39 protein-coding genes are annotated in these 41142 nt (G+C 61.7%); 15 read left to right on the forward strand and 24 right to left on the reverse strand.

What is annotated here, in order from left to right; translation table 11 throughout:
• Positions 1-8: 8 nt before the first annotated feature.
• The 5 genes from BM70_RS33205 to BM70_RS0126175 are packed head-to-tail and all read right to left on the reverse strand — an operon-like array spanning position 9 to position 4221.
• Positions 9-182 (reverse strand): hypothetical protein, encoded by a 174-nt coding sequence (locus BM70_RS33205; protein ID WP_155952200.1) that lies wholly within the window; start codon positions 180-182, stop codon positions 9-11.
• On the reverse strand, positions 179-1552 hold the full coding sequence (gene creD, locus BM70_RS0126160) for a cell envelope integrity protein CreD (protein ID WP_025858768.1): 1374 nt from the start codon (positions 1550-1552) through the stop codon (positions 179-181). Before creD ends, BM70_RS33205 begins: the two co-directional genes overlap by 4 nt.
• A 51-nt stretch (positions 1553-1603) precedes the next feature.
• Positions 1604-3043, reverse strand: a complete 1440-nt coding sequence (creC, locus tag BM70_RS0126165; RefSeq protein ID WP_025858769.1) for a two-component system sensor histidine kinase CreC — start codon at positions 3041-3043, stop codon at positions 1604-1606.
• A complete protein-coding gene (gene creB, locus BM70_RS0126170; RefSeq protein WP_025858770.1) occupies positions 3043-3711 on the reverse strand; it encodes a two-component system response regulator CreB in 669 nt (222 codons plus the stop codon). Before creB ends, creC begins: the two co-directional genes overlap by 1 nt.
• A gap of 9 nt (positions 3712-3720) precedes the next feature.
• The gene (locus BM70_RS0126175; RefSeq protein WP_025858771.1) at positions 3721-4221 is read right to left on the reverse strand and encodes an ATP-dependent zinc protease; all 501 of its coding nucleotides are present in this window, start codon (positions 4219-4221) and stop codon (positions 3721-3723) included.
• A 173-nt stretch (positions 4222-4394) separates the two neighbouring features.
• Here BM70_RS0126175 and BM70_RS0126180 point away from each other — a divergent pair, with 173 nt between their 5' ends.
• Positions 4395-5282 carry an acyltransferase gene (locus BM70_RS0126180; RefSeq protein WP_025858772.1) on the forward strand — a complete coding sequence of 296 codons (888 nt, stop codon included), beginning with the start codon at positions 4395-4397 and terminating at the stop codon, positions 5280-5282.
• Here BM70_RS0126180 and BM70_RS0126185 read toward each other — a convergent pair.
• On the reverse strand, positions 5279-5851 hold the full coding sequence (locus BM70_RS0126185; protein WP_025858773.1) for a DUF2780 domain-containing protein: 573 nt from the start codon (positions 5849-5851) through the stop codon (positions 5279-5281). The two genes, BM70_RS0126180 and BM70_RS0126185, sit on opposite strands and share 4 nt — an antisense overlap.
• Positions 5852-5978: 127 nt before the next feature.
• Between BM70_RS0126185 and BM70_RS0126190 the strand changes: the two genes are divergently transcribed.
• From BM70_RS0126190 to BM70_RS0126200, 3 genes are all read left to right on the forward strand, one after another.
• Positions 5979-6623, forward strand: coding sequence for a sigma-70 family RNA polymerase sigma factor (locus BM70_RS0126190; RefSeq protein ID WP_025858774.1), 645 nt, complete (start codon positions 5979-5981; stop codon positions 6621-6623).
• Positions 6620-7297, forward strand: a complete 678-nt coding sequence (locus BM70_RS0126195) for an anti-sigma factor domain-containing protein (protein ID WP_025858775.1) — start codon at positions 6620-6622, stop codon at positions 7295-7297. Before BM70_RS0126190 ends, BM70_RS0126195 begins: the two co-directional genes overlap by 4 nt.
• Positions 7298-7372: 75 nt before the next feature.
• Complete coding sequence (locus BM70_RS0126200; RefSeq protein ID WP_025858776.1) at positions 7373-7831, forward strand: anti-sigma factor domain-containing protein; 459 nt, start codon at positions 7373-7375, stop codon at positions 7829-7831.
• A gap of 90 nt (positions 7832-7921) precedes the next feature.
• Here the strand turns inward: BM70_RS0126200 and fdhA are convergent, their stop codons facing one another.
• The 8 genes from fdhA to BM70_RS0126240 all read right to left on the reverse strand — a co-directional run bounded on the left by fdhA (position 7922) and on the right by BM70_RS0126240 (position 17780).
• On the reverse strand, positions 7922-9121 hold the full coding sequence (gene fdhA, locus BM70_RS0126205; protein WP_025858777.1) for a formaldehyde dehydrogenase, glutathione-independent: 1200 nt from the start codon (positions 9119-9121) through the stop codon (positions 7922-7924).
• Between the two features lie 189 nt (positions 9122-9310).
• A complete protein-coding gene (purU, locus tag BM70_RS0126210; protein WP_025858778.1) occupies positions 9311-10168 on the reverse strand; it encodes a formyltetrahydrofolate deformylase in 858 nt (285 codons plus the stop codon).
• A 10-nt stretch (positions 10169-10178) separates the two neighbouring features.
• Entirely contained in the window at positions 10179-10811 is a 633-nt protein-coding gene (locus BM70_RS0126215) for a sarcosine oxidase subunit gamma (RefSeq protein ID WP_025858779.1), read from the reverse strand.
• Between the two features lie 131 nt (positions 10812-10942).
• Entirely contained in the window at positions 10943-13960 is a 3018-nt protein-coding gene (locus BM70_RS0126220) for a sarcosine oxidase subunit alpha (RefSeq protein ID WP_025858780.1), read from the reverse strand.
• Positions 13957-14259 carry a sarcosine oxidase subunit delta gene (locus tag BM70_RS0126225; protein WP_010207083.1) on the reverse strand — a complete coding sequence of 101 codons (303 nt, stop codon included), beginning with the start codon at positions 14257-14259 and terminating at the stop codon, positions 13957-13959. The genes BM70_RS0126220 and BM70_RS0126225 overlap by 4 nt, the downstream gene beginning before the upstream one ends.
• 15 nt (positions 14260-14274) lie before the next feature.
• A complete protein-coding gene (locus BM70_RS0126230) occupies positions 14275-15525 on the reverse strand; it encodes a sarcosine oxidase subunit beta (protein ID WP_010207084.1) in 1251 nt (416 codons plus the stop codon).
• A 22-nt stretch (positions 15526-15547) separates the two neighbouring features.
• Positions 15548-16801 carry a serine hydroxymethyltransferase gene (gene glyA / locus BM70_RS0126235; protein WP_025858781.1) on the reverse strand — a complete coding sequence of 418 codons (1254 nt, stop codon included), beginning with the start codon at positions 16799-16801 and terminating at the stop codon, positions 15548-15550.
• 250 nt (positions 16802-17051) lie between these two features.
• A complete protein-coding gene (locus BM70_RS0126240; RefSeq protein WP_025858782.1) occupies positions 17052-17780 on the reverse strand; it encodes a TraX family protein in 729 nt (242 codons plus the stop codon).
• A 90-nt stretch (positions 17781-17870) separates the two neighbouring features.
• Between BM70_RS0126240 and BM70_RS0126245 the strand changes: the two genes are divergently transcribed.
• Positions 17871-18911, forward strand: coding sequence for a low specificity L-threonine aldolase (locus tag BM70_RS0126245; protein ID WP_025858783.1), 1041 nt, complete (start codon positions 17871-17873; stop codon positions 18909-18911).
• Positions 18912-19087: 176 nt separating this feature from the next.
• Entirely contained in the window at positions 19088-19288 is a 201-nt protein-coding gene (locus BM70_RS0126250) for a hypothetical protein (RefSeq protein WP_025858784.1), read from the forward strand.
• 51 nt (positions 19289-19339) lie between these two features.
• Here the strand turns inward: BM70_RS0126250 and gbcB are convergent, their stop codons facing one another.
• Positions 19340-20440 carry a glycine-betaine demethylase subunit GbcB gene (gene gbcB, locus BM70_RS0126255; protein WP_025858785.1) on the reverse strand — a complete coding sequence of 367 codons (1101 nt, stop codon included), beginning with the start codon at positions 20438-20440 and terminating at the stop codon, positions 19340-19342.
• Between the two features lie 282 nt (positions 20441-20722).
• On the opposite strand from gbcB, the gene gbcA reads away from it, so the two are divergent.
• The gene (gbcA, locus tag BM70_RS0126260; RefSeq protein ID WP_025858786.1) at positions 20723-22018 is read left to right on the forward strand and encodes a glycine-betaine demethylase subunit GbcA; all 1296 of its coding nucleotides are present in this window, start codon (positions 20723-20725) and stop codon (positions 22016-22018) included.
• An 825-nt stretch (positions 22019-22843) separates the two neighbouring features.
• Here gbcA and BM70_RS0126265 read toward each other — a convergent pair.
• From BM70_RS0126265 to BM70_RS0126290, 6 genes are all read right to left on the reverse strand, one after another.
• Positions 22844-23614 (reverse strand): electron transfer flavoprotein subunit beta, encoded by a 771-nt coding sequence (locus BM70_RS0126265; RefSeq protein WP_025858787.1) that lies wholly within the window; start codon positions 23612-23614, stop codon positions 22844-22846.
• 10 nt (positions 23615-23624) lie between these two features.
• Positions 23625-24845 carry an electron transfer flavoprotein subunit alpha/FixB family protein gene (locus BM70_RS0126270; RefSeq protein ID WP_025858788.1) on the reverse strand — a complete coding sequence of 407 codons (1221 nt, stop codon included), beginning with the start codon at positions 24843-24845 and terminating at the stop codon, positions 23625-23627.
• Complete coding sequence (gene dgcB / locus BM70_RS0126275) at positions 24845-26788, reverse strand: dimethylglycine demethylation protein DgcB (protein ID WP_025858789.1); 1944 nt, start codon at positions 26786-26788, stop codon at positions 24845-24847. Before dgcB ends, BM70_RS0126270 begins: the two co-directional genes overlap by 1 nt.
• A 231-nt stretch (positions 26789-27019) precedes the next feature.
• The gene (gene dgcA / locus BM70_RS0126280; RefSeq protein ID WP_025858790.1) at positions 27020-29080 is read right to left on the reverse strand and encodes a dimethylglycine demethylation protein DgcA; all 2061 of its coding nucleotides are present in this window, start codon (positions 29078-29080) and stop codon (positions 27020-27022) included.
• Between the two features lie 15 nt (positions 29081-29095).
• Complete coding sequence (locus tag BM70_RS0126285; protein WP_016977793.1) at positions 29096-29626, reverse strand: DUF5943 domain-containing protein; 531 nt, start codon at positions 29624-29626, stop codon at positions 29096-29098.
• A gap of 69 nt (positions 29627-29695) precedes the next feature.
• Complete coding sequence (locus BM70_RS0126290; RefSeq protein WP_025858791.1) at positions 29696-30673, reverse strand: dipeptidase; 978 nt, start codon at positions 30671-30673, stop codon at positions 29696-29698.
• Positions 30674-30892: 219 nt separating this feature from the next.
• Here BM70_RS0126290 and BM70_RS0126295 point away from each other — a divergent pair, with 219 nt between their 5' ends.
• Together BM70_RS0126295 and BM70_RS0126300 are read left to right on the forward strand one after the other, a co-directional pair.
• Positions 30893-31294, forward strand: a complete 402-nt coding sequence (locus BM70_RS0126295; protein WP_025858792.1) for a lysozyme inhibitor LprI family protein — start codon at positions 30893-30895, stop codon at positions 31292-31294.
• 41 nt (positions 31295-31335) lie between these two features.
• Entirely contained in the window at positions 31336-31752 is a 417-nt protein-coding gene (locus BM70_RS0126300; protein WP_025858793.1) for a DUF3010 family protein, read from the forward strand.
• Positions 31753-31869: 117 nt separating this feature from the next.
• Here BM70_RS0126300 and BM70_RS0126305 read toward each other — a convergent pair whose 3' ends face one another.
• A complete protein-coding gene (locus BM70_RS0126305; protein WP_025858794.1) occupies positions 31870-33048 on the reverse strand; it encodes an AAA family ATPase in 1179 nt (392 codons plus the stop codon).
• Positions 33049-33116: 68 nt separating this feature from the next.
• Positions 33117-34061: a GlxA family transcriptional regulator gene (locus BM70_RS0126310; protein ID WP_025858795.1), complete on the reverse strand. Its 945-nt coding sequence runs from the start codon at positions 34059-34061 to the stop codon at positions 33117-33119.
• 193 nt (positions 34062-34254) lie between these two features.
• Between BM70_RS0126310 and BM70_RS0126315 the strand changes: the two genes are divergently transcribed.
• The 6 genes from BM70_RS0126315 to BM70_RS0126340 all read left to right on the forward strand — a co-directional run bounded on the left by BM70_RS0126315 (position 34255) and on the right by BM70_RS0126340 (position 39472).
• On the forward strand, positions 34255-35199 hold the full coding sequence (locus BM70_RS0126315) for a choline ABC transporter substrate-binding protein (RefSeq protein WP_025858796.1): 945 nt from the start codon (positions 34255-34257) through the stop codon (positions 35197-35199).
• Positions 35200-35277: 78 nt separating this feature from the next.
• Complete coding sequence (locus tag BM70_RS0126320; RefSeq protein WP_016977787.1) at positions 35278-36165, forward strand: 3-keto-5-aminohexanoate cleavage protein; 888 nt, start codon at positions 35278-35280, stop codon at positions 36163-36165.
• 55 nt (positions 36166-36220) lie between these two features.
• A complete protein-coding gene (locus tag BM70_RS0126325; protein WP_025858797.1) occupies positions 36221-37186 on the forward strand; it encodes an L-carnitine dehydrogenase in 966 nt (321 codons plus the stop codon).
• 13 nt (positions 37187-37199) lie between these two features.
• Complete coding sequence (locus BM70_RS0126330; protein ID WP_025858798.1) at positions 37200-37679, forward strand: thioesterase family protein; 480 nt, start codon at positions 37200-37202, stop codon at positions 37677-37679.
• A gap of 9 nt (positions 37680-37688) precedes the next feature.
• Entirely contained in the window at positions 37689-38849 is a 1161-nt protein-coding gene (locus tag BM70_RS0126335) for a gamma-butyrobetaine dioxygenase (RefSeq protein ID WP_025858799.1), read from the forward strand.
• A 359-nt stretch (positions 38850-39208) separates the two neighbouring features.
• Positions 39209-39472, forward strand: a complete 264-nt coding sequence (locus tag BM70_RS0126340) for a hypothetical protein (protein ID WP_025858800.1) — start codon at positions 39209-39211, stop codon at positions 39470-39472.
• 106 nt (positions 39473-39578) lie between these two features.
• Here BM70_RS0126340 and BM70_RS0126345 read toward each other — a convergent pair whose 3' ends face one another.
• Positions 39579-40682, reverse strand: a complete 1104-nt coding sequence (locus BM70_RS0126345; RefSeq protein WP_005792167.1) for a GlxA family transcriptional regulator — start codon at positions 40680-40682, stop codon at positions 39579-39581.
• Positions 40683-41142 lie beyond the last annotated feature (460 nt).

A 41142-nucleotide genomic window follows, 5' to 3' on the forward strand; every position in this document is an offset into this window, starting at 1 on the left:
GCGGTCTATCAGGTGATCCGCGGCGCCTGGTTTTGGGGCTGCTGCGCAGCCCAACGCGGGGCAAGCCCGCTCACCACAACAAGCTCACTAACCACAACAAGCCCGCTCACCACAGGAAATAGTGCGTTGATCTTATCCACCAACTGCGCCTTCATTTGCTGATCTTCCCGCAACCCGATCATTGCACCGCCTCCAGGTCAAACATCAACGGCTCGGCCGCCTTGCGCTTGCCCACGCCATACCAGTCCAGTTTGCGCGTCAGCACCATTACCGTGCCCAGCAGGCCGAACAGCAGCAGCGAGCCCATCAGCAACGCGTAGTCCTCGGCACTCAGCAGCCCATACAACAAGCCATACAGCGCCGCCAACGCCGCCGAAAAGCCCAGGCCGTGGGCCACACTGCGCAGCACATGGCACACATAGAAACCAATCAACAATACGCAGGCACTGGCAGAAATGAGGTAGGCCATGGCGAAGCCGATGTGCTCGGACAACGACAACAGCAGCAGGTAGAAGAACGCCAGCGCAACGCCGACCAAGGCGTACTGCACCGGGTGCACCGCCAGGCTCTTGAGCACTTCGAACAGGAAAAAGCCGGCAAAGGTCAGGGCGATGAACAGCAGCGCATATTTGATCGCGCGGTCGCTCTTGAGGTACTGGTCCACCGGGTCGATGAAGTTCACGCCGAAGCTGCGGTTGTTGAAGTCATTGCAGCCCTGCCCGTCCAGGCAGGTTTGCAGGGCCTGTTCGAGGTTGGTGGAGAAGAATGAGGTCTGCCAGTTGGCGGTAAAGCCTTTGTCGGTAATCTCACGCTGTGCCGGTAGAAAGTTGCCGATAAAGCTTGGGTGCGGCCAGTTGGAAGCAAGCGAAACCTGGCTGGTCTTGCCCACCGGCACCACTTGCAACTGCTCGGTGCCTTGCAGGCGCAGGTCAAAGGCAATGTCCACGACGTAGGGCTTTTTGCTGTCCTGTTCCGGCAGCGCGACGTGCACGCCCTCACCCAGCCAGTCCACCTGGGAGCCTGGCTCGAACTCCAGGCGCTGGCTGCCCAACTCCAGTTTCAGCGCATTTTCGATGCCGCGAATATCGCTGATGCCCACCGCCAGAAACGCCGGCTCAAAGCGGTAATCGGCAAAGTCCTCGGTGATGCCCAACTGCGCAGGCAACTCGAAACGCCCACGAATGCGGTTGTCGGCATGGAACAGCCGTGCCTGGTAGATGCCCCGTGCGCGCAGTTCGGTCTGCACCTGGCCATCGAGTTCAAATCGATCCGGCAGGAAATACAGACGACCGCGCTCTTCACGGGTGACTTCGTAGCGTTTGTTGAGCTTTTCATTGAGCTTCCACTCGCGGACGGTCTTGCGATACGGCACCACCATCACCGGGCCGGTGAGGCGCTGGGCATAGCTGGAGCTACGGGCAATGTCCATCAGGACGCCGTCGCGCAGTTGCTGGCGGTCGCTGATGATGCCGTTGATCATCAGCAACGGAATCAGCAACAGCAGGATCAGCAGCGCAATCGCGCCAAGTTTGAAAAGCAGGCTGCGGTTCATGGGTCTCTCCCTGTTTTGATGGGAAGAGTGTGGGCAGCCTGTGTGGGGGATTTATGTGGGCAATGTGGAGACTGTGTGGAGATGCAGCACCGCCTGCACGCCGCCTTCGACATTGCCGATCTGCAACGCGCCGCCGTGCAGCTTCATCACTTCCTCGACGAAATTGAGGCCCAGGCCGGTGCTTTTGCGCCCGCTGACCGGGCGTGGCAACGAATAGAAACGCTCGCTCAGGCGTGGCAAGGCGTAGTCGGGAATCGGCACGGCCTGGTTGAACAGGCTCACCTGCACGTCGTTGTGTCGCGTCTGTGCACTGAACCTCAACAGACCGCCAGGCGGTGTGAAGTCCAGCGCGTTATCCAGCAGGTTGCCCAGCGCCTGACGCAGCAGGAAGGGTTCGCCATACACCCTCACATCCGCCGAAATTGTCTGTTCGACGAGCAACCCGGCGCCTTCGATGCGGGCACATTGGGCCTTGAGCACCTCATCGACCATGGCCGCCAGCGCAATGCTTGCCTGCTCTTCCAGGCCCTGGCGTTGCTCGACCTGCGCCAGGTTCAGCAGGCGCTCGATCAACTGCTGCAAGCGCGCACTTTCGCTGTCGATATTGCCGACGAAGCGCTGCTGTTGCTCACGGGTCATATCGCCCTGCAACAGCTCGGCCGCACCGCGTATCGCCGCCAGCGGGCTCTTCAATTCGTGGGTCAGGGTGTGCACGTAGTGTTCGACGTAGGCCTTGCCTTCCAGCTGCGTGCGCATGTGCTCCACCGCCGTGGACAACTGCTTGAGTTCGCCGCCACGGTAATGGGGCAACTCGGCGCGTCGGCCTTCGCTCACCGCTTCGGCGTAGGCCGTCAGCCGCCTAAGGGCAACGCTCAGCCACCACGACAATACCGCGCCAAGCAACAGGCCAAGAATCACCAAGCCAGCGCCGTACCACAGCAAGCGCCGCTCAGTGCGGTCGACATACGGCTGCAACGAGCTGTTCGGCTTGGCCACGGTGACCACGCCGATGATCTGGCCGTTGTCACGGATCGGCGCGCCCACGTGCATCACCGACGAGGCGGGGTCATCCCGTTCGCTGCGGGTGGAACGTGCGCCGTATTCACCGCGCAGGGTCAGGTACACATCGTTCCACTTGGAATAGTCCTGCCCCACCGCTTCGCCCGTGGAGTCGAGCAACACGATGCCCTTGGCGTCGGTCACGTAGATGCGGTGGTTGACCTGGTTTTTCGGCAGCCCCCAGATGGTCGCGCCCGGCTGGCGATTGCCGTAGGCCTTGAGCAGCTGCGGCCAGTGACTTTGGCCGAGGGTGCCGTTCTTCACGTCATCGCGCAGGATCTCGGCCAGCAGGTTGGCGGTGTCCACCAGGGTTTCTTCGGTGGACTGGCGCACGCCGGGGCGGATTTCCTTCATCACAGTGCTGAGCACAAAGTAGCCGGTCAGGCCGATGAACAGCGCGTACACCAGGAAGATCCGCAGCCCCAGGCGCATCAGCTATTGCTCGGGCTGTAGCTGTAGCCAAGGCCGCGATGGGTCTGGATCGGCTCGGCATCGGCGGCCACGCTGCGTAATTTGCTGCGCAGGCTTTTGATGTGGCTGTCGATATTGCGCTCATAGCCGGCATCCGCCGCCACGCCCACTGCGTCCAGCAGTTGCTCGCGGCTGAATACCCGCTCGGGTTGTTCCAGCAGGCTTTGCAGCAGGCGGAACTCATGGCGCGTCAGGCTCAAAGGGTGGCCGCGATAGCTGATCTGCATGCGTTCCAGGTCAATCTGGAACACCGCGGGTGCGGCTCCAGGGCCAATCCGCTTGAGAATCGCCCTGACCCGCGCCGTCACTTCCCGTGGGCTGAAGGGCTTGACCACATAATCGTCGGCGCCGATCTCCAGCCCCACCACGCGGTCGATCTCGCCATCCCGTGCACTGAGGAACATCACCGGCACTTCGCTGAACCGGCGCAGTTGCTTGCAGGTTTCAAACCCAGTGATGTCTGGCAGGCCGATGTCGAGGATGACCAAGTCGGCCGGCGTCTGGCGCTGATGGGCCAGCGCCTCCTGGCCGAGACTCAGCCAGGTGGTGGTAAAACCCTCGCCTTGCAGGGCGAATATCAGTGTGTCGGCTATTGCCGCTTCGTCTTCGACAATCAGGATATGCGGCATGATGGTCCGTCAGCAGTCCGGTTTGTCAGCAGTGTAACGACGCGCCGGGTTTACCGCTGCGCCGAATTCACGCAGGGCCTTGGCGCCAATCAGCAATGGGTAGTTGAAGCTGCTGCGGTCGGTGAGGTTGACCTCGACGGTGCGCTTGACGTTGCCCAGGCACATTTCCAGGTCGACCACCGGACGTTTGGCCACGGACGGCTCGTCCTTGTCGTCGTCTTCGTCGGCGCGGCTCTTGATCTTGCTGATACGCGACACCTTGTGTTCATAGACTTTATTGGACGCGTCTTTGCCGCCGAGGCGGAAGCGCACCCAATCGTCGCCATCACGGGTGAAGGTCTCGATGTCACGGGCCGACAGCGAGGCGGTCAGCGCGCCGGTGTCCATCTTGGCCTTGAAGGTTTCGCCGATCTCCGGCAGTTGGATGTATTCGTAGCGACCATAGAGGGTCGGCTCGGCGGCCATGACAGGCAAGGCAGCCAGGGCGAGAGAGGCAAGGAGCAGTTTCACGAAGTGATTTCCTCGGAAAGAAGTAGGCGGATTCTAGACCGCAAAGGCAGCACTTAGTTAGCTCCCCCCAGCATAACCGGCACATTGTGAAACATTCGTCCGGCGAATTCGGATTTGGCCTCTAGACTCACCTCTCTTATCATGGCCCGCCCACAGGATTCCAAGAGTTACTTATGCGCCGCCTGCTCACCGGCTGTTTCGTCACACTGCTGCTACTGCTCAACACCCTGGTGCTGTTCGGCCCGTTGATGGTGTTTGCCCTGCTCAAGCTGGTGGCCCCCGGTCGCTTTCGTGACTATATGTCGTGGGCGGTGATGTGGATCGCCGAGACCTGGGCCGAGATCGACAAGCTGATTTTCTCGCTGTGCATCCCCACCCAATGGAATATTCGCGGCGGCGACGATTTACGCGGTGACACCAGCTACCTGGTGATCAGCAACCACCAATCCTGGGTGGACATTCCGGCGCTGATCCAGGCACTCAACCGCCGCACGCCATTCTTCAAATTCTTCCTGAAAAAAGAACTGATCTGGGTGCCCTTCCTGGGCCTGGCGTGGTGGGCGCTGGATTACCCGTTCATGAAGCGCTACACCAAGGCGTTCCTGGCCAAGCACCCGGAACTGGCGGGGCAGGACTTGAAGATCACCAAAGAGGCCTGCGAGCTCTTCAAGCGCCAGCCGGTGACGGTGGTCAACTACCTGGAAGGCACGCGGTTCAGCGAGGCCAAGCGGGTGCAGCAGGGTTCACCGTTCAGCCGCTTGCTCAAGCCCAAGGCGGGCGGCGTGGCGTTTGTGCTGGCGGCGATGGGAGAACAACTGGACGCGGTGCTGGATGTGACCGTGGTCTATCCGCAAAAGAAGATTCCGGGGTTCTGGGACTTGATCAGTGGCGCGGTGCCAGAGGTGATCATTGATATCCGTACCCGCGAGCTGGATCCGGCGTTGTGGCAAGGGGATTACGAGAACGATCCGGCGTTTCGCCAGACCGTCCAGAACTGGGTCAACCAGCTCTGGACGGAGAAGGACGCGCGCATCGAGCAACTGCGCGCCGAGCGTATTTAGCTGCCGGTGCCCCATGCCTGGGCCAGCTTGCCCAGCACCGAGCTGCTGGCACCCTGGCCGCCCAGGTATTGCAGGATCACCGGGGCAAACTGACCGACCATGCCACTGTCCATGCCCAAGGCGCTGAACGCGGTGTTCAGGTCGTTGGTGCTCTTCACATTCCCCAGCAGGCCGTCCAGGCCGCTGGTCTTGCTGCCGCCGGTCTGGCCGAGCATCCCGCTCAAGGCCCCGAGGCTACCCAACGCATTGTTGCCCGACAGTTGATCGAGGCCCGGCACGCTGTTGCCCAATTGCGAATAATCGTTGCCGCTCAGTTTGTTCTTGGCCAGGCCCAGCATGGCGCCCGTACCGCCCACCGCTTGTTCGGGGGTGATGTTCAGTTGCGAGGTCAGGGCGCTCAGCAGCCCGGCCGTCTCGGACGACGGTGCGGCAGCGGCGGCCTTGTTGTTGCCACCTTGCATACCGGAAATGGCATTGGCCGCGTCGCCAAGGCTGAACCCTGCGGCGAGCACCGGGCCGGCCGCCAGGGTCATCAGGCAGGAAAGGGCGAAACCGCGTGAAATCTTCATCGAAACAACCTCTGGGTGTAGGGGTGAAAGCAGGCGTTTGACTGGGCAGTCCGGGGGATTGTTCCCAGTGCATCCAAACCCGCTGCTGCCACGTATATCCATCACCGCCCACCTGAGGATGAAGGCCGTGAATGGAACGCGCGCGCAACCTGGACTACCCTCTGCCTGCCACCGCTTGCGCGCGCAGTCCCATCGCCCTGTACCCAGAGCCTGGAGAAGCCCTATTCCCACGTCCGACGCTGATCCGCTGCAGCCCTTGCTGGCCCAATGTGCGCTGGGCAATCGCCAGGCGTTCGAAACCCTCTACCGCAGCGTCTCGCCACGCCTGCACGGTGTAGCCCTGCGTTTCATGGGCCGCCAGGACCTGGCCGAAGAAGTCTTGCAGGAAGCCTTCGTGCGCATCTGGTACAACGCCTCGCGCTACGAGGCGCACCTGTCTGCGCCGATGACCTGGATGGTCAACATCACCCGCAACCTGGCCATCGACCAACTGCGCAAACGCCGCGAACAGCCACTGACCGAGGGCCAACAGGACGCGATGCTCGACGACAGCCCCAGCGCCCACGAACAGCTCGACAGCGAGCGCGACGCCCGCGCCCTCAACCGCTGCCTCGACACCCTCGACGGCATGCAGCGCCAATCGATCACCGTGGCTTACTTCCAGGGCCTGTCATGCTCGGAGTTGGCCCAACAGCTGGCAGCGCCCCTGGGCTCGGTCAAATCCTGGATTCGTCGCGGCATGGAACGCCTGCGCAGGTGCCTTGAATCATGAATTACCAGACCACCGCCCTGCGCCGCGCCCTGGCCGCCGATTACGCCATCGGGCTGATGCCCGCCACTGCGCGTCGGCGTTTCGATGCCTTGCTGCTGGAGGACGCTGCGCTGCGCGTGGAGCTCGGCCATTGGCAGGACGCGCTCGCCAGCCTGACCGGTGCCTTGCCCGAGCGACCGGTACCGGCGCATGTGTGGGAAGGCATCAAGGCACGGATCGAGCCGCAGGTGCTGCATCTGCCGGCGAAGAAGCCGTTCTGGATGAACCTGCGCCTGCTGGCAGCGGCGTGCGCGGTAGTCGTGGCCGTGCTGGTGGGCGTGCTTTATCAGCGAGACATGGGTGCCGAGTACAATGCGACACTGGTCGCGGCCAACCAGCAACCGGCGCTGCAGATCAAAGCGTTTGGCAACCACCTGCAAGTGGAGCCCGTGACACTGGCTGCGATAGAACCGACGCGCAGCCTGGAGTTGTGGGCGATTGCGCCGGGCGGCAAGCCGATCTCTCTGGGCCTGCTGCCGGCCGCGGGCAATGGCCGAATAGAGCTGAGCAAGGCGCAACAAGCCTTGCTCTCCGCGCCATTGACGCTGGCCGTGAGCCTGGAGCCGCGCGGCGGTTCACCCACCGGCCAACCCACCGGCCCCGTGCTGTATCAGGGCCAATTGGCATCACTTTGAGCTGAACGGCGGCCAGGAACCCATCGTGTGAACGAGGGTCCATGACAAGACTGAAAGCCTTGCCAGGAATAACCCATGAGCGCGACCCGCCCCCAAGTGATTGAGCAAAAACCCCCATTCTGGAGCCGCCCGCGTGTGTTCCTCGGCGTCTGCGTAGCCATCGTCGCGGGCCTCGGGGGCGCGCTTTACACCCAGGACAACGTCAAGTCCGCCGCCACCCTGCTGACCACCGCCCAACAGCCTGCGGCGCAGATCATGGCGCACAAGGATTATCTGGAAGTCGAACCGATCGCCACGGCGGCACCCGAACCGGATCGCAGCCTCGAACTGTGGGCCATGCCCGAAGGCAGCGCACCGGTTTCGCTTGGGCTGTTGCCGGAAGATGGCAAAGGCATTATCGGACTCAACCCGCGCCAGCAGAAAAGCATTCGCAAGCCGGTGGAGTTGATGGTGAGTTCAGAGACCAAAGGTGGGTCGTTGAGCAAGCAACCCACTGGGCCGACCGTCTACCAGGGCGCCCTCGCGAACCGCTGACACCACAAAACCCAAGTGGGAGGTTCTATGGTTGAGGGTTGCCCCTCAATCATAGAACCTCCCACAGTTGGATCGCTGCGTATCTGCGATTTACGCCGCGCTGAAGAGTTTGTGCGGATCGATCACGAATTTCTTCGGCACACCGGCATCGAACTCGCCATACCCACGTGGCGCATCATCCAGGCTGATCACCTGCACCCCCACGATTTCGGCAATGTTGATACGGTCCCACATGATCGCCTGCATCAGTTGGCGGTTGTACTTCATCACCGGCGTTTGCCCAGTGTGGAAGCTGTGGGATTTAGCCCAACCCAGGCCGAAGCGGATGCTCAAGCTGCCCATTTTTGCCGCGGCGTCCACGGCACCTGGATCTTCGGTGACGTACAGGCCAGGGATACCGATCTTGCCGGCCACACGCACCACGCCCATCAGCGAGTTGAGCACAGTGGCCGGGGCTTCTGCCTTGACGCCTTCATGGCCGTGGCCACGGGCTTCGAAGCCCACCGCATCGACGGCGCAGTCCACTTCCGGTTCGCCCAGCAGTGCGGCGATCTGTTCGTGCAGCGGGGTGTCCTGGGACAGGTCGGCGATTTCAAAACCCTGGGCCTTGGCGTGGGCCAGGCGGATCGGATTGACGTCGCCAATGATTACCACCGCAGCGCCCAACAGGCGAGCTGATGCCGCAGCGGCCAAGCCCACAGGGCCGGCACCGGCGATGTACACGGTGCTGCCCGGGCCAACGCCGGCAGTGACGGCGCCGTGGTAGCCGGTGGGGAGAATGTCGGAGAGGCAGGTCAGGTCGCGGATCTTCTCCATGGCCTTGTCGCGGTCCGGCAGCTTGAGCAGGTTGAAGTCGGCATACGGCACCAGCACGTATTCAGCCTGGCCGCCGGTCCAGTCGCCCATGTCGACATAGCCGTAGGCACCGCCGGCACGGGCCGGGTTGACGGTGAGGCACACACCGGTGTGTTGCTCCTTGCAGGAGCGGCAGCGGCCGCACGCCACGTTGAAGGGCACGGAAACCAGATCACCGATCTTCAGGTTTTCGACGTCGCTGCCCTTCTCGATCACTTCACCGGTGATTTCATGACCGAGCACCAGGCCGGTCTGGGCAGTGGTGCGGCCGCGCACCATGTGCTGGTCGGAGCCGCAGATGTTGGTGGAGACCACGCGCAGGATGACGCCGTGCTCAATCTTCCTGCCACGGGGGTCCTGCATTTTGGGATAGTCGATTTTCTGTACTTCGACCTTGCCGTTGCCGAGATACACGACACCACGATTACCAGACATGCTTTCACCTCGCTGTTGTTTTTATGGAACCGCGTTGCCCGTTTGGGTGGGCAGCGCGTTAAGTGCTCGGGTTACAGATGCTGTTTTTGCGTTGTTTGCAAGGGCCTCATCGCGGGCAAGCCCGGCTCCCACATTTTGATCTGTGAACACATTCAAAAATGTGGGAGCTGGCTTGCCTGCGATAGCGATCTAAAGAACGACCGTGCGATTGGCGTTCAAAAACACCCGCCGCTCAATGTGATACCCAACGGCCCGGGCCAACGTCAGCCCTTCGATATCGCGCCCCTTGGCAATCAAATCCTCGGGGTAGTGACTGTGATCCACCACCTCCACACCCTGGGCAATGATCGGGCCTTCATCCAGATCGTTGTTGATGTAATGCGCCGTGGCGCCCACCAGCTTCACGCCCTTGTTGTACGCCTGGTGATACGGCTTGGCGCCCTTGAACCCCGGCAGCAACGAGTGGTGAATATTGATGGCCTTGCCATCCAGCTTGCGGCACAGCTCCGGCGACAGCACTTGCATGTAGCGCGCAAGGATCACCAGTTCAGCGCCGGTGTCTTCCACCACTTGCCACACCTGACGCTCCTGGGACGGTTTGTCGTTGGGGTCGAGGGGGAAATGGTAGTAGGGAATCTGGTGCCAGTCGGCCAATGGCTTCAGATCGGGGTGGTTGGACACCACCGCGACCACATCCATGGACAGTTGGCCGATGCGCTGGCGGTACAGCAGGTCGTTCAGGCAGTGATCGGCCTTGGAGACCATGATCACCACTTTTGGCCGGTAGTTCGGCGCCGTCAGCTCGAAGATCATGCCGAAAGCTTCACCACGCGTGGCCAGGCCATCGCGAAAGGCCTGCTCGTCGAAGCCGTCGGGCTGACGGAATTCCACGCGGATAAAAAACCGGCCCGATAGGCGGTCATCGAACGAGTGGTGCTCGGTGACGTAGCAGTCCTGCTCGAACAGATAGCGGGTGACCGCGTCCACCGTGCCGAGCACGCTGGGGCAGTCGGCGGTCAAAATCCATGTATCAGGGGCGCGGCTCATAGGGCATTCCTCAGGCTTGGACGCTCAGGCCGAATTCGGCCGAGGCATCCTGCAGCCACAACCACCAGTAATCCGAGAAGCTGCGACGGATCACCAGCTCCCAGGTGTCTTCGGCCGTGTGGCGGATCACCAGTTGCGACTTGGCGAACACCGTGCCCACCGCCTTGCCCACCGGGAAGTTGTTGGGGTGTACGTCGTAGCTGGTGGACTTCATCAGCACATCGCGCACATTAGGACCGCTGAGTTCGAGGATCTGCTGGCCGCCGCTGACGTTGACGATTTGGATGTGCAACTCACCCAACGCGGCACGCAGGTTTTGCTCGGCGGCGAATTCTTCACCGCTTGGCACGACGAGTAGCCACTCATCCGGGCCGAGCCACTGCAGGCTGGTTTCACCCTTGACGATCACTTGCAAGGCGCCGGGCAATTCGATGCCGATGGCTTTGTGCACGCCGGCAGCGAACGCCGCGTCATGGCCATCGCCACGAATCGTCAGGTGGCCCAGGAGTTTCTTTTCACGCACGGTCACGCCGGCGTTCTTGCGGCCCTTGCCGACCAGGCTGGCGAGGTCGGCATGGTGCAGCGACGACTCGGCCTTGGCGCCGGAGGCGGGGCGTTGTTGGTAAACATTGGCTGCTGTCATAAAGCACCTGTTCTGAATGCTGTGGTGTCTGTTCTGGCCTCATCGGGGGCAAGCCCCCTCCCACATTTTTGAATTGTGAATACATTCAAATGTGGGAGCTGGCTTGCCTGCGATGCAGGCGACTCGGTCTGTCAGATGTTCTGGCGTTCGCCTTTGGGGTCGAAGAACACCGAGGACACAATCTCCGCCTCGATCACGCTGCCATCCGCTTGCGGTGAGAACACCCGCTCGCCGATACGCTTCAAGCCACCCTTCACCACCGCCATCGCAAACGAATAACCCAGCGAGTTGTGCGCATAGCTTGAGGTCACGTGGCCGACCATCTTCATCGGAATCGACTGCTTCGGATCGAACACCAACTGCGCGCCTTCCGGCAGCCATGCTTTCGGATCGACCGGTTTCAGGCCCACCAGTTGCTTACGCTCTTCACGTACGCAGTCTTCACGGTTCATGCCGCGCCAGCCGATCCACGAGAACGGCTTGGTCCGGCCCACGCACCAGCCCATGTTCAGGTCATCCGGGGTCATCGAGCCGTCAGTGTCCTGGCCGACAATGATGAAGCCCTTCTCGGCCCGCAGCACGTGCATGGTCTCGGTGCCATACGGCGTCAGGTTGTACTTCTTGCCGGCGTCGACGATCTGTTCCAGCACGCCCATGGCGTAGTCGGCCTGCACGTTGACCTCGTACGACAGTTCACCGGTAAACGAAATGCGGAACACCCGCGCCGGCACGCCACCGACCAGGCCTTCTTTCCAGGTCATGAACGGGAACCCGTCCTTGTCCAGGTCGATGTCGGTCACTTCGCTCAGCAGCTTGCGGCTGTTGGGGCCGGACAGGGTCATGGTCGCCCAGTGGTCGGTGACCGAGGTGAAGTACACCTTGAGGTCTGGCCACTCGGTCTGTTGGTAGATTTCCAGCCACTGCAGCACACGGGCGGCGCCGCCGGTGGTGGTGGTCATCAGGAAGTGGTTGTCGGCGAGACAGGCTGTGACGCCGTCGTCGAAGACCATGCCGTCTTCCTTGCACATCAGGCCGTAGCGCGCCTTGCCCACGTCGAGCTTGGTCCAGGCGTTGGTGTAGATGCGGTTGAGGAACTCGCGCGCGTCGGGGCCCTGGATGTCGATCTTGCCGAGGGTGGACGCATCCAGCAGGCCGACGCTGTCGCGCACGGCCAGACATTCGCGTTTCACCGCGGCGTGCAGGTCTTCACCGTTGCGCGGGAAATACCAGGGGCGCTTCCACTGGCCGACGTCTTCAAACTCGGCGCCGTTCTTCACGTGCCAGGCCTGCAGCGCGGTGTAGCGCACCGGCTCGAAGATATGCCCACAGTGACGACCCGCCACCGCGCCGAAGGTGACCGGCGTGTAGTTGGGACGGAACATGGTGGTGCCCATCTGCGGGATGGTCACGTTCAGCGAGCGGGCGGCAATGGCCAGGCCGTTGACGTTGCCCAGCTTGCCCTGGTCGGTGCCGAAGCCCAGCGCGGTGTAGCGTTTGACGTGCTCGACCGACTCGAAACCTTCGCGGGTCGCCAGTTCGATGGCGGCGGCGGTCACGTCGTTTTGCAGGTCGACAAATTGCTTGGGCGCACGCGCCGTCGGTTTGTCATGCGGCACTTGGTACACCGCCAGCGTCGGCTCTTCCAGACGGCTGAGGGCTTTAGGCAGCGTCCCTTCCACTGGGGCGAAACCGGCTTCGCTGGCCGCGCGCACGCCGCCTTCGAAACCGTCCGCCAGGGAATCGCCGAGGCCGTAGACGCCGTTGATGCCGCCGACGCACACGCGTTTCTGCGGGGCTTCACCGGGCACAAAACCGAGGATATCTTCACGCCAGGTCGGCTTGCCGCCCAGGTGCGAAGCCAGGTGAACCACCGGGCTGTAGCCGCCGGAACTGGCCACCAGGTCGCACTCCAGCCACTCGCCAGGGCTGGTGACTTTATGCGCTTTCACGTCGATCGCAGCCAAGCGGGCGGCGGTGACATGCTTGCTGCCACGGGCCTCGATCACGGCGCTGCCGGTGAGGATACGAATGCCTTTGGCGCGGGCTTCTTCAACCAGGGCGCCGCGTGGGTTGTGACGCACATCCGCCACCGCCACCACTTGCAGGCCAGCGTCGAGCCAGTCCAGCGCAACACGGTAGGCGTGATCGTTGTTGGTCGACAGCACCAGTTTCTTGCCCGGCGCCACGCCATAGCGGCGCACATAGGTGGAAACCGCGCCGGCAAGCATGTTGCCCGGCACATCGTTGTTGCCGTACACCAGCGGACGCTCGCACGCACCGGTTGCCAGCACCACACGCTTGGCGCGCACACGGTGGATACGCTGGCGCACCACGCCAATCGGCGCACGGTCACCGAGGTGATCGGTGAGGCGTTCATGAATGGTCAGGAAGTTATGGTCGTGGTAGCCGTTGACCGTGGCGCGAGGCAGCAGCACCACGTCCGGCAGGGCCTTGAGTTCTGCAATGACGCTGGCGACCCATTCAGCAGCCGGCTTGCCATCAAGGCTTTCACGCGAATCCAGCAACGAACCGCCGAACTCTTCCTGCTCATCGGCGAGGATCACGCGGGCACCGCTGCGCGCAGCCGCCAGTGCAGCGGCCAGGCCTGCAGGACCAGCGCCCACGACCAGCACGTCGCAGTGACGGTTGAAGTTGTCGTAGGTATCCGGATCGTTCTCGGTCGGCGAGCGGCCAAGGCCAGCGGCCTTGCGGATGTACTTCTCGTAGGTCATCCAGAACGATTGCGGGTACATGAAGGTTTTGTAGTAGAAACCCGGTGGCATCAGCTTGCCGCCGACCTTGCCGAGAATGCCCATCACGTCATTGTTGACATTCGGCCAGCCGTTGGTGCTGGTGGCGACCAGGCCTTGGTACAGCGCCTGTTGCGTGGCGCGCACGTTGGGAATCTGGGTGGCTTCGGTGGCACCGATCTGCAGCACCGCGTTCGGCTCTTCGGCGCCGGCGGCGAAGATGCCGCGAGGACGCGAGTACTTGAAGCTGCGGCCGATGATGTCGACGCCGTTGGCCAGCAGGGCTGCGGCCAGGGTGTCGCCTTCAAAGCCTTTGTAGGTCTGGCCGTTGAAGCTGAAGGTCAGGACTTTATTACGGTCGATGCGGCCACCGTTGGACAGGCGATTGGTCTGGCTCATACCTTCTCTCCAGAGGCCTTGGCGGTGAATTGTGGCTTCTCACCGATCTTGTAGGTTTCAAGAATTTCGTAGGTCAGGGTGTCGCGGGTCGCATTGAAGTACTGGCGGCAACCGGCGGCGTGGATCCACAGTTCGTGGTGCAGCCCACGGGGGTTGTCGCGGAAGAACATGTAGTCGCCCCACTCTTCATCGGTGCAGGCGTTCGGGTCCAGCGGGCGCGGGATGTGCGCTTGGCCGGACGCGTGGAATTCCTCTTCGGAGCGCAGTTCGCCACAGTGAGGACAGAAGATATGCAACATAGGGAATTTCTCCTGTTAGTGGGCGACGGCCGCAGCGCCGTGTTCGTCGATCAACGCACCGTTGTGGAAACGGTCGATGGAAAAAGGTGCGGCCAACGGGTGCATTTCACCCTTGGCGAGGCTGGCGGCAAACACGTTGCCTGAGCCCGGCGTGGCCTTGAAGCCACCGGTGCCCCAACCGCAATTGAAGAACATGTTCGGCACGGGGGTCTTGGAGATGATCGGGCAAGCGTCCGGCGTGGTGTCGACGATGCCGCCCCACTGGCGGTTCATGCGCACGCGCGACAGCACCGGGAACATCTCGACGATGGCCTGGATGGTGTGTTCGATCACCGGGTACGAGCCACGCTGGCCGTAGCCGTTGTAGCCGTCGATACCGGCGCCGATCACCAGGTCGCCCTTGTCGGACTGGCTGATGTAGCCGTGCACGGCGTTGGACATGATCACGCTGTCGATAATCGGTTTGATCGGCTCCGACACCAACGCTTGCAGCGGGTGGGATTCGATCGGCAGGCGGAACCCGGCGAGCGAAGCCATGTGTCCGGAGTTACCGGCGGTCACCACACCGACGCGCTTGGCGCCGATAAAGCCCTTGTTGGTTTCCACACCGATGCACACGCCGTTTTCCTTGCGAAAGCCGATCACTTCGGTCTGCTGGATCAAGTCCACGCCGAGGGCGTCGGCGGCACGGGCAAAGCCCCAGGCCACGGCATCATGACGGGCCACGCCGCCGCGCCGTTGCACGGTGGCGCCGAGCACCGGGTAGCGGGTGTTTTTCGAGCAATCGAGGTACGGGATCTCATCGGCCACTTGTTTCGCGTTGAGCAATTCACCGTCCACGCCGTTGAGGCGGTTGGCACTCACGCGGCGCTCGGAATCACGGATGTCCTGCAGGGTGTGGCACAGGTTGTACACACCGCGCTGGGAGAACATCACGTTGTAGTTCAGGTCCTGGGACAGGCCTTCCCACAGTTTCATCGCGTGTTCGTAAAGGTGCGCCGACTCGTCCCACAGGTAGTTGGAACGCACGATGGTGGTGTTGCGCGCAGTGTTACCGCCGCCCAGCCAGCCTTTCTCGACCACGGCCACGTTGGTGATGCCGTGTTCCTTGGCCAGGTAATAAGCGGTCGCCAGACCATGCCCGCCGCCGCCGACGATGACCACGTCGTAGACCTTTTTAGGGGTCGGCGTGCGCCACATCTTCTGCCAGTTTTCGTGGTGGCTGAGTGAGTGCTTGAAGAGGCCGAAGCCCGAGTAGCGTTGCATAGTCATTACTCCAAAACCGCGCTCAGCGATAAACCGGGAAATCAGCGCACAGGGCAGACACGTGCTTGGCCACGTTGGCCTCGACGTCGGCGTCGCCGAGGTTGTCGAGGATGTCGCAGATCCAGCCGGCCAGTTCGATGCACTGCGGCACTTTGAAACCACGCGTGGTCACCGCCGGGGTGCCGATGCGCAGGCCGGAGGTCACGAATGGCGACTGCGGGTCATTCGGCACGGCGTTCTTGTTGACGGTGATGTGGGCGCGGCCGAGGGCGGCGTCCGCCTCCTTGCCGGTGAGGCCCTGACGGATCAGGCTGACCAGGAACAGGTGGTTATCGGTGCCGCCGGACACGACATCGTAGCCGCGTTTGATAAACACGCTGGCCATGGCCTGGGCGTTGTCGATCACTTGCTGCTGGTAGACCTTGAAGCCAGGCTCCTGGGCTTCCTTGAAGCACACGGCCTTGCCGGCAATCACGTGCATCAGCGGGCCGCCCTGGGCGCCGGGGAACACAGCAGCGTTGAGTTTCTTCTCGATCTCTTCGTTGGCCTTGGCGAGGATCAGGCCGCCACGGGGACCGCGCAGGGTCTTGTGGGTGGTGGTGGTGACCACATCGGCGTACGGCAGCGGGTTCGGGTACAGGCCAGCGGCAACCAGGCCGGCGACGTGAGCCATGTCGACGAACAGCAGCGCACCGACCTTGTCAGCGATGGCGCGAAAGCGCGGAAAATCCAGAGTCTTGGAGTAGGCGGAAAAACCGGCCACGACCATTTTCGGCTTGTGTTCCACCGCCAGGCGCTCGACTTCGTCGTAGTCGATCAGGCCGGTGTCGGTGTTGATACCGTACTGCACGGCGTTGTACAGCTTGCCCGAGGACGACACCTTGGCACCGTGGGTCAGGTGGCCGCCGTGGGCCAGGCTCATGCCCAGGATGGTGTCGCCGGCTTGCAGCAGCGCCAGGTACACGGCGCTGTTGGCAGAGGAACCGGAGTGCGGCTGCACGTTGGCGTAATCGGCGCCGAAGAGTTGCTTGGCACGCTCAATGGCCAGGGCTTCGACCTTGTCCACGTGCTCGCAGCCACCGTAGTAGCGCTTGCCCGGGTAGCCTTCGGCGTATTTGTTGGTGAGGCCGCTGCCCTGGGCTTCCATCACGCGTTTGCTGGTGTAGTTCTCTGACGCGATCAGCTCGATATGATCTTCCTGACGCTGCTCTTCGGCATTCATGGCCGCCAGCAGTGCGTCGTCATATCCCTGGATCTGGTCTTTTTTGCTGAACATCGCGTCTCTCCCAGCCTTTCGTATTGTTGAGGCCCGTGCAGGGCCCTTTGATGCGATGGTAGGGCTGGCGCAGACAGGTCAAATGCCTACGGACGCCACGCAAAGGTGCGTTTACGACATGGCGCGAACAACACCGAAACAAATGTGGGAATGGGCTTAGGTGGGAGCTGCCTTGCCTGCGATGGCATCCCCTCTGTGCAACTGATACACCCAGGCGCCTGCATCGCAGGCAAGCCAGCTCCCACAGGGGTTAGGCGAGGATCTGGCGGACGATTGTCAGCAGCAGGAAATGCAGGGGATAGAGGGTATAGGCCCAGCGGCGCATGGCGGGTGGCGAGACGTGTTTGGCGTGTCGCAGTAAGACCAGACCGGCCAATGGCGCGATCAGGCATGCCGCCAATCCCGACAGCGCCACCAGCGATCCACTGTTGAGCAGCACCTGCCATTGGTTGGCGGCCACACAGACCAACCCCGGCAATACACTGAAATACAACGAACGCCGAAACACCAACAGCATCGCCAGCGGCAGTAATACGCCAAAAAAACCGAACATCAACTGCGTGGAAAATACAGCGGCAATCGTGACGGCAACCAGCGCCAATACTCGATCAAAAAGCGCCTTCTGCTGCCATCCTCGGGCAACCAGCAGGCCTAGCGCCAGGGTCGGCAACACGTTCAATGTATCGGCATCGTCGATGAACAGCCGATACGGCACTTCGCTGATCACGCTGAACAGCAGCAGCCAGCCCAGGTAACGCCATTGGCCGGTGACCGGCGCATGTCGAACCCGGTGCAAGTTCGCCGCTATCGCCAGGCAAAACCAGGGAAACGCCAAGCGCCCCGGCACATACAGCCCATCCAGGCTCAAACCGACATAACGCAGGTGATCGAGCACCATGCTCAACAGCGCCAGCCACTTGAGCAGATCCAGAGCACCATCACGGACGCGTCCGACAGGCATCGTTTCAGTACCGTGCATAATTCCCCAGTGACTTTGCATTTACAGTGCGTGCGCACCCGCGACAATCTTGGTTACAGTGCGCACCAATATCGACCACAGGAATGGGCCATGACCGACAAGAGCCAACAATTCGCCAGTGACAACTATTCCGGCATCTGCCCGGAAGCCTGGGCCGCCATGGAACAAGCCAACCAGGGCCATCAGCGCGCCTACGGCGATGATGAATGGACCCACCGCGCCGCCGACGGTTTCCGCAATCTGTTCGAAACCGACTGCGAAGTGTTCTTCGCCTTCAACGGCACTGCCGCCAACTCCCTGGCGCTGTCCTCGCTGTGCCAGAGCTACCATAGCGTGATTTGCTCGGAAACCGCCCACGTCGAAACCGACGAATGCGGCGCGCCGGAGTTTTTCTCCAACGGTTCCAAGCTGCTCACCGCCCGTACCGAAAACGGCAAGCTGACGCCGGAGTCGATCCGCGAGATCGCCCTCAAGCGCCAGGACATCCACTACCCGAAACCGCGCGTGGTCACCCTGACCCAGGCCACCGAAGTCGGCAGCGTGTACACCCCGGAAGAAATCCGCGCCATCAGCGTCACCTGCAAAGAGCTGGGCCTGAACCTGCACATGGACGGCGCACGCTTCTCCAACGCCTGCGCGTTCCTCGGTTGCTCGCCCGCCGACCTGACCTGGAAAGCCGGCGTGGACGTGCTGTGCTTTGGCGGCACCAAGAACGGCATGGCGGTGGGCGAAGCGATCCTGTTCTTCAACCACAAGCTGGCCGAAGACTTCGACTACCGCTGCAAACAGGCTGGCCAGCTGGCGTCGAAAATGCGCTTCCTGTCTGCCCCGTGGGTGGGCCTGCTGGAAAACGACGCCTGGCTCAAGCACGCACGCCACGCCAACCACTGCGCGCAATTGCTGAGCAGCCTGGTGGCGGATATTCCCGGCGTGGAGCTGATGTTCCCGGTGCAGGCGAACGGTGTGTTCCTGCAACTCTCGGAGCCGGCCATCGCGGCGCTGACCGACAAGGGCTGGCGTTTCTACACCTTCATCGGCAAAGGCGGCGCACGCTTCATGTGTGCGTGGGATACCGAGGAAGAGCGTGTAAGAGAATTGGCGGCGGATATTCGGAAAGTGATGGAGGCCTGAAGCCGCGGGCCTTTCAGCGACTTTGCAGAGACTGTTTGTACGTATTTCTGACAGTATCTATCTACCCCCTGCGTTGGATAGGATCTCGTCACCCCGAACAAACGGACGCGTTATTTCGGGGTTGACTGCCTGCCGAACAATCGGCTGGAAATGGAAATCCTGTAGAGGGCAACATCATGGAATATCAAAGCAACGGCAATACCCTTCAGAGCGACGGCACCGCCAGCACCACCGTCATTGATTGGGATGAGTTCAGGAAATACGCAAAAGTCGGTGACACCATCAAAGAGCCATCGAGGACGTTGAGGATCTACGACAAAGTCTATGAACTGACCGCATCAGGTCAACATTTCGTCGTCCATATCTACGCCCAGTAACCGTTAAGGCCCGCGCCGGAGGCTCATGACCTCCGACGCGGATCATGAGAGTCAGAACTCGATGCGCACATCGCCCTTCGGCACACTGCAGCACGACAGAATGTAGCCTTCGGCCTCGTCTTCCTCCGTAATCCCGCCGTTGTGGTCCATCTCGACCTCGCCCCCCAGCTTCATCACCTTGCACGTGCCACAGATACCCATGCCACAGGCTTTCGGGATCAACAGGCCGAGCTTGGCAGCCGCAGCATGCACGGTTTCGCCCGGGGCCACGCGAATGCTCTTGCCCGAGGCGATGAATTCCACCTGATGCAGGTCCGCCACGTCGATTTCCGGCGCGTCGGCAGCTTGTTCGGCCTGCTCCACTGCATCCGCACGCGCTTCCGGCGGCGTGGCGCCAAAGGACTCTTCGTGATACCGGGCCATGTCGAAACCGGCCACTTCGAGCAGACGTTTCACGGCATTCATGTACGGCGTAGGGCCGCAGCAGAACACTTCGCGCTCCAGGAAGTCGGGCACCATCAATTCGAGCATCTTGTGGTTCAGGTAACCGCGATACCCCGCCCATGGCTCACCCAACCCGTGTTTCTCGCAGATCAGGTGCAGGCTGAAGTTGTCGATCCGCGACGCCATGTGTTCCAGCTCGCGGTGGTAGATGATGTCCTTGGGCGAGCGGGCGCTGTGGATAAACGTCATGTCGACGTTGGCGTTGGTGTCATAGAACCAGCGCGCCATGGACATGACCGGGGTAATCCCCACGCCGCCACTGAGGTACAACACTTTAGGGCTTGGGAAGTCGATGGCATTGAACAGGCCCACCGGCCCGTGCACCGCCAGCTCCTGGCCTTCGTGCAAGGTGTCGTGCAGCCAATTGGAGACCTTGCCACCCGGTACGCGCTTGATCGTCACCGAGAAGCTGTAGGGCACCGACGGCGAGCTGGAAATGGTGTAGGAACGCATGATCGGCTGGCCGTCGATTTCCAGTTCCAGGGTGACGAACTGACCCGGCTTGAAAAAGAACAGGATCGGCTGGTCGGCCATGAAGCAGAAGGTGCGCACGTCCCAGGTTTCCTGGATGACTTTGACGCAACGGACGATGTGCCGACCATTGGCCCAGGTCTGGGTGGTTACCGGATTCAGGAAATTGCTGGACATGTTGTTCTCCACCGCCGACATCGGCCTTATGGTGGCGATTCTGCGTAACGCAAGAACCACCCATTTACCTATCTGCGACATTCACATACTTATCGCGACCAGCCCCCAACGACCTAGGGTTGCGCGTCGGGATCTGATTGGGCCATGTCGCCCATGGATAAGGTTCGGTGCATCGCCGGCCCCACACTCGCTCCCAACAACGACGCTTTCTTTACGCCTTGCACAGCACCAACCGTAGCCACTATTCGCCGGCCACACAGAATGGCCATGAGGACACATACGATGGACGTCACCGCAACCTTAAGCTTGGGCGATCCGCTGGAACCCGCACGCAAGGCCACCGCGCAAATGCTGCAAGAGCGCGAGCGCACTTTCTCGCTGCCACAGCCGTTCTACTCTGATGAACGGCTGTTCGATATCGACATGCAGGAGATCTTCCAGAAAGAGTGGTTGATCGCCGGCATGACCTGCGAAATCCCGACCAAGGGCAACTACCTGACCCTGCAAGTGGGCAAGAACCCGATCATCGTGATCCGTGGCGCCGAAGGCGTGGTGCACGCCTTCCACAACGTGTGCCGTCACCGTGGCTCGCGCTTGTGCACCAGCGACAAGGGCAAGGTCGCCAAACTCGTGTGCCACTACCACCAGTGGACCTACGAACTGGACGGCCGCCTGCTGTTTGCCGGCACTGAGATGGGCGCCGACTTCGACATGAAGCAATATGGCCTCAAGCCGGTGAACGTGAAGACCGCCGGCGGCTACATCTTCATCAGCCTGGCCGAGAACCCGCCCGCCATCGATGACTTCCTGTCGACGCTCAACCACTACATGGAACCCTACGACATGGAAAACACCAAGGTGGCGGTGCAAACCACCTTGATGGAAAAGGCCAACTGGAAGCTGGTGCTGGAAAACAACCGCGAGTGCTACCACTGCAATGCGTCGCACCCAGAGTTGCTGAAAACCCTGCTGGAATGGGACGACGTCACCGACCCGCGCGCCGACCAGGCGTTCAAGGACCACGTCGCCGCCTCGGCCGCTGCCTGGGATGCCGAGAAAATCCCTTACGCCCACGCCAGCTTCGGCCTGCGTAACCGTATCGTGCGTATGCCGCTGCTCAAGGGCACCGTGTCGATGACGATGGACGGCAAGCAGGGCTGCGCCAAACTCATGGGCCGCATCAAGAACCCGGACCTGGGCTCGATGCGCATCCTGCACCTGCCCCACTCGTGGAACCACTGCATGGGCGACCACATCATCGTGTTTACCGTGTGGCCGATCAGCGCCCAGGAAACCATGGTCACCACCAAGTGGATCGTGCACAAGGACGCGGTGGAAGGCGTGGACTACGACGTCGAACGCATGCGCCAGGTCTGGGACGCCACCAACGACCAGGACCGTCGCCTGGCCGAAGAGAACCAGCGCGGCATCAACTCCACCGCCTACCAGCCCGGCCCGTACTCCAAGACCTATGAGTTCGGTGTGGTGAACTTCGTGGATTGGTACAGCGAGCGCATGTTGAGCAACCTGGGGGCCGCCCCGGCACCCTACCTCAAGGGCGTTGCGGTTCACGAATAACCCTACCCCTCTGGAGCCGGCTTGCCGGCGATAGCAGAGTGTCAGCCGGTACATCTACTGACTGATACACCGCTATCGCCGGCAAGCCGGCTCCTACGGGGATGTGTTGTTCAAGAATTGATCAATATTGTTCTAAGCCTGTCTTTACGTGCCCTCCAGCCTTTACCCAACAACTTATCCACAAAGCCACCCACAGCAATTGTGGGCAAGTGCGTTCTCCGCTCCGAATTAAATGAAGAAAATCCGTGACTTATTCAAGTTAGCGGGTTTCAGCCACTCTTGGTCATTTATTGACCAACCCAATGAAAGCCATGATATACGTGCCCTGTAGCGGTACGCGAACACCTTATCCACAGAAGCACCAACAGACTTTGGGGGCAACTTGAACAGTGCTGTGGAAAACCACCTAAAACCTACATAAATCGTGGTTTGCAGGGATTTTAGTCAGCAAAAAACCCAAATTGATCAGATTTCAACCAACCCTTTGAAAGCCTTTATTTATAAGGCCTGCAGCCGATAGCGAACACGTTATCCACAGAAGCGCCAACAGAGAATGGGGGCAAGTCTGCCGGGAAAAGTGCACAAGCACAGCGAAAAACCCAAGCAAAAACCGTGAGTTAGCTTGGTCGTTTTTCGTACAGAGGGCTGCAGGGCTTGATTTACAGGGGGTGTGGACAACCGCGAACAGGTTATCCACAGACGGGTCAACAGGGATTGTGGGTAAGCCCTCTGTAGGAGCCGGCTTGCCGGCGATGACGGCGTGTCAGTCGAGACATCCATCGGCTGAACAATTGCTATCGCTGGCAAGCCAGCTCCTACGGGGGGTTAGCGTACGACGCCTTCCTCTATAAGCAGTTTGAGGATAGCTTCGGCGCCCGCTTCCGGGCTGAGGCCCTTGAGCACTTGCCCACCGCCGCCACTGGCCTTGGCCGTGGCGGCTTTCATACGGTCGGCACCGCTCTTGGCTTTGATCACCTTGAGGCGCTTTGGGCGTGGCTTGGCCGGCTGGAGCACGGCGCCTGTGAATAACTCGTCCTGCTCGACCTCGACTTCATGGGCCGCCAGCTCACCGCGCTGCGCGGGGCCGTAGGCGCTCTGCCGGGGTTTGGGCGCGGCGTTATCCACTGTCGCCAGAAACGGCAGGCGCACCTTCAGACGCCGCCGCTGGCCACGTGGCAAGGCTTGCAGCACATGGGCCACGCCGCCGTCGATGGACTCCACCTGCGCCAGCCCGACAATCAACGGCCAGCCCAATTGCTCGGCGAGCAAAAACGGCAACATGCCCGAGCCTTCCCCGGTTTCCGCCTGGCTACCGGCAAGCACCACTTGGGCACCGGCATCACGCAGGTACTCGCTGAGCACCGGCAAGGCATCGCTGCCGGCCGGTTGTTCCAGCACATGCAATTGCGGCAAGCCCATGCCCAGGTAGCTGCGCAAAGTCGGTTCGGCGATGTTGCCGGCGTGCAGCACCTGCAACTTATCCCCAGCCATTTGCAGGCCCAGTTCGACGGCGCGTGCGTCCTGCTCGGCACGGCGCGGACGCCCGGAGGTAGGGTGGGCGCCGATGGAAACCAGGCTGATTACATTCGTTGTCATGGCCATATCCTTAAGCCGCATCGCGCTTGGCGCCGTTGCGGTAGGCCTCGACCGCAACGATCAAGGCTTGCAGTATCGCGGCGCTTTCGCCGATCACCGAGAGGTCGGCACGCTTGATCATGTCGCAACCAGGGTCGAGGTTGATTGCCACTACTTTGTCGCAGGCGCCAATGCCCTGCAGGTGCTGGATCGCCCCGGAAATGCCCACGGCCACGTACACCCGCGCCGTGACCCAGGTGCCGCTGGCGCCGACCTGGCGGTCACGCGCCATAAAGCCATCGTCCACCGCCACCCGCGAAGCGCCTTCGGTGGCGCCCAATGCAGCGGCAGTCTGGTGGAACAGCGCCCAGTCCTTCACCCCATTGCCACCGGAGAAAATGAACTCCGCCTCGGCCATGGGAATCGCCCCCGGGTCCACGGCTACCGCGCCGAGGTCCTCGATACGCGGCAAGCTGCGCGCCAACGCTGTGGATAACTCTACAGGTAACGCTTCGTGACGGGTTTCGCTGACTGGCTCAGCGCATTCTGCGGCAGCCAGGATCAGCCGCGGCAGCGTGCGGGCCAAGTCTTCCTGGCCGGCACCGGCGCGGCCGATGCATTCGTCGCCCTTGATCTGCCACACCCGTGTGGCGGGGCGCTCCTTGAGGTTCGCGGCAAAACGTCGACCCAGTTCGCCGCCACCGCTGCGGCTGTCCGGCAACAACCAATGACGTGGGTTGAACTGGTTATCCACAGCACGCAAACCGTGCACGCGTTGCTCCGGTGAATAACCATCGAATTCGTGGCCCTCCAGCACCAGCAAGCGGTCGACGCCAGCGGTCGCAAACGTACTTTCCTTGTGTTCGCCAAACACCACCGCGAGCACTGCGCCGTCGCTGCCGGCCAATTGCCGCGCCAGGCCAAGCAGGTCGCGGTCGTGACTGCTCAGGCGGCCACCGACCATGTCCGGCACCACGTTGATGTAGAACGCAGGCACAGGCACCTGATGCAGCGGCAATTGCACGTCCACCGCCGCCGTGCGCTTGGCCGCGCCGCCCTGCTGGGCGCCGCTGCGGTCGATGCGCTTGATGCCGTTGGGGCCGATAAAACCGACGCCATGTACGTTCTTGCGGATGACGCCGTTAGGTCCCATCCAGCTGTGTTGCACCGGCTGCATCGCCGCGTGCAGCGGGTGCAGGCGGTTGCGGGCGATCCATTCGGCCCGTGGGTCGCGGCGGATAATGTCGCTCATCAATGCACCTCCGCAGGTTCACGTCTGATGGGAGCTTTGGTCGGCGACGCCTCGTCAAGCAAAGCATCAGCCACCAGCTCGGCAATGTCCTTGATCAAGGGGCGCGGCTCGACCACACCTTCAAGCATCGCGGTGCATTGCGGGCAACCCACGGCCACCAGCTCGGCGCCGGTTTCACGGATGTCTTCCATGCGCATGTCCGGGATCCGTTGCTTGCCGGGAATGTCGGTGATCGGCGCCCCGCCACCACCGCCGCAGCAGCGTGAACGGAAGCCCGAGCGCTGCATCTCCTTGACCTCGATGCCCAGCGCCCGCAGCACTTGGCGCGGCGCCTCGTATTCACCGTTGTAGCGGCCCAGGTAGCACGGGTCGTGATAGGTCACGCTGTTGCCCTTGTGCTGGCCCAGGTTCAGCACGCCTTCGCCGATCAACTCGGCCATGAAGGTGCTGTGGTGCTGCACGAGGTAGTTGCCGTTGAAGGCGCCGTATTCGTTTTTCAGCACATGGAAACTGTGCGGGTCGCACGTGACGATACGCTTGAAGCTGTACTTGGCCAGGGTCTGGATATTGCGCGAAGCCAACAACTGGAAGGTCGCCTCATCGCCCAGGCGACGGGCCACGTCACCGCTGTCGCGCTCTTCCAGGCCAAGCACGGCGAAGTCGACCTTGGCCGCTTTCAGTACTTTGACAAACGCGCGCAGCGTGCGCTGGTTGCGCATGTCGAAGGCGCCATCGCCCACCCAGAACAGCACGTCGCAGTTGCCCTTGTCGCTGAGCAACGGCAGGTTCAGATCCGCCGCCCAGTTCAGGCGACCACCCGGTGCGAAACCGCCAGGGTTGTCAGTGGCAATCAGATTCTCGAGGACTTCGGCGCCCTTGTTCGGCGTGGCCCCTTTTTCCAGCGTGAGGTGGCGGCGCATGTCGACGATGGCGTCCACGTGCTCGATCATCATCGGGCACTCTTCCACGCAGGCACGGCAGGTGGTGCACGACCACAAGGTCTCGGCGTCCACCAGGCCGTTGACGATAGGCTGATGCGGGTTGCCACCGTGTTCGCCCAGCGGCTTGCCGGGGTACGGGCTGCCGGCGAACTTGGCATCGGTGCCGCCGGCCAGGCCGACGACCATGTCCTGGATCAGTTTTTTCGGGTTCAGTGGCTGGCCGGCGGCGAACGCCGGACACGCCGCTTCGCACTTGCCGCACTGCACGCAGGCGTCAAAGCCGAGCAGTTGGTTCCAGGTGAAATCCTTGGGTTTTTCCACGCCCAATGGCGCGGTCTTATCGCTGAGGTCCAGCGGCTTCAAACCGGTGGAACGGCCTCCGCCAAAACGTTCGGCGCGGCGGTGCCAGGCCAGGTGCAGGGCGCCGGCAAAGGCGTGCTTCATCGGACCGCCCCAGGTCATGCCGAAAAACATCTCGGACACACCCCACAGCACACCGACACCCAGCAACGCGGCCAGCAGCCAGCCGCCGAAATCAGCCGGCAGAATCCCGGCCACCGGCAGCGTCACCAGGAAGAAACTCACCGAGAACGCCATCAGGCTTTTCGGCAGGCGCATCCACGGGCCTTTGGACAACCGCGCCGGCGGGTTGCGACGGCGCAGGTACACAAACGTAGCGCCGACAAACATCAGCACCGAGGCCAACAACAAGGCATAACCGAGGATGCGGTTATGCAGGCCGAAACCGTGCACCAGGATCGCCAGCAGCGCCGACAGCACAAAGCCCAGCGCGGTAGCGACGTGGGTGTTGGCGATGTATTTGTCGCGGGCGACCACGTGGTGCAGGTCGACCATGTAGCGCTTGGGCATGGCCAGCAGGCCGCCCAGCAGGTCGACCTTGGACGCGCGGCCACGGCGCCACATGTTCACCCGGCGCAAGGCGCCGAGGACAGCAAGGCCCAGGGCGGCAAACAAGAGAATAGGCAGCAAGGTGTTCAACATGGTGAAGCTCCCAAAGACCTCGGGTCTTGCACGGGTTCATGTTGTGACAAGGAGCCTGTCTGTGGTGAGCGGGCTTGCCCCGTGCTGGGCTGCGAAGCGGCCCTGAACCCTGCCGCTCGGTTCTGTCAGTAAGAACTCGGGGACCGGATTGGGGCTGCTGCGCAGCCCAGCGCGGGGCAAGCCCGCTCACCACAATGACAACCTCTCATCACAGGGGATGCAGGCAGGCCGTCAGAAATCCTTGCACAAGCGCAGGGCGTCATAGATCGCAGCGTGGGTATTACGCTGCGCCACACAGTCGCCGATGCGGAACAGCAAGTACCCGTCACCCGCCTCGCTCAAGCACGGCTGCGGCTTGATCGCGAACAAGGCTTCGACGTCGATCTGGCCCTTGTTGCGCGAGCCTTCCTTGAGTGCGTAGTAGATGGCTTCATCCGGACGCACGCCGTTCTCCACCACCACCTGGTCGACCACCCGTTCCTCTTTGGCACCGGTGTATTCGTTCTCCAGCACCGCCACCAGCTTGTCGCCCTCGCGGTAGACCTTTTCCAGCATCATGTCGCCGGTCATGATCACTTCCTTGGGGTACATGCTGCGGTAGTAGGTCGGGAACGACGTACCGCCAATGGCCACGCCCGGCTTGATGTCGTCGGTGACGATCTCGACCTGGCTGCCTTTGTCCGCCAGGAAGTCGGCGACCGACATGCCGGTGAATTCGCAGATGGTGTCGTACACCAGCACGTTTTTGCCCGGTGCCACCTTGCCGTCGAGCACGTCCCAACTGCTCACGATCAGGCCTTCGGCCGCGCCCCAGTGTTCGTTCTGCTCCACATTCGGGTGCCCGCCCACCGCCAGCACCACCACATCCGGACGCAGGTCCAGAATGGTGTCGGCATCGGCGGCCACGCCCAGGCGCAGATCGACTTTCAAGCGCGCCAGTTCCAACTGGAACCAGCGGGTGATGCCGGCAATCTGGTCGCGTTGCGGCGCTTTCGAGGCGGTGGTGATCTGCCCGCCGATAAATTCTTTCTTCTCGAACAGGGTCACATCGTGGCCACGCTCGGCAGCCACGCGTGCAGCTTCCATCCCGGCCGGGCCGGCACCGACCACCACGACTTTGCGTTTTGGCCCGGTGGACTTCTCGATGATGTGCGGCACGCCCATATACTCACGGGAGGTCGCGGCGTTCTGGATGCACAGCACATCCAGCCCTTGGTACTGGCGGTCGATGCAATAGTTGGCGCCGACGCACTGCTTGATCTGGTCGATCTGGCCCATCTTGATCTTGGCGATCAGGTGCGGGTCGGCGATGTGCGCACGGGTCATGCCGACCATGTCCACATAACCGCCTTCCAGAATGCGCGTGGCCTGGTTCGGGTCCTTGATGTTCTGCGCGTGCAGCACCGGGACCTTGACCACTTCCTTGATACCGGCAGCCAAGTGCAGGAACGGCTCCGGGGGATAACTCATGTTGGGGATCACGTTGGCCAGGGTGTTGTGGGTGTCGCAACCCGAGCCCACCACGCCGATGAAATCGAGCATGCCGGTGTCGTCGTAATACTTGGCGATCTGCTTCATGTCCTCGTGGGACAAGCCGTCCGGGTGGAATTCGTCACCGCACAGGCGCATGCCCACGCAGAAGTCATCACCGACTTCGGCGCGTACGGCTTTCAACACTTCCAGGCCGAACTTCATGCGGCCTTCAAAGGTGCCGCCCCATTCGTCGGTACGCTTGTTGACCCGCGGGCTCCAGAACTGGTCGATCATGTGCTGGTGCACAGCCGACAGTTCCACACCGTCCAGCCCACCGGCCTTGGCGCGCCGTGCGGCCTGGGCGTAGTTGCCGATCACGCGCCAGATTTCTTCCGGCTCGATGGTCTTGCAGGTGGCACGGTGCACCGGCTCACGCACGCCGGACGGCGACATCAGGGTTGGCCAGTTGAAACCATCCCAACGCGAGCGACGGCCCATGTGGGTAATCTGGATCATGATCTTGGCGCCATGCTTGTGCATGGCGTCGGCCAGGTTCTGGAAGTGCGGGATGATCCGGTCGGTGGACAGGTTCACCGAACTCCACCACTCCTGCGGGCTGTCGATGGCGACGACCGAGGAACCGCCGCAGATCGCCAGGCCAATGCCGCCCTTGGCTTTCTCTTCGTAGTACTTCACATAGCGGTCAGTGGTCATCCCGCCGTCGGTGGCATACACCTCGGCGTGGGCGGTACTGAGCACGCGGTTGCGGATGGTCAGTTTGCCGATCTGGATCGGCGCAAACATTGCTTCGAAAGCCATGGCACGGTCCTCGGCTTACAACGGCTTGACGGTGAACAGGCCGTCATCGTGGCCCTCTTCGGAGCCTCCGTAGACTTGTTCGGCGACGGTGCGGATCTGGCTGCCGCGCGCCTGCAGAATCTGGTCCATGGCACCGGCAAACCAGCCAGTGAACATGTAGTCCACTTTGCGCCCGACCTTGCCGTACACGTAGACGAACGCCGAGTGTTCGAGCTTGACGCTGGCGGTGCCTTTGTCGAGGTCGATGTCCTGGATCTTGAACAGGCCCCAGCCGCGTTGCGACAGGCGCTTCATGTAGTGCTCGAACACCGCGACGCCTTCCAGGCCGTGGCATTCGGCTTCTTTTTCACACCAGTGCCAGGCGGATTTGTAGCCGGCCTTGTAGAGGATCTCGGCATAGGCGTCGGCGCCCAGCACTTCTTCGATACCGATGTGGTTGTTGACGAAGAAATGGCGCGGCACGTACAGCATCGGCAGGGCGTCGGAGGTCCAGACACCGGTTTCGCTGTCGACTTCGATAGGCAATTGCGGGGCGATCTTGGCCATGGAAACTTAACTCCAGAAAATTCTTGGTAGTGCCCCCGACGCGAACGGCCGGGGGAGAAATGCGGTGGCTTATTCGCCCCAGACGTCTTTCAGGACGTTGACCCAGTTCTCGCCCATGATCTTGCGCACCACGCGCTCCGGATGGCCGCGCTTGAGCAGGGTCTCGGTGAGGTTGGGGAACTCGCCCACGGTGCGGATGCCCAGCGGGTTGATGATCTTGCCGAAGCTGGTCAGGCGGCGGGCGTAGCCCTTGTCATGGGTCAGCATTTCGAAGAAATCCTGGCCATGGCCCTGGGTGAAGTCGGTGCCGATGCCGATCGCGTCTTCACCGACGATGTTCATGGTGTATTCGATGGCTTCGGCGTAGTCGTCGATGGTCGAATCGATGCCCTTGGCCAGGAACGGCGCGAACATGGTTACGCCGACAAAGCCGCCGTGGTCAGCGATGAACTTCAGCTCTTCGTCGGATTTGTTGCGCGGGTGCTCTTTGAGCCCGGACGGCAGGCAGTGGGAGTAGCACACCGGTTTCTTCGATTCGAGGATGACTTCTTCGGACGTCTTGGAGCCCACGTGGGACAGGTCGCACATGATGCCGACGCGGTTCATCTCGCCAACGACCTCACGACCAAAGCCCGACAGGCCGCCATCGCGCTCGTAGCAGCCGGTGCCGACCAGGTTCTGGGTGTTGTAGCACATCTGCACCACACCGACGCCGAGCTGCTTGAAGATCTCGACGTAACCGAGTTGGTCTTCGAAGGCATGGGCGTTCTGGAAACCGAAGATGATGCCGGTCTTGCCTTGCTCCTTGGCGCGGCGAATGTCGGCGGTGGTTTTCACCGGGATCACCAGGTCGCTGTTCTCGCGGATCAGGGTCTGGCTGGCCACGATATTGTTGATGGTGGCCTGGAACCCTTCCCACACCGACACCGTGCAGTTGGCAGCGGTGAGGCCACCTTTGCGCATGTCCTCGAACAGGTCGCGGTTCCACTTGGCAATAATCAGCCCGTCGATAACGATGCTGTCGGCGTGCAATTCGGCTGGGCTCATCAGGCGTCCCCTTATTGGCGATTCATGCGCCGAATCGTCTGCCGGCGCTTTGGGGCCAGCATATGCCCAGGGGCCGACAGAGCCGGGTGCAAAAACGACAGGGGAATTGCCGAAAGCGTCAATCCGCGACAAAGGCTGTTAAGAGACGTCTGACTGGCGGCTGTTCTTTGTCTTACGCTTGAGCCAGAATTCCCGCATCACCTGATATGAGACGGCGCAATGAAATCGATTTTCCTGGCTTTGGCACTCATCGCAACCGGCGTCCACGCCGCCGAAGACACCGACAGCACGCCGTGCGATGGCATCGAAAACGACAAGCAAACCCTGGAATGCGCCACCTACAACAAAACCACCGCCGAGCAACTGCTCAAGGATAACTATCAGGGCCTGCTGGAACGCATGGGTTCGACCTATGGCAGCGACAAGACCAGACTGGCCGACATTACCGCTCGTCTGAAGGACGCCCAGCAGAAGTGGGAAAAACTGCGCGATGCTGATTGCGCCGTGGACACCTTCCCGGCAGTGAACGGCACCAAGGCCTATGCGATTGCGCAGAATGATTGTTTGGCGCGGATGAGTGATGAGCGGTCGGAGTTTTTGGAGTCGATTGGCCAGGAATAAGCGACAATCGCTGCAACTTCTCCTCTGAACCAAGGCTATTCATGACTATTTGCGGCATCGAAATCAAAGGCAGCGAAGCCATTATCGCCGTCGCCTCTCTGGACACTCAGGCACTGACCCATGTCGCCCTGACCACCAAGAAAATCGCGCTTGAGGACGATGACGAGGCCGCCAACGTCAAAGCCTTCGCCGCACAGGTGAAGGCGTTCGTGCAGGCAAACGCCATCACCCGTATCGCCATCAAGAAGCGCAGCAAGAAAGGCGAGTTCGCCGGTGGCCCGACGACGTTCAAGATTGAAGGGGTGTTTCAGTTGCTGGACGGGGTTGAGGTGACCTTGCTGTCGCCGCAGACCATCAACGCACAGAACAAGAAGCACAATTTTGATCTGCCCGCGACGCTGAACAAGTACCAGCATGAAGCCTACAAAGCGGCGTGCTCGGCCCTGCTAAAAAAATAAGCCACACCGCCCCTCTCTGTAGGAGCCGGCTTGCCGGCGATGAGGCCAACAAGCCTTGCGGTGATCCCTCAGCCGCCATCGCCGGCAAGCCGGCTCCCACAGGGGTTGTGTCACCTTTTACCGGAGTGTACGGCTCCTGTGCTGCAGCCAGTCCCCGAAGGTTTTGTCCTCCAGGGCATAGCCGCCGCGGCTCGACTTCCACACCAGTTCCTTGTCGCGCAGGGCATCGATGCAGGCTTGAATCGTCTGGGTGCCCGGCACCACGTCGCTGCCCATGTCCTCCAGCGCTTTACTGACTGCGGTGAGGGTGCTGTCGGTGAATGGCGCGAATGGTTCGTTGTTTTGCGAGCGCTCCACCATCACTTCCAGTACGGCGCGCTGGGGAATGGTGAGATTGTTCCAGGCGCTTTCGAATTCGGTCCACACACCTGCACGCAGCAATTCGGCGCGGCTGTGCAGCAGTTGGCCGAGGTTGCTGGCCTCGCCCAACTCCAGCGCCACTTCCCCGATGATGGTGCGCAGCATTTCGGGACGCCGGCCTACCAGCTCGAAGGCTTCATCGATATCGGCGGCGTTGAACTGGTTGGTCTTGGCCAGGTTCGCGTTGAGGTGCGCGGTGTAGGCCTGGGTGAACGCTTTGCCCAGCAACGGAAACGGCGTGATGCTGGAACCGAAGAACGGCTGGCTTTTGCCCAATACCAAATGGGCCAGCTTGTCGCGATTGGAGCCGGTGAACACCAGATGCAAACCGCTGCCGTCCTCGTCACGCCCTTGGTTGAGCTGATCCCGGGCGGCCTTCAGCGCGAACATCGCATTAATGCCCGAATCGCTGGTCAAGGCATGCTGTGCTTCGTCGATCACCAACACGACGGTTTTTTCCGCCGCGTGGTGCAGCAGCTCCAAGGCTTGGGTCAACGTCGCGCCAACCGGCAATTGAGGCTTGCTGAAGTCCCAGGACAGGGTGCGCAGAAAGCTCAGTTTCTCGATCCCAATGTTCTTGGCCAGCTTGCGAATGCCCTTTTCATAGGGCACCAGCGCTGCGGCAATCGCACTGGCAATCAACTCAGCGGGATCTTTCTCTTTGTCAGCCCACAGATCGACATACACCGTCAGCCACCCTCGAAGCTGGCACTCCGGGATCAGGTCTTCACGCAAAAAAGTACTTTTGCCCGTGCGACGGGGAGCCGCGAGAAACAGGCCAGAGGTGAAGTCCTGGATACCGGCCCCCACCAGGCCATCGGCAATGCTGCTTGCCAGGGCGGGACGGCGGAATACAAAGCCGCTGTGCTTGGACATGGGTTTATACTCAATTATGGAAATCACTATAAATTATAGTCATGAGTATAATTGACTATAATTAGTCGTCAAACCACCTCCCGTCGCCGGTCCTCCCGCGGACACTTGGCAAACCGCGCGCGGTAACTGCGGGTGAAATACGACGGCGACTCAAACCCGCACGCAATGCTCACTTCCAGCACGCTCATGTCGCTCTGGCGCAGCAGTTGCCGGGCTTTTTCCAGGCGCAGGCCGAGGTAGAAGTTGCTCGGCGTATCATTCAGGTGCAACCGAAACAGCCGCTCCAGCTGGCGCCGGGTGACCTTGATCGCCTCGGCCAGGGCCAAAGTGCTCAGCGGCGGCTCGGTGTGCTGCTCCATCTCTCCGATCACCTGCACCAGTTTCTTGTTGTTAATGCCGTAGCGTGTGGCGATCTGCATGCGCTGGTGGTCTTTGCGTGGGCGGATACGGCCAAGCACGAATTGCTCGGAGACCTGGATCGCCAGGTCGGGGCCATGGGCCTGGGCGATCAGGTCGAGCATCAGGTCGATTGACGCGGTGCCGCCGGCACAGGTGATACGGCGGCGGTCGATCTCGAACAACTCCTGGGTGACGGTCAGGTGCGGATAGGATTCCTTGAAGGCGTCGATGGCTTCCCAGTGCAGGGTCAGGCGGTGGCCGTCGAGCAGGCCGGCTTGCGCCAGTACGCAGGCGCCCGTATCGATGGCGCCGAGGGTCACGCCATCGTGGTCGAGGCGGCGCAGCCAGTGCTCCAGCGCAGGGGTGGCGAACTGCAGCGGTTCGAAGCCCGCCACCACCAATAACGTCGCGCCCTTTTTCAGCGGCTCCAGCGCGGCGTCGGCGTTGACCGACATGCCATTGCTCGCCAGCACCGCGCCGCCATCGGCGCTCAGCACGTGCCAGCGGTACAGCTCGCCACGGAAGCGGTTGGCCACCCGCAGCGGCTCGAGCGCAGAGATAAAACCGATGGCCGAGAAGCCCGGCATCAGCAGAAAGTAGAAATCCTGGGACATGGTGGCGCTCTCGTAGGACGGGCAGCGTGGCACTGTGATACTCCCGTTCTCGGCTGGATTCAAGGGGGCAGGTCGCTGCAGTGCAAGAGCTGGTCGCCGCCGTGCGTTTTGTCGGCCGTCAAGCTGCGTAACTTGATCCCACGGCGCACAAAGACGCCGGCCCCCACAATAACGACCTGCCGAGGGATCCACCATGAACCGACTGATCAGCCGCTGTGTGCTCGCACTCAGCGCCAGCGCCATCTTGAGCACGAACGTACTGGCTGCCGACGCGGCATCTTGCCAGAACGTGCGCATGGGCGTGGTGAACTGGACCGACGTAATCGCCACCAGCGCCATGACCCAAGTGTTGCTCGACGGCCTCGGCTACAAGACCAAACAGACCAGCGCCTCCCAGCAAATCATCTTCGCCGGCATTCGCGACCAGCGCCTGGACTTGTTCCTGGGCTACTGGAACCCGCTGATGACCCAGACCATCACCCCGTTCGTCGACGCCAAGCAAGTCAAGGTGCTCGACAAGCCCAGCCTGGAAGACGCCCGCGCCACCCTCGCCGTGCCGACTTACCTGGCAGACAAAGGCCTGAAAACCTTCGCCGACATCGCCAAGTTCGAAAAAGAGCTGGGCGGCAAGATCTACGGCATCGAGCCAGGCTCGGGCGCCAACACCCAGATCAAGGCGATGATCGCCAAGAACCAGTTCGGCCTGGGCAAATTCCAACTGGTGGAATCCAGTGAAGCCGGCATGCTCGCCGCCGTCGACCGTGCGGTTCGCCGCAAGGAAGCGGTGGTGTTCTTCGGCTGGGCGCCGCACCCGATGAACGTCAACGTCGCCATGACCTACCTCACTGGCAGCGACGACGCCCTGGGCCCGAACGAAGGCATGGCCACCGTGTGGAGCGTCACCGCGCCGAACTACGCCGAGCAGTGCCCCAACGTGCACAAGCTGCTGACCAACCTGACCTTCACCGCCGCCGACGAGAGCCGGATGATGCAGCCGCTGCTGGATCACAAGGATGCCATCGAGTCCGCCAGGCAGTGGCTCAAGGATCACCCGCAGGACCAGGCCCGCTGGCTGGAAGGTGTGACCACCTTCGACGGCAAGCCGGCTGCGGCCAACCTGCAACTGACCAGCAACTAACCTGATTCGAATCACCGTGTCGCAGCCATTCCCGGCTGCGCACGGCATCACTACGCCCGCCTGTAAGGAACATGCCTCATGAACCACGACGTCATCATCACCTGCGCACTCACCGGTGCTGGCGACACGACCAGCCGCAGCCCACACGTGCCGGTCACCCCCAAACAAATCGCCGCCGCCGCCGTGGAAGCTGCCAAGGCCGGCGCCACCGTTGTGCACTGCCACGTGCGCGACCCCGAGACCGGCAAGTTCAGCCGCGACGTCGCCCTGTACCGCGAAGTGATGGAGCGCATCCGCGAGGCCGACATCGACATCATCGTCAACCTCACCGCCGGCATGGGCGGCGACCTGGAGATCGGCGGCGGCGAGAACCCGATGGAGTTCGGCCCCAATACCGACCTGGTCGGCCCGCTGACCCGCCTGGCCCATGTGGAAGAGCTGCTGCCGGAAATCTGCACCCTCGACTGCGGCACCCTGAACTTCGGCGATGGCGACACCATTTACGTGTCCACCCCGGCGCAACTGCGGGCGGGCGCCAAACGCATCCAGGAACTGGGCGTCAAGGCTGAGCTGGAGATCTTCGACACCGGTCACCTGTGGTTCGCCAAGCAGATGATCAAGGAAGGCCTGCTGGACGACCCACTGTTCCAACTGTGCCTGGGCATCCCATGGGGCGCGCCGGCCGACACCACCACCATGAAAGCCATGGTCGACAACCTGCCCGCCGACGCCGTGTGGGCCGGCTTCGGCATCGGCCGCATGCAAATGCCGATGGCCGCACAGGCGGTGCTGCTGGGCGGCAACGTGCGCGTCGGCCTGGAAGACAACCTGTGGCTGGACAAAGGTGTGCTCGCCACCAACGGCCAATTGGTGGAACGCGCCAGTGAAATCCTCAGCCGCCTGGGTGCACGGGTCATGACCCCGGCCGAAGGCCGCGTGAAGATGGGCCTTACCAAACGCGGCTAACCCTCTGCCGAAACGCTCCCACAAGAAATCACCGAACTCCTCAGGAATGTGGCCCATGTGCTTTATTACAGAAATCAAAACCTTCGCCGCCCTCGGCAGCGGTGTCATCGGCAGCGGCTGGGTTTCCCGTGCCCTGGCCCACGGCCTGGATGTGGTCGCCTGGGACCCGGCGCCCGGTGCCGAAGCGGCGCTGCGCAAACGCGTCGCCAACGCCTGGGGCGCCCTGGAAAAACAAGGCCTGGCGCCGGGTGCATCCCAGGACCGCCTGCGCTTTGTCGCGACTATCGAAGAGTGTGTGAAAGACGCCGACTTCATCCAGGAAAGCGCCCCGGAGCGGCTGGAGCTCAAACTGGATCTGCACAGCAAGATCAGTGCAGCGGCCAAACCGAACGCGTTGATTGGTTCGAGCACTTCGGGCCTGTTGCCCAGTGAGTTCTATGAAGGTTCGACCCACCCGGAGCGTTGCGTGGTCGGCCATCCGTTCAACCCGGTTTACCTGCTGCCACTGGTGGAAGTGGTCGGCGGCAAGAACACCGCGCCAGAGGCGATTCAGGCGGCGATCAAGGTGTATGAATCCCTCGGCATGCGCCCGTTGCATGTGCGCAAGGAAGTCCCGGGGTTTATCGCCGACCGTCTGCTCGAAGCGCTGTGGCGTGAGGCGCTGCACCTGGTCAATGACGGCGTGGCAACCACCGGCGAAATCGACGACGCGATCCGTTTTGGCGCGGGCTTGCGCTGGTCGTTCATGGGCACCTTCCTCACCTACACCCTGGCGGGCGGCGATGCCGGCATGCGTCACTTCATGGCGCAGTTCGGCCCGGCGCTGCAGTTGCCGTGGACCTACCTGCCGGCACCGGAACTGACCGACAAGCTGATTGATGATGTGGTCGACGGCACCAGCGATCAACTGGGCAAACACAGCATCTCGGCGCTGGAGCGCTATCGTGATGACTGCCTGCTGGCGGTGCTGGAGGCGGTGAAAACCACCAAGGCCAAGCACGGCATGACCTTCGCCGAATAACGGAACCCCTGACATGCCCGCACTGACCACCTACACCACCCAGATCCTCCCCGACTGGGTGGACTACAACGGCCACCTGCGCGACGCGTTCTACCTGCTGATCTTCAGCTACGCCACCGACGCGCTGATGGACAAACTGGGGCTGGACAGTGATAACCGCGAAGCCAGCGGCCATTCGTTGTTCACCCTGGAGTTGCACCTGAACTACCTGCACGAAGTGAAACTCGGTGCCGACGTGGAGGTGCATACCCAACTGATCGCCTTTGATACCAAGCGCCTGCACCTCTATCACAGCCTGCATTTAGTGGGAGATGAAAAGGAGCTGGCGGGCAACGAGCAGATGCTGCTGCACGTTGATCTGGCGGGACCGAGTTCGGCGCCGTTCACCGAGGCCACATTGGAACAACTCACGGCCATAAGTGCGGAGCAGGCCGACCTGCCGCGCCCCGCCCTGCTTGGCCGAGTGATTGGACTGCCACCCAAAAAACAATAAGGAGCCACCATGCAAACCGCCGCTGCTGTCGCCGATTTCCGTACCTACCCGAAGATCTGCGACATCGCGGACGTGCGGGTGCTGGAAGATCAGATCCTTGTGCACTGGGCCGATGGGCGGGTCAGCCCGTTCCATCATCAATGGCTTCGGGACAACTGCCCGTGCACGGAATGCGTGTACACCGTGACCCGCGAGCAAGTGCTGGAGATTGTCGACGTGGACGCCAATCTCAGTGCAGCCTCTGCATGCATCGATCAAGGCAACCTGAGCCTGGAATGGAGCGGCGGCCACCGCAGCCAGTACGATCCCGGCTGGCTGCGGGCTCATGCCTATGACGATGAATCCCGTGCCGAACGCCGTGCGGCAAAACCCAAATCACAGCTGTGGGACAGTCGCTTCCAACTGCCGGTTTTCGAATACAAGGCGGTCATGGAGGACCCGAACGCGCTGCTGCAATGGTTGCTGGCGCTGCGCGATACAGGCCTGACGCAGATCCGAGGCGTCCCCACCGAGCCCGGCTCCCTGGCACTGGTCGCCAAGCGCATTTCGTTTATCCGCGAGAGCAACTTCGGCGTGCTGTTCAACGTGCAATCCAAGGCCGATGCCGACAGCAATGCCTACACCGCGTTCAACCTGCCGCTGCACAGTGATCTGCCAACCCGCGAGCTGCAACCAGGCCTGCAATTCCTGCATTGCCTGGTGAACGATGCCAAGGGTGGCGAGAGCATTTTTGTCGATGGATTTGCCATCGCCAATGCGTTGCGCACAGAAGACCCCGAAGCGTTTCGCGCCCTGTGTGAAATCCCCGTGGAATTTCGCAACAAGGACCGCCACAGTGACTATCGCCGCCTGGCGCCGATCATCGCACTGGATGCCTTGGGGGATGTGGCGGAGATTCGCATGGCCAACTTCCTGCGCGGGCCGTTCGAGGCCAGCGTGGAACAGATGCCGTTGTTGTATCGGGCCTATCGGCGGTTTATCGCGATGACGCGAGAGGATCGTTTTCGGCTGCTCAAGCGCCTGAACCCGGGCGAGTTGTGGTGCTTCGACAACCGTCGCACGTTGCATGCGCGCAATGCATTTGATCCCACTTCGGGGGCGCGGCATTTCCAGGGTTGCTACATCGACCGCGATGAATTGCTTTCGCGCATCCTGGTGCTGCAGCGCTAGACCGCGGCGCGGCCATCGCCGGCAAGCCGGCTCCTACATTTGGAATGCGCTGCCCTGTAGGAGCCGGCTTGCCGGCGATGGCGTCCGTGTAATCAGCGCAAATCCCAGGCAAAAAAAGCCCCGATCAAGCCGTGACAGGATCGGGGCAGAGCGCTTTGTGTGGCGTGACATCTCGAGGGTGACCAAACCTTCAAGCTGCTTGCCTGGCATTCAGTGTGCCTATTACTGCCGTTGGTAAATGGCCCGAAAACGACCTGCTCATAGCCATCTGAGGCATTCGTGCAATCTGCCCTTGCCGACCGGTTGAGCGGCTACCAGAATCCAAGTCAAACCCCGCTCCCTTCACCAGGATAAACGTCATGATGCATGCGGATTTGATTGACCAGGATGACCTGCTGGGCCAACTGCGCTCGCTGGGTTTCGAGGTGTCCAGTGGCGCCACCGCCGAACAGGCCTGCGAGTGTGCCGTGCGCGGCTTGAGCGAAGCACGGGCCAAGGCGCTCAAGGGCATGGTTGAACAGATGTACACCGGCAAGGCGACGATTCTGCCGGCGGTGAGGCAAGCGATCGACAAGCAGTTGTTGCCGGCGTTGGTGCAGTTCAAACAAAGCTCCGGCGCCTGATCGATTATTGTGGTGAGCGAGCTTGCTCGCGCTGGAGTGCGAAGCGCTCCCAGGATTCAGGGCCGCTACGCAGCCCAGCGCGGGGCAAGCCCGCTCACCATGGGGTCTAGAGCCTTACGCTGGCGAAAGTTGATTCGTTGCGCGCCTGGCTCAACGCCGACATCGGCCCCGACAACGGTGACAACACCAGCGCCTGCGGAATCGGCATCATCGCCACTTGCTGGGTGGTGTTGGAGCCTACGCGCTCATCCCGTGGCGGGATGCCGAAGTATTCGCGGTAGCACTTGGAGAAGTGCGGCGTCGACACAAACCCGCACACCGACGCCACTTCGATGATCGACATCGGCGTTTGCTTGAGCAGCTGCCGTGCACGGATCAGGCGCAGCTTGAGGTAGTAGCGCGACGGCGAGCAGTGCAGGTATTTCTGGAACAAACGCTCAAGTTGGCGACGGGACACGGCGACGTACACCGCCAGTTCATCCAGGTCGATCGGCTCTTCCAGGTTGGCTTCCATCAGCGCGACGATTTCCTGCAGCTTCGGCTGGTTGGTGCCGAGCATGTGCTTGAGCGGCACGCGCTGGTGATCCTGTTCGTTGCGGATGCGTTCGTACACGAACATTTCGGAGATCGCGGCCGACAATTCACGACCGTGGTCGCGGCTGATCAGGTGCAGCATCATGTCCAACGGCGCGGTGCCGCCGGAGCTGGTGAAGCGGTTGCGGTCGAGGGTGAACAGGCGTGTGCTCATGGCCACGCGCGGGAACGCTTCCTGCATCGACGCCAGGCATTCCCAGTGCACGCTGCAATCAAAGCCATCGAGCAAGCCGGCGCAGGCCAGGGCCCAACTGCCGGTGCACACCGCGCCCAGACGACGCGACTGGCGGGCCTGGCTCTGCAGCCACGACACATGCTCACGGGTAACGGTACGTTGGATACCCACGCCGCCGCAGACGATCACGGTGTCCAGGGCCGGGGCTTTGTGCATGGAAGCATCGGGGGTGATTTGCAGACCGTCGCTGGCCCACACCTGGTTTCCATCGACACTCAAGGTCGTCCAGCGATACAGCTCGCGGCCGGAGAGCTGGTTGGCCATGCGCAGGGGTTCGACTGCGGAGGCCAGGGAAATCAGCGTGAAATTGTCCAGCAGCAAAAAGCCGATGGATTGAGGCGCACGGTTCTGGGGTTGAGCCCCGGAGTTGAACGACGTCATCGCGGTATCTCCTCACACAAAGCGGGTGATGGCCTCAGGCGAGGCTCTTGTTATTGCGCACGTCTGCGATACAGAACGAGGCTTTGAATTGATAGAGCAAATGCCATGCCTAAATTTGAATGGCCATTCAATAACTCCTGAAAACGACCTCATGATGCGTCTATATAAGCCCGCGCGGGAAGTACGGGATATGCCCCGAAAAGGACGTCAGAGTGAGGCTGCTTAAGGTGTGTGAGCAGATCGGTAGCACTTGTGGGAAGGCGCTTTGAGGGTGTGGGAAAAGTCTGTCACCCCAAGCACAGATGACGGGTGGTCAGGAGGGAAATCGTTTGGAAGCTACTTATCTGTTTGCGACGCGCTAAAAGGTGGCGCTTTTGGATCCGAGTGTTCACTTGTAGTGAGCGGGCTTGCCCGCGCCGGGGCGCGAAGCCGCCCCAAAACCAGGCGACTCGGTTGCTCT

It is taken from the genome of Pseudomonas sp. CHM02, from assembly GCF_000612585.1.
Classification (GTDB): domain Bacteria; phylum Pseudomonadota; class Gammaproteobacteria; order Pseudomonadales; family Pseudomonadaceae; genus Aquipseudomonas.

Coding starts and splice junctions, on each gene's coding strand:
- creB (WP_025858770.1), bottom strand. CDS start 3,711: ATGCCGCATATCCTGATTGTCGAAGACGAAGCGGCAATAGCCGACACA.
- BM70_RS0126320 (WP_016977787.1), top strand. CDS start 35,278: ATGAACCACGACGTCATCATCACCTGCGCACTCACCGGTGCTGGCGAC.
- BM70_RS0126285 (WP_016977793.1), bottom strand. CDS start 29,626: ATGGCCAAGATCGCCCCGCAATTGCCTATCGAAGTCGACAGCGAAACC.
- gbcA (WP_025858786.1), top strand. CDS start 20,723: ATGGACGTCACCGCAACCTTAAGCTTGGGCGATCCGCTGGAACCCGCA.
- BM70_RS0126330 (WP_025858798.1), top strand. CDS start 37,200: ATGCCCGCACTGACCACCTACACCACCCAGATCCTCCCCGACTGGGTG.
- BM70_RS0126325 (WP_025858797.1), top strand. CDS start 36,221: ATGTGCTTTATTACAGAAATCAAAACCTTCGCCGCCCTCGGCAGCGGT.
- BM70_RS0126335 (WP_025858799.1), top strand. CDS start 37,689: ATGCAAACCGCCGCTGCTGTCGCCGATTTCCGTACCTACCCGAAGATC.
- creC (WP_025858769.1), bottom strand. CDS start 3,043: ATGCGCCTGGGGCTGCGGATCTTCCTGGTGTACGCGCTGTTCATCGGC.
- dgcB (WP_025858789.1), bottom strand. CDS start 26,788: ATGTTGAACACCTTGCTGCCTATTCTCTTGTTTGCCGCCCTGGGCCTT.
- dgcA (WP_025858790.1), bottom strand. CDS start 29,080: ATGGCTTTCGAAGCAATGTTTGCGCCGATCCAGATCGGCAAACTGACC.
- BM70_RS0126215 (WP_025858779.1), bottom strand. CDS start 10,811: ATGACAGCAGCCAATGTTTACCAACAACGCCCCGCCTCCGGCGCCAAG.
- BM70_RS33205 (WP_155952200.1), bottom strand. CDS start 182: ATGATCGGGTTGCGGGAAGATCAGCAAATGAAGGCGCAGTTGGTGGAT.
- BM70_RS0126180 (WP_025858772.1), top strand. CDS start 4,395: ATGCGCCGCCTGCTCACCGGCTGTTTCGTCACACTGCTGCTACTGCTC.
- BM70_RS0126230 (WP_010207084.1), bottom strand. CDS start 15,525: ATGCAACGCTACTCGGGCTTCGGCCTCTTCAAGCACTCACTCAGCCAC.
- BM70_RS0126240 (WP_025858782.1), bottom strand. CDS start 17,780: ATGCACGGTACTGAAACGATGCCTGTCGGACGCGTCCGTGATGGTGCT.
- BM70_RS0126340 (WP_025858800.1), top strand. CDS start 39,209: ATGATGCATGCGGATTTGATTGACCAGGATGACCTGCTGGGCCAACTG.
- creD (WP_025858768.1), bottom strand. CDS start 1,552: ATGAACCGCAGCCTGCTTTTCAAACTTGGCGCGATTGCGCTGCTGATC.
- BM70_RS0126220 (WP_025858780.1), bottom strand. CDS start 13,960: ATGAGCCAGACCAATCGCCTGTCCAACGGTGGCCGCATCGACCGTAAT.
- BM70_RS0126345 (WP_005792167.1), bottom strand. CDS start 40,682: ATGACGTCGTTCAACTCCGGGGCTCAACCCCAGAACCGTGCGCCTCAA.
- BM70_RS0126305 (WP_025858794.1), bottom strand. CDS start 33,048: ATGTCCAAGCACAGCGGCTTTGTATTCCGCCGTCCCGCCCTGGCAAGC.
- BM70_RS0126300 (WP_025858793.1), top strand. CDS start 31,336: ATGACTATTTGCGGCATCGAAATCAAAGGCAGCGAAGCCATTATCGCC.
- BM70_RS0126310 (WP_025858795.1), bottom strand. CDS start 34,061: ATGTCCCAGGATTTCTACTTTCTGCTGATGCCGGGCTTCTCGGCCATC.
- BM70_RS0126290 (WP_025858791.1), bottom strand. CDS start 30,673: ATGAGCCCAGCCGAATTGCACGCCGACAGCATCGTTATCGACGGGCTG.
- BM70_RS0126185 (WP_025858773.1), bottom strand. CDS start 5,851: ATGAAGATTTCACGCGGTTTCGCCCTTTCCTGCCTGATGACCCTGGCG.
- BM70_RS0126295 (WP_025858792.1), top strand. CDS start 30,893: ATGAAATCGATTTTCCTGGCTTTGGCACTCATCGCAACCGGCGTCCAC.
- BM70_RS0126245 (WP_025858783.1), top strand. CDS start 17,871: ATGACCGACAAGAGCCAACAATTCGCCAGTGACAACTATTCCGGCATC.
- BM70_RS0126270 (WP_025858788.1), bottom strand. CDS start 24,845: ATGAGCGACATTATCCGCCGCGACCCACGGGCCGAATGGATCGCCCGC.
- fdhA (WP_025858777.1), bottom strand. CDS start 9,121: ATGTCTGGTAATCGTGGTGTCGTGTATCTCGGCAACGGCAAGGTCGAA.
- BM70_RS0126200 (WP_025858776.1), top strand. CDS start 7,373: ATGAGCGCGACCCGCCCCCAAGTGATTGAGCAAAAACCCCCATTCTGG.
- BM70_RS0126225 (WP_010207083.1), bottom strand. CDS start 14,259: ATGTTGCATATCTTCTGTCCTCACTGTGGCGAACTGCGCTCCGAAGAG.
- BM70_RS0126315 (WP_025858796.1), top strand. CDS start 34,255: ATGAACCGACTGATCAGCCGCTGTGTGCTCGCACTCAGCGCCAGCGCC.
- glyA (WP_025858781.1), bottom strand. CDS start 16,801: ATGTTCAGCAAAAAAGACCAGATCCAGGGATATGACGACGCACTGCTG.
- purU (WP_025858778.1), bottom strand. CDS start 10,168: ATGAGCCGCGCCCCTGATACATGGATTTTGACCGCCGACTGCCCCAGC.
- gbcB (WP_025858785.1), bottom strand. CDS start 20,440: ATGTCCAGCAATTTCCTGAATCCGGTAACCACCCAGACCTGGGCCAAT.
- BM70_RS0126195 (WP_025858775.1), top strand. CDS start 6,620: ATGAATTACCAGACCACCGCCCTGCGCCGCGCCCTGGCCGCCGATTAC.
- BM70_RS0126265 (WP_025858787.1), bottom strand. CDS start 23,614: ATGACAACGAATGTAATCAGCCTGGTTTCCATCGGCGCCCACCCTACC.
- BM70_RS0126250 (WP_025858784.1), top strand. CDS start 19,088: ATGGAATATCAAAGCAACGGCAATACCCTTCAGAGCGACGGCACCGCC.